Here is a 57671-nt window from a genome sequence, read left to right on the forward strand (position 1 = left end):
CGGCAGGTCGGCCGACCAGGCCGGCGGCATCGGTGGCGGCACCGGCAGGCCGCCTTCGCCGACTTCGGCGCTGCCGCCGTTGTCATCGGCATAGTCGGCGGCCTCATCGGCAAGCTCGCACTTCACGCTGGCCCGGGCCACCGCGCCGAGGAAGGGACGATCGAGGTCGAACGAGGCGCCGCCGGCTTCGCGCCAGCTGCCCAGCACCGTGTCGAAATTGCCGACCAGCGCCAGCGACAGCGTCATCAGCTGCGCCACCGGCCAGTCGAGCAGGGCCAGCAGCTTGCGGGCGCCCAGGCGCGTCTCGCCGGGCAGTTCGCTTGCTGCTTCGCCCTGCGCCGCCAGCACCGCGAACCGGTACAGCAACGCACCGACCGGACCGAGCACGAGGAACCAGAACAGCACGCCGAACCAGCGCTGCTGGGCATTGCGGAACACCGCCTCGATCAGCGAGGGCCCGTCGAGCGTTGCCGGCATCTCGCCTTCGGGCCACAGGCGCGCGGCCGCCGCGCGACGCGACGTCGGATCGCCCGCCGCGGCGATCGCCTCGACATCGAGGTCCAGGTCGCGCGGACCCCAGGCGTAGAACAGGACGGCGATCGCGAAGGCCAGGCCGGCCAGGCCCCACAACGGCTCGAGCAATGCCAACTGGAACAGGCTGACCGCAAGCAGCGGCGGCACCAGCGCGATCACGATGCCCCAGCGTCCGCGCCAGAAGTCGTTCGACGACAGGCGTGCATCGAGCCAGCGCAGCCAGTTGCGATACCAGCTGTAGTCACGCACCGACGCCGCCAGCGACTGCGCCAGATGGCCCAGCACCAGTGCGACGACAACGGCGATCAGGGTTGCGGACATTGCGCAGGCTCTCCGGACATCGTGTCGATCGTGTCGACCGGGTCGATTCTAGGATCATCCGCCGATCGATGTCATGGACGTGCGTCGGTCACCGCGACAGTGTCACACGGAGTGCGGCGGGTTCTCAGGTGCCGGGCTGCCTTCGCCGGCCTGCAGCCACTGTTCGATCAGCCATCGCGAGATCGAGATGCCGGGCGACAGCACGGCGCCTTCGCCGTCGTCGCGGGCACCGCCCCATTCACCACGGGCGCGCGCCGCGAGCACTTCCTCGCGGGTGAACCAGCGTGCTTCCTCGAGCTCGTCGCCGACCTGCGGCTCGTCGCCCTCGGCATCGGCGCTGAAGCCGAGCATCAGTGCGCCCGGGAACGGCCACGGCTGCGAGGCCAGGTAGCGGCAACGACGCACGCGCACGCCGGTCTCCTCCAGCACTTCGCGCGCCACCGTCTGCTCGAGTGATTCGCCCGGCTCGACGAAGCCGGCGATCACCGAATAGCGTCGCGCCTGCCACGTCTTCTGGCGCCCGAGCAGCAAACGCGCGCCATCACTGACCGCCACGATCACGGCCGGGTCGGTGCGCGGGTAATGTTCGGCGCCGCACTGCGTGCAGCGTCCCTGCCAGCCGGCACGCGACAACGCGACTTCGCCACCGCAGACGCCGCAATGGCGATGACGGCTGCGCCAGTGCTGCAGCGCGCGCGCCTGGGCGAACACGCTCGCCTCGAATCCCGGCCACAGCGCCGCGGCGCTGCGCAGGTCGACCCGGCGCGGCGCCACGAAGGCGGTCAGTGCGCCTTCGAGTGCGAACCAGGCTCCGCCCTGGGCGTCGAGGCCAAGGAAGACCGCGGCACCGATGCCGCCAGGGCCTTCGCTGATCTGTTCGCCGTGTGGTGCCAGCAGGTTGCCGTCGTCATCGGCATAGGCATCGCCGCGCTCGTCGAGCAGCACGACACGCGCCTGCGGCCACAACCGGTTCAGTGCATCGGGTGCATCGCGCAGGCGGTCGGCGCGATCGAGCGCGGCGAGGCAGGCAGAATCGTTGCCCGCCTCGACGAAGGCGAAGGGTGCCGGTTCGATACTCACACCGCGAACGAGGAACCGCAGCCGCACGTGGTCTTTGCGTTCGGATTGCGGATCACGAACTGCGCGCCATGCAGGCTTTCGGTGTAGTCGACCTGCGCGCCCATCAGGTACTGCAGGCTCAGCGGGTCGACCAGGAGGGTGACGCCGTCGGTGTGCACGGCCAGGTCGTCCTCGCCCTGCTGGTCGTCGAACTCGAAACCGTACTGGAACCCGGAACAGCCGCCGCCCTGGATGTAGACGCGCAGCTTGAGGGCAGCGTTGCCCTCTTCGGCGATCAGTTCGCGGACCTTGCTGGCAGCCGCGGAAGTGAACTGCAACGGGCGATCGAGCGACTGGTAATCCGGCGTCGCGAGCGTGGGGATGAGCGTTTCCATCCGATCAGGATGGGGGGCGCGGCGGCGGCGTTCAAGCCTTGCGGCCTGTTGGCTCCCTCCCCTGCCCTCAGGGAGGGGCCGGGGACGGGCGAAGGAGCAGCTCCCTCACTCCTCCGCGGTCGCCGGCGCGACGTCGCGGATCGCATCCGCCCACGTGAACGACTGCTCGATCGCCGCGCCCGCCTTGGGCACCAGACGCACGCTCACCCGCACCGGGGTGAAATCGGCCGGCAGGAACACGTCGCCTTCGACCTGCTGGAAGTACTTGAACGAGTACGGCACGCCGGTCGCACCCGGCTGCTGGCGCAGCTCGCCCCAGGCCAGCTTCTGCAGCTTGCCGGCGCGGGTGCCCTCGATGGTGATGCTCAGCTCGCCGGTGCTGACGGCGCCGCGGTTGAGGTTCTGGGTCAGGGTGGTGGTGAAGTGCCAGGCGGTGTCGTTCTGCGGCTGCAGCCGCAGCGCGTGCACAGCCAGGCCACGGCGCTGCGCGGTGCTGCCCACCAGGCGCTCGTAGAAGGCGACATCGGCGCGCAGCGCAGCGACTTCCTCGTCGCGCTCGGCCAGCGTGCTCTGCAGGTCGCGGTTGGCCTCGCGGCTGATCTGGTCGGAGCGGGTCAGGGTCGACACGCGCTGCTGCAGCTGGTCGATCTGCGTCTGCTGCCCGCGCGTGGTGCGCTGGCTCTCATCGAGCAGGGCCTGCGGGTCACCCGGGACCGGCGCGAGCACACGCCACAGTCCCCAGGCGCCAAAGCCCAGTGCCAGCACCAGCAACAGGCCGGCGATGGTCACCCAGCGCGTCTGCACCTGCATGACCGGCCACGCCGGTGCCGCCGCCGCTGCGGCAGGCCCGGACTCGCCGGATGGCCCGGGTTCTGCGGGCGTCGAGGGTACTTCGGGAACCTCAGGATCGGGTTGGGTCATGCCGGTCGCCACTGGATGTTCCGGCGACCAGCCTACCGCGCCTGACTGTGACGGTCAGCCCAAAGCGGGGTGGACGTCCAGATGGCCTTCAGCCAATGCGCGGGCCTCGTCATGGGCTTCGGCGTGGATCAGGCGGCCAGTGAGCACCGAACCGGCCAGCATCTCGACCACCTGGTAGTGGACGTTGCCCTGGACCCGGGCCTTGGCCGCCAGTTCGACCCGCTCGCTGGCGTAGACATCGCCGCTGAGCTGGCCGTTGATCACCACCACCGGTGCGCGCACCTCGCCTTCGATGCTGCCCTGCTCGGCCAGCGTCAGCGTTGCCTTCTGCCCGTCCTGCGCGATCACCTTGCCGATGATCCGGCCTTCGACATAGAGCCCGCCGCTGAACAGCAGGTCGCCGCGGATCACCACTTGCGGCCCGATCAGGGTGTCGACCTGGCCATCGTGTGCGCCCGTCTTGTTCTTGAACATCAGTCAGTGTTTCCGGTTGTTGGCCTGCACTAGCAGGCCGTAGTTGCTGCGTATGGATGCCTGGTAGGGTGACTCAGAGGCTGGCGATGGTGCCGCCGTGGCTCCAGCCCACGCTCTGTTCGATGGCGACGTCGCCGTTCTGCAGCGACACGCGTACCCGCTGCGGGGTGAATCCCGCCGGCAGCATGACGCTGCCGCCGAGCTGCTGGAAGTAGCGGAACGAATAGTCCTGCGCCGGCCAGCCGTTGCGCTGGTGCAGCTCGTCCCATCCGATCGATGCGAGCTTGCCGTCGCGCACGCCTTCGACGTTGAAGCGCAGCTTGCCGCGGCTGATCGCGCCCTTGTTGAGGTTCTGCGTCAGCACGATCTGGTAGCGCCAGGTGCCGCCGGTCTCCGGCGAGAATTGCGCCGAGTGCACGCTGAGCCCCTTGGCCTGGCCGGTGGCCCCGACCAGCCGCTCGTAGAAGGCGATGTTGGAACGCAGGTCGGAGATTTCCTCCTCGCGCTCGGCCAGCTCGTTCTGGACCTGCTTGTTGGCGACGCGGCTGATCTGGTCCGAACGCGACAGGGTGGCTTCGCGCTGCTCCAGCGCTTCGGCCTTTCCGCGCCAGTGGTCGAGCTGCGAGCGGGTGGCATCGAGCTGCGCGGTCAGCTCCGGCAGCCGCGGTGCGGCGCGTCGTTCGGCACCGATCCAGGCAACCGTCAGCGAGGCGACCCAGGCGAGGGCCAACACGGTGACGATCAGCCCACGCCGGTCTGGGCGCTGCTGGACGATGGTGAAACGCGGCGGTGGCGCCTTGCGTGGCGGTTTGTTCATCAGCATGCGTGCCGATGGCCTGCGCCACCGGATCCCCTGCCCCTATACTCGGACCACAGTCTAGCGAGGTAAAAGCCGTGACGGATGCGCACCTGTTCGCAATTGGTGTAGTCCTGGCCTGGCTCGCCGGCATCCGGGTCTACCTGACCGTGTTCGGGGTCGGCCTGGCCGGCTTCTTCGGCTGGCTCGACCTGCCCCAGGCGCTGGAAGTGACCGCCTCGCCCTGGGTGCTGGGGGTATCGGGCGTCCTGGCGGCGGCGGAATTCTTCGCCGACAAGATCCCCGGCGTCGATTCGGGCTGGGACCTGCTGCATACGCTATTGCGTGTTCCCGCTGGCGCGTTCCTCGCCGCGGCGACGCTGTCGCCCGACGGCCAGCTCGGTGGCGGCGCACTGGCAGCCGGCGCCGGCATCGCGTTGACCAGTCACGTGCTCAAGGCCGGATCGCGAGCGCTGCTGAACACTTCGCCGGAACCTGTCAGCAACTGGACCGCCTCGATCACCGAGGACCTGGCCACCATCGGCGGACTTGCGCTGGTGTTCGCCCATCCGTGGATCGCCCTGACGCTGGTGGTGCTGATCAGCGTGGTACTGGCGCTGCTGCTGTGGTGGGTGTGGCGGACGCTGTTCCGCCGCGCGCCACGGCCAGGCGCCGTGTAGCCCGGGCAAGCGAAGCGCACCCGGGGTTGGCGCGCATGACCCCGGGTGCGCTTCGCTTACCCGGGCTACCTGGAACGGAAAACGCCGCCGGTTTGGCCGGCGGCGTCTTTGAGGTCGTGCCGCCGGGATGCGCCCGGCTACTCCTCGATCTTGGTCAGCAGGTAGTTCTGCTCGCCGAGGCGTTCGATCAGCGACAGCTGCGTCTCGATCCAGTCGACGTGCTCTTCCTCGGAATCGAGGATGTCGGCGAACAGCTTGCGGCTGACATAGTCGCCCACCGTCTCGCAGTACTTGATGGCCTCGCGCAGCATCGGCAGCGCTTCAAGCTCGAGGGCCAGGTCGCACGACAGCACTTCGCGCGGGTTCTCACCGATGCGCAGCTTGCCCAGCGCCTGGAAGTTCGGCAGGCCATCGAGGAAGAGGATGCGCTCGGACAGCTTGTCCGCGTGCTTCATCTCGTCGATCGACTCGTGGTACTCGTGGTCGGCGAGTTCCTTCAGGCCCCAGTTCTTCAGCATCTTGGCGTGCAGGAAGTACTGGTTGATCGCGGTCAGCTCGTTGTAGAGCGCCTTGTTGAGGTATTCGATGACCTTGGCGTCGCCCTTCATGGCCCGGCTCCTTGTGCGTGCAATGGGCGGACTCTACCCCGTTCACGAATCGCGTGACGGAACGCGAATCGAGTGCAATCGCGAGCAGGAATCAGTGTCGATTGGGGGCGGGCACGGGCCCGCGGCACGGCCGGGTCAGGCGGCCTGCTGCATTACCGCGAACGGCAGCTCACGGACCGAACGGGCGGCATCGAGCATCGATGCGGCCATGTCCAGGCAGCTGCCGCAGTTGGCGCCGGCGCCGGTGCGCATGGTCAGTTCGGTCACGCTGCTGCAGCCCGCGTCGGCGGCCTGGCGGATGTCGTGATCGGTAACCCCATTGCAGATGCAGACGTACACGGCGGGCTGGACTTGGCTGACAGCCGGATCGGCTGCGGGGTCCATTCCGCCATGGATGAGAATGATTGTCAATAAATACGGGCAGTGATTTTCATTAACGCGTCCCCTGCCCGGGTTCAGCCCCGCCGGGACCCCTCCAGCGCGCCCTCTGGCGGTTGCGGGCCTGGGTGCGGGGGTCGTGGCAATGGAACTCCGGGCCCGGCGCGGGCACTGCCTGGGGGCCGGCGACCTGGCGGGCGGCCGGGGCCAGGTGGTTGAGCGCACGGGCGTAGACCCCGCGCTTGAACATCACCACGTGCTCGACCGGGTACCAGAAGTCGACCCAGCGCCAGTTGTCGAATTCGGGCTTGTCGGTCAGGTCCAGGCGCAGGTCCGACTCCTGGCCGGTCAGGCGCAGCAGGAACCAGACCTGCTTCTGGCCGATGCAGACCAGGCGGTCGTGGCGTCGGATCGCCCGCTGCGGCAGCCGGTAGCGCAGCCAGCCGGGGGTCGCGCCCAGGACCTCGACGTGCTCCGGGAGCAGGCCGGTTTCCTCGCGCAACTCGCGATACATGGCCTCCAGGGGCGTCTCGTCGCTGTTCATCCCGCCCTGCGGGAACTGCCAGCCGTCGCGATGCACTCGTCGCGCCCAGAACAGGCGTCCGTCGGGGTGCATCAGTACAATGCCGACGTTGGGTCGGTAGCCGTCCGGATCGATCACGATGCGGACTCCTGAATTCACTGTGTCCGACTCTGCCATGCCGTACGCCGGGACGACAAGCTCTGCAAAGCAGGCGACGCCAGGACGGTCCGTCAAAAGACGATTGACGAGGACCCCCTCGGCATGAATAATTCGCGGTTCACCGCGTGGCTATGTAGCTCAGCCGGTTAGAGCACAGCACTCATAATGCTGGGGTCGGTGGTTCGAGTCCACCCATAGCCACCATTCGGTATCGCAGAAAACCCCGCCTCGCGCGGGGTTTTTTGTTTTCGCGCCCTGCGATCAGCGTGCCAGGCCGCCCGGCCCGGCCTGCGACGACCCGCCCTGGCGCAACCGATAGACGACATACGACAGCGCCACCGCCGCCGTCAGGCTCGCCGGCACCAGCAGCGCGGCATAACCGATGCTGCGGAACACCAGTGCGCCGGCGATTCCTCCGCAAAGGAACCCGGAGATGACGAGCACGCACAGGCGGAGCCTGCGCGCATCGACCGCCAGGCCGCGCAGCACATGCCCGAGGGAGATGCCCAGGTCGGTGAACATCCCGGAAACATGCGTCGTGCGCACGACCGAGCCGCTGTAGGTACTGACCAGCGCATTCTGCAGGCCGCAGGCGGTTGCCGCGGCATACATCCCGAACGCACTGCGATGTCCGAGCAGATGCACTGCGGCGAACAGCAGGCACGACTCGATCAGGAGCGCGACGCCATACCGTCGTCCGAGCTTCAGTGCGCTGTCCTGCACGATGAACCCGCTCAGGGCGCAGCCCAGCACGAACGCCAGGATCATGACGCCGAAGTGGATCGCGCCATGCCCGTCACCATCGGCAACCGCGGCACCGAGCAGGGACGTGGTGCCGGTCAGGTGCGTGATCGCCTGGTGCTCGAAGCCGAGCAGGCCGACGACGTTGATGATTCCGGCGATGAACGACAGCACCCACGCACCTGTCCACACCCACCCGGGAAGCCTGGTGATCACGATTGATTTTGCCCCTGTGCGTTGATTGCTGCGTTGATGGCACTCAACCCGAACCGGCCTGCTGGATCACATCTGCAACGCAAGTATGAATGGCCTGGCGCACTTGCCGCGGCGCTGTTTTGCCACAGCCATTGCCGCGCAATGCCATCACAGCCTTTTCACGCATCGCGGGCAGAAATGTACCAGCAATGAATCATCCGGCCTGAGTGAACTCGCAAGGAAGTTCAGCGCCGACGCGGGCGGATTGCCCGCCGAGTGACCTGCGCTGCTGCGCGCGCCGTTGGTGCGCGGCGTGGGCGGACAGCAGCTGTGCGCACACCAAAGGACGATGGAATGACCGCCCCACGACACCACATCCGCCCCGCGATTTCAGGCGTTGCGCTCGCGGCGATGACAGCATTGCTGCTTTCCGCATGCAGCAAGAGCGACCAGGCGACATCTCCCGAAGCAGCTGCTCCGGCATCGACGAGCGCGCAGGCACCCGCCGCCGGCCAGGCCGGCGCGCTGACTGCGGCCGAGGCGCGTGAAATCGCCCGCGATGCCTACGTTTACGGTGTTCCGCTGGTCGACCAGTACAAGACGATGCACGCGTACTCGATCGACAAGGGAGGCCAGCAGTACCAGGGCCCATTCAACACCGTCCTCAACATGGCGCGCGTGTTCACGCCCGCAGACACCGCCTTCGTCACGCCCAACTCCGACACGCCCTACACCTTCGCAGCGCTCGACCTTCGCGCCGAGCCTGCGGTTATCACCGTGCCGAAGATGGAGACGGGCCGCTACTTCGTCTTCCAGTTGATGGACCTGTACACCTTCAACTTCGATTACATCGGCAGCCGCACCACCGGCAACGACGGCGGCAGTTTCCTCATCGCCGGACCGAAGTGGCAGGGCGCGCCCCCCAAGGGCATCACCAAGGTGATCCGCTCCGAGACTGATCTGGTCACCGTGGTCGGCCGTACGCAGATGTTCAATCCCGCCGACCTGGCGAACGTCAAGAAGATCCAGGCCGGCTACAAGGTGCAGCCGTTGTCGGCGTTCCTCGGCACCCCCGCACCGCCGGCAGCGCCAGCGGTCGAGTGGCCCAATCCCATTGCGCCAGGAAAGGACACCGAGTCGCCGGAGTTCTTCAATCAGCTCGCATTCCTGCTGCAGTTCGCGCAGCCGCCCAACCCTAGCGAGACCGCGCTGATGCAGCGCTTCGCCCGCCTTGGCATCGAACCGGGCAAGCCCTTCGACCCGGGCATGCTGTCGCCGGAACTGCAGGCGGCCGTGAAGCAGGGCGTGGCCGATGGCCAGAAGCAGATCGACGACAGGCGCGCCTCGCTCGGCGGCAAGACCGACATGCTGTTCGGCACCCGCGAGTTCCTGAAGAACGACTACGTCGCGCGCGCCACCGGCACTCAGGTCGGCATCGGCGCCAATTCGCGCGAGGAGGCGATGTATCCGATCCTCGACAAGGACGCCGACGGCCAGCCGCTTGATGGCAGCAAGGGCAAGTACACACTGCGCTTCGCGCCGGGGCAGCTGCCGCCGGTCAACGCGTTCTGGTCGGTCACCATGTACGACCTGCCGCAGCAGTTGCTGGTGAAGAACCCGATCGACCGCTACCTCATCAATTCGCCGATGCTGTCGGGAATGAAGAAGGACAGCGATGGCGGGCTGACGATCCATGTCCAGTCGCAGTCCCCCGGCAAGGACAAGGAAGCCAACTGGCTGCCCGCGCCGAACGGACCGTTCGTGATGTTCATGCGCTACTACTGGCCGAAGCAGGCGCTGCTCGATGACCAGTGGAAGACGCCTGCCGTGACGAAGGCCCCGTGACCACACCGGTGCCTGCGCGCCCCGCTGCGCAGGCACGCACTGACGGCGGCCCGTGACCGCCCCATTCGAGGAGAACGACATGCGTCACACCGCGTTGATCACAGGTCTGTGCCTGGCGCTCGCCGCGCCGATGGCCATGGCCGCGCCGCCCAAGGCCGCCAAGGCGCCGACAGCGGCAGCGGCGCCCGCGCCTGCTCCGGACGTGGAGCCCGAAGCCGTGGCTGCACTGGAAGCCATGGGCAAGTACCTGCGCTCGCTCAAGGACTTCACCGTCCACGCCGACACCACTCTCGACATCGTGGTGGAAGACGGGCAGAAGCTGCAGTTCGCCGGCGATCTCGATTACAAGGTACGCGCGCCTGACAAGCTCCAGCTTGACCTGCGCAGCGACCGCAAGGAGCGCCAGCTGTTCTACGACGGCAAGTCGCTGACCGTCTACGGGCCGAAGGCGAAGTACTACGCCACCGTCGATGCACCGCCGACCATCCGCGAGATGCTGGGCGCCGTCGAGCAGAAGTACGGCATCGAGATACCGCTGGCGGACCTGTTCCTGTGGGGCACCGACCAGGCACCGACGTCGGCACTGAAGTCGGCGACGCGGGTCGGCCCGGCGCGCATCGGCGGAACCATCACCTCGCAGTACGCGTTCCGCCAGGAAGGCGTCGACTGGCAGGTCTGGATCGAAGCCGGTCCCAAGCCGTTGCCGCGTCGCCTGGTCATCACCACCACCGACGATCCGGCGCAGCCGCAGTACGCCAGCACGCTGACCTGGAACACCGCTGCCGGTCTCAAGGACAGCGCCTTCACGTTCGCACCGCCCAAGGATTCGCACCGCATCGAGATGGTCGAGGTGGACGTGGTCGCCGTCGAGGAGAAGTCGCCATGAGCATTCGTCACAACGTCACCGCGCTCGGCCTGGGCCTTGGCTTGTTGGCCGGGACCACCGCACTGATGGCAGTCAGCTTCGACGCTGACGCCCGTGGCGGCGCACGTACCAGCGTCAACCACGCGTCAGGCGCACGAGCCGGCGGCGGCGGCGGCCACCACGCGGGCAACGTGAATCGCGGCGGCAACGCGAACGTCAACCGCAACGCCAATGCCAACGTCAACCGCAATACCAACGTCAACCGCAACACCAATGTCAACCGCAATACCAACATCCACAACGACGTCAACATCGATGTCGACAACGGCTGGAACGGCGGCTGGGACGATCACCCCGTCGCCACTGCCGCGGCCGTCACCGGTGCGGTTGCGCTTACCGCCGCAGCGGTGGGATCGATCGTCAACACGGTGCCGCCCAGCTGCGTGACTTCGGTGATCAATGGCGTGGCCTACCAGCAGTGCGGAAGCACCTGGTACCAGCCGCAGTACGCGGGCACCAGCGTGCAGTACGTCGTCGTCAATCCGCCCGGCTGAGCCGGGCGGTTGCCCACTGCACCACGCCCGCCTTCGCCAGCTCCACCACGAACCGTCCACGTTTCCCTGCACCGAGGTAAGTCATGCGCATCAATCCCATCGTTCCGGTCCTGAGCCTGGTCATCGCCGCGCTCGTCGGGACAGCCATCCTGGGCGTACCGCAGGTGGTCGCGCAGGGTGCACCGGCAGCAGGGACGTCGGCAGTCACCATCGATGCGCGTCCGTTCCCGCGTGACTTCACCGTGCAGGGCACCAGCTTCAGCGTGCACCAGCCGCAGTACGACAGCTGGGAGGGCAACCAGCTCAAGGGCCGCTTCGTGATGGCGGTGAAGTCGGGTGTCCACACCGGCAAGGACGGCAAGTCGGAGGCGTCGTTCGACTACGGTGTCGTGCAGTTCCAGGCGCGCACCGAGATCGACAAGGAAGCGCGTGCGGTGGTGCTGACCGACCTGCAGTTGCCGTCGGCCAGCTTCCCCACCGCGACCGCGAAGCAGGCCCAGTACCTGGAGCTGGCGCGCCAGCAGCTGAAGACCAAATCGACCCTGACCGTGTCGCTCGACATGCTCGAGTCGGCCCTGGCCATTGCCAAGGTCGACGCCAGGTTGCCGCCATCGCTGCCGGTGAAGAACGATCCGCCCGACATCATCTTCAGCACCACGCCAGCGGTGCTGCTGCTCGTCGATGGCGAACCGGCGCTCAAGCCCAGCGGCGTGTCGGGCGTGCAGCGGGTGATCAACACCCGCTCGCTGCTGCTGCAGCAGGGCGGCAAGTACTACACCAACGTCGCCGGGCACTGGTCGACGGCGCCCGCGCTGGCCGGGCCATGGACGGCGACGGCCAATGTCGACGCCGCGCTGACCCAGGCGATGGCCAAGGCCGGCAAGGATGTCGACACGTTCGACAATCCGCCCGACGCGCTCAAGCAGGACTTCGCCTCCGGCAGGGCGCCCGGCATCTACGTGCGCACGCACCCGTCGGAGCTGATTTCGGTGCAGGGCGACCCGCAGTTCGTCGCCATCCCGGGGACGAAGCTGAGCTACGTCGACAATACCGGCGCCGACGTGCTGCTCGACGGCTCTGCCGACAATGCCTGGTACGTGCTGGTGTCGGGCCGCTGGTTCACCGCCGCCACCGCCAAGGGTCCGTGGCGCCATGTGCCGCCGTCGAGCCTGCCGGCCGAGTTCGCGAAGATTCCGCCGGACAGCCCGAAGAGCGGCGTGCTGGCCTCGATCCCGAACACGCCAGAATCGCGCGAGGCACTCATCGCCAACGACATCCCGCAGAACGCGACGGTCAAGCGCAACGAAGCCAAGCTCAACGTGCAGTACGACGGCGCGCCGCAGTTCGTCTCCATCGGCGGCACCACGCTGCAGTACGCGCACAACACCGCCGTGCCGGTGATCAAGGTCGCGGCCAACAGTTTCTACGCGGTCGACAAGGGCATCTGGTTCAGCGCCAGCGCGGCGACCGGGCCGTGGGCCGTAGCGACCAGCGTGCCGCCCGAGATCTACTCGATCCCGACCAGTTCGCCGCTTCACTACGTCACCTACGTGCGCGTGTATGGCAGCAGCGATGACGAAGTCTATGTCGGTTACACGCCTGGCTATTACGGCACGGTGGTGACCGACAACGTGGTCGTCTACGGCACCGGCTACGCCTGCGATCCATGGGTCGGCGCGTACTGGTACGGCTGCCCGGCGACCTACGGCATGGGCGTGTACTTCGGCTGGAACGCCTGGGTCGGCTGGACGTTCGGCTACGGCTGGGGCTGGTACGGCGGCTGGTACGGGCCCTACAGCCCGTGGTGGGGTCCGTGGTATGGCCCGGGATACGGCTGGGGCTACTGGGGCGGTGGCGCGGCCGCATGGAATGTCTACGGCCACTGGGGCAACGCCGCCGTTCGCGGCACCGCCGCCGCATGGGCTGATCCGTGGACCGGCAATGTCGGCCGCGGTGGACGCGGTGGTTACTACAACGAAGCCACCGGCGGCCGCGGCGTCGGCCGTGCCGGCGTCAACACCAACATCTACACCGGCACCACCACCGCCGGTGCGCAGGGCATCCGCTACAACCCGCAAACCGGTCGCGTCGTCGCCGGCGGCGGTGCGGTCGCGGTCAATCCGTACACCGGCCAGGCGGCCGCAGGCGGCAGCCGCACCACCGTCAACACCAACACCGGACGGGTCACGCAGAGCGCCGGTGGCGCGGTTGCCGGGCCCAACGGCGCGGCAGGTGTCGGTGGATTCGACAGCCAGGGCAATCGTGTCGATGCCAAGGGCGTCGGCGGCTTCCACTACAACGCCGACACCGGCTCGCTCAGTCATGGCGGCGTGGTCAACGTCAACGACAACGTCTACGCCGGCAAGGACGGAAACGTCTACAAGCACGACGAGAACGGCTGGAGCCAGGTCACGCGCCCGGACGCATCGAAGAACCTGAGCGGCCAGACGCGCGACCTCGACGGCGAACGCATGGCGCGCGATCGCGGCAACGAGCGCATTACCGGCGGCAGCTACGGCGGACGCCCGTCGAACATGGGTTCCGGTGGCAACTACAACCGTCCCGCGGGCGGCTACAACCGCCCGGCCGGTGGCTATAACCGGCCCGCCGGTGGCTACAACCGCCCGGTTGGCGGCTTCAGGCCGAGCATGGGCGGCGGCCGCGGAGGCGGCGGTTTCCGGCGGCGCTGATACGAGAACGGCCGGGGGGCCTGAATGAACAACACCATCCGTGGTTCCATCGTCGCAGCGGCCATCAGTGCCGCTGCCATCCTCACGCCGGCGCACGCCACTGAAGGCGCGGTCGGACGTCCCATCACCGGCCTGCAGGCGGCGTCCTATTCGGGACTGATTCCGCCGACGCCGGGCTGGAACATGCAAATCGCCTACATCCACTACTCCGGCGACATCGGCGGTGGACGCGAGATTCCGATCGGCGGCGTCACCTCGGTCGGGCTGGAAGGCACGTTCGACATGATGTCCATCACCGGCGTGTACATCTGGGACACCGGTGAAGGCCACTGGAACTTCGCCTCGATGGCGACGATCCCCTTCATCGACGTGGGCGCCGACGCCAATGTCCGCCTCGGTCCGATCAGCGGCACTCGCGACGACAACGCCAGCGGTCTGTTCGATGCGTTCTTCGCGCCGGTGATCGCCAGCTACCACATCGACCCGCTGCGCCACGTGTCGCTGTCGCTGTACATCTACGCACCGACCGGCGAGTACGAGACCGGACGCCTGGCCAATCCCAGCCTCAACAACTGGACCTTCTCGCCGACCGTCGGTTACACCCAGCTGTTCCAGAAGGGCACGCTGGAGTGGAGCACCACGACCGCGGTCGACATCTACACCGAGAACGAGGCCACCGACTACCAGAACGGCGCGGTGTTCCGCGTCGACTCGCTGCTGGTCAAGCGCTTCGGCAACGGCTGGGGCATCGGCGGCGTCGGCGGCTGGATCGAACAGATCGAAGACGACGACAGTGCGCTCGCCGACCGCCTGGACGGCTTCAAGGGCCGTTCGCTCGCACTGGGGCCAATCGCCACCTACGCCAAGAAGTGGGACGGCGGCCAGGTCGAATTCTCCGCGCGCTGGCTCAAGGAGTTCGACGTCGAGAACCGCCTCGAAGGCGATCCATTCATGGTCTCGGCCAGCATTTCGTTCTGAGCGGGCAGCCCGCAATGCGCTTTCACACCACGTCAGCCATGCTGCTGCTTGCCTCGCTCGCATCGGCGGCGCAAGCCCAGGACGCGCCGGCAACACCGGACAAGCCCGCGCACGAGCCGGTCAAGACGCTGCTCAAGGACCCGCACGACGGCGACTTCGACATGTCGCGCTGGCTGCTCGAGCACAAGGGCTTCCTGCCGGTGCCGATCATCATCACCGACCCCGCCCTGGGCACCGGCGGCGGCGTCGCCCTGACTTTCTTCCACCGGCCTGAGGGCGCGGCGACCACGCGCACCAGTGCCGACGGTCGCAAGACGATGGTGCCGCCGAACATCTATGGCTTCGGCGGCGTGCGCACGTCCAATGGCAGCAAGGCCTACGGCGGCGGCGCGATCCTGCATTTCAAGGACGACCAGTGGCGCTACCGCGGCGGTGTCGCCAAGACCGACATCAACCTCGATTTCTACACGCCGGGGCGGTTCCTGGCGCCGCAGAAGATCGGCTACAACATGGACGGCGTGATGTCGCTGCAGCAGGTGTTCAGGCGCGTGGGCGAGCAGGACCTGTTCGTCGGACTGGCCTGGATCTACATGGACCTGGACATCGGCTTCGACATCGATACCGACCGCAACCAGTTCACGCCGAAGGAGCTGAGCGAGCGCAGCTCGGGCCTGGGCCTGTCGCTGGAGTTCGATGACCGCGACAACTCGTTCACGCCCAACAGCGGCTGGCTGGGGATGATCGAGGGCAACTTCTACGACGACCTGATCGGCAGCGACAACGATTTCCAGAGCTACCGCGGCCACGCCTTCGGTTACCTGCCCTTCGGTAAGCTGTCGTCGGCGGACGAGCGCTTCGTTCTCGGTGGCCGTATCGATGCGCGCTGGGCCAATGGCGATGTGCCGTTCTACCGGCTGCCCTACATCGACCTGCGCGGCATCGGCTCGGCACGCTACCAGGACACCCGCGCGGCCACGCTGGAAACGGAACTGCGCTGGAACGTGACGCCGCGCTGGGCGCTGATCGGATTCGTCGGCGGCGGTCGCACCTGGGGCCGCCACAACAGCTTCGGCGACGGCCAGACCCAGGTCGCCAAGGGCACCGGCGTGCGCTACCTGCTCGCCCGGCAGCTCGGCCTGTACACCGGCATCGACTATGCCTGGGGCCCGGAGGACGAGACGTTCTACGTGCAGGTCGGCAGCGCCTGGCGCTGATCATCTCGTCCCAGCGCATTCCTCACGTCGCATTAGCGCCGCGTCGGTATCGTCGAAGCGAACCCAGCCGACACGGAGCAGGCAATGGCCGGACACCAGGACCGGAAGGATCCGCCCATTCATCGCTCGCGCAAATCCGACACCGTCAAACCCGATGACAAGGGCGCCGGCGAGCGGATGCGACGCAAGCGCCACGAGAGCGACAACCTGGACGAGGCGCTGCAGGAAACCTTTCCGGCCAGCGATCCGGTGTCGCCGTTCGTACCGGCCAGACCGAGGGACTGAATGCCGATGACCGGTGCGTTCGGTCGCGAGGCAGACCATCGCGGTCCGGTGGTGGACCTGGTGCTCATGCGCAAGCGCGGCATCCACGAAAAGGCGACCCGGCAGTGGGCCGCGCAGCGTCTGGCCGGTGTGCTCGGCGTGGACTACGGCGGCGAGTACTCAGAACTTACTTCCGACGGACCGCCTTACTTTGTTCCCGACCGTACCTTGCTGGCAGGGGAAGCAGCGCGCTTCGGCATCCACGGTCCTGACGACCTGTTCGGTGGCGTGGTGCCGTTCCCGTTCGTGGCGACAAAGTCGATCACGCACCCGTCGCCTGACGATGCGCGCGACCTTCCGCAGGGGTGGTCGCACGCATTGGGTGCGGCGCTGGCGCCGTTCGTGCTGCCGGGGCTGACCGTGTTCAACCTCGACGATGCACGACGCGCAGGACGCTCGCTGCTGGCCGCAGGTTCCGCGATCCGGACCAAGCCGGGCCAGGGCATCGGCGGCTCAGGCCAGCGCGTGGTCGCCACCCATGATGAACTCGACGCGGCGCTCGATGCACTCGATGACGATGCCATCCGCGAGGCCGGCCTCGTGCTCGAACTCAACCTGGCCACGGCCGTCACCTACAGCGTCGGCGTGTTGACGGTCGGTGGAATCGGCCTGGCCTATGTTGGCACGCAGCGGACCACGCGCAACCATGCCGGGCACGAGGTCTACGGCGGATCGACCTTGCGCTGCATGCGCGGCGGTCTCGAAGACCTGCTGCAGGCCACCGCCGACGAAGCCGGACGCCGCGCCGTCGCCGCCACGATCGGCTATGACCGCGAGGTCGGGCGCGCCTTTGCCCAGTTCTTCGCCTCCCGCCGCAACTACGACATCGTCATCGGCGAGGACAACGAAGGCACGGTGCGCTGCGGCGTGCTCGAACAATCGTGGCGCATCGGCGGCGCCTCGCCGGCGGAAGTACTGGCCCTGCAGGCGATGAGTGTCGATCCAGCGCTGGAGCGGATCTGCGTGTCATCGTGCGAGGTCTACGACCTGATCGATGTCCCGACCGGCGCCGGGATCTCCTTCCGCGGCGAGGACCCGGTGGTCGGAGCGATCACCAAGTACGGCATCGTCGAGGCCGACGATGCGCGGGCATGCGCCGCCACCGGCGGCAGCACGGTGCAAGGCAGCGAGCGTCATGGACATCCGGCTTGAGACCGTGGAGCTCGACGTCGAGGACGAGCGCATCTGCGGCACCGTCCTCTCTCCGGCCGCGCGCCTTCCCGGTGTGCTGTTCGTACACGGCTGGGGCGGCAGCCAGGAGCACGACCTGGTGCGCGCGCGCGAGGCCGCCGGCATCGGTTGCGTCTGCCTGACCTTCGACCTGCGCGGGCACGAGCGCACCGCGCGCCATTGGGAAAACGTGAACCGTCCGCAGAACCTGGCCGACCTGATCGCCGCCTACGACTGGCTGGTGCGGCGACCCAACGTCGATCCGACAGCGGTCGCGGTGGTGGGCATCAGCTACGGCGGCTACCTGGCCGCGCTGCTGACGGCGTTGCGCCCGGTGCACTGGCTGGCGCTGCGCTCGCCCGCGCTCTACAAGGACGAAGGCTGGGACCTGCCCAAGCTGCGCCTGCACGTCGACACCGACCTGCGTGCGTACCGGCGCAGCACGCTGCGCTGGGACCAGAACCGTGCCCTTCGCGCCTGCGCCGACTATCGCGGCCACGCGCTGCTGGTCGCCGCCGAACACGACGAGATCGTCCCCGAGGCGGTGATCGACAACTACGCCGAGGCCTTCCGCCACGCCCGCTCGCTGACCCGGCGCACGGTCGACGGCGCCGACCACGCCTTCACCGAGAAGCCCGCTCAGAAGGCCTATACCGCGATCCTGATCAAGTGGCTGAGCGAGATGATCATGGGCGCACGCGAGGAAGCCGCCGGGCTGCGCATGCGCGAGCGTGGCAAGCCCGAGCCTTCGCGCAACTGAGCGTCAGCCGCGCGGACCACACATGACAAAGCCCCTCTCCCGCGCAGCGCGGGAGAGGGGCTGCGTTGCGGTGGCCGCCTTACTTCCTGGCAACCGTCAACGCGGAGGCATCGACGCTCTTGACGCCCTTGATCTTCCTGGCGACGGCGACAGCCTTGTCGGCGCTCGCCTTGCTGTCGACGGTACCGGCGAGCTTGACCGTGCCATTGACGGTCTCGACGTCGATCGTCGTGCCCGGCACGTCGGCCGTGGCCATCAGGTCGGTCTTGACCTTGGTGGTGATCCAGGTATCGCTTGCAGGCTGCGACGAATCGCCTTCTTCGGCTTCCATGGCCTGGGCCTTGTCCTGCGCCAGCACCTGCATCGGCATGGCCACCGCGATCAACAGCGATGCGCCCGCGATCGTTGACAGTTTCGCCTTCATCCTCATGCATTCCTCCCGTTTCGATGTGGGGCCAGTGTGCGTAGACCGGCATGTACCGTTGCGTGAAGACATCGATAGCCGCGTGTTGACGCTGGGCTGGGGTTCATCGATGCGATTCCCGCGTGTACAGCCATGCATGCGACACCGCGTTGCACCAGCGGCGCTGCCGGCGTGACCAATGCCATGGTCACGGCCACCGGTTGCGGGCCAAGATGGCGGCGGCCCCAGCGAGTCTGACCACGATGACCTTGACCCGGATTTCCCTTGCCGCGTTGCTGTACTCCACCGCGCTGTCCGCAGCGGCCGCCGACGCCTGCCTTGCGCAGGCGGTGTCCCCGCTCGACGCCGGCGCGTTGAAGGGACAGATCGTCGTGTCCACGCTTGCGCCCGACGGAGCCCGCGACACGCGCGTGCTGGCGCCGCCTTCGGCAACGCCCTTGAAGGGCGACGAAGGTTTCCGCATCGCCAGCGTGACCAAGACCTATGTCGCCGCCACCGCGTTGCGCCTGCACGAAGCCGGCAAGCTCGACCTGCAATCGACGATCGACCAGTACCTGCCGGCGCAATGGATCGACCTGCTCAAGCGCGACGGTTATAGCCCCGGTGAGATGACCGTGCGCCAGCTGCTCAGCCATACCTCGGGCCTGGCCGACCACGCGCAGGCGCCGCAGTTCATCGCGGCGATCAAGGCCAACCCGGCGACGCAATGGACGCCGGCGGAGGACGTCGCGCACCTGGTCGAATGGACGCAGCCGGTCGGCAAGCCCGGCGAGAAGTACTCGTACTCCGACACCGGCTACATCCTGCTCGGCGCGATCATCGAGCGCGTCAGCGGCCAGCCGCTGCCAAAGGCGGTGCGCACGCAGCTCGCGCTGAGCGCCCGCGGCCTGCCCGACACCTGGTGGGAGCGCGCGGAACCGGCCCGCGGACGCACCCGCGCGCACCAGTTCTTCGAGGGCGACGACACCTACGACTGGGACCCGTCGATGGACCTGTTCGGCGGCGGCGGCATCGTCGCCACGCCCGCCGACATGGCGACCTTCTTCGACGCCCTGCTGGCCGGACGGGTCTTCAGGAACGGCGCCACGCTGGCGCTGATGCAGTCCCCGGTCGGCCTGCCCGCCGACAGCCCGTACCGCCTGGGCCTGCTCACCTACTCGTTCGACGGCGTCGCCGCGACCGGGCATTCCGGCTTCTGGGGGACGCTGGTGGTGCGCGAACCGGTCTCGGGCCGGACCATCGCCGGCGCTGTCACGCGCCGCGAGGAGTTCGACCAGCTCAAGGCGCTGGTCGGCCGCTACGTGGGCGCCGCCAATGCCGCCGCCCGTGCCGGCGGCAAGGGCGAATGCGGGCCGCCGCTACGCCCGGAGTAAACTGGCGGCATGAAGATCTTCAAGGCATTCACCCTGGAGGCAGCGCACCGCCTGCCGAACGTGCCCCCTGGGCACAAGTGCGAGCGCCTGCACGGGCACAGTTTCCGCATCGAGATCCATGTCGAGGGCGAGATCGACCCGCACGCCGGCTGGGTCATGGACTTCGGCGACCTCAAGGCCGCCTTCCAGCCGCTCTACGACCGCCTCGACCACCACTACCTCAACGACATCGAGGGCCTCGACAACCCGACCAGTGAACGCCTGGCCGTGTGGATCTGGGACAACCTCAAGCCGGCACTGCCTCTGCTGTCGGAAGTGGTGGTGCACGAGACCTGCACCTCCGGCTGCCATTACCGCGGCAGCTGATCGCTACTTCACCGTCGGCCGCAGCAGTGAGCCGAAGGTCAGGTACCACGAGCTCTCGCCATCGTCGTTGCCGCCGTAGGCCAGGAACATCGGCCCCAGCGGCGTGCTGAAACCGATGAAGAGACTGCCGGCGAGGATCAGGTCGTCGGCATCCACCTGCTCCTTGCTGAACCATGCGTTGCCTGTTTCCAGGCTGGCGCCGACGTACATCGGCAACGAGAACAGGCGGCTGGTATTGCCGGTTCGCCGATAGAGCACCGCGCGCGCCAGCGCGGTCTGGTTGCCGAACAGCGCGCGCTCGTCGAAGCCGGACAGGTTGAGGAATCCGCCGAGGAAGCCCTGGGTCTGGAAGAAGTTGTCGTCTTCCAGCGCGCTGCTCAGGCGTGCGCCGAGCAGCAGGTGGTAGCGGCCCCAGGCGCGCGCCCAGTCGGCGGTGAAGCGGGCGACGTTGCCTTCGACATCGGCGCCCATCACGTCGTAGTAGGTTTCCAGGTCGGCGCTGACGCGAATGCCCCGGGTCGGGAAATTGATGCTGTCCAGGGTGTCCCAGGTGGCGTTGTAGTCGATGCCGGCGTAGCCCTCCTTGCCGCCGCTGAAATCGTTGGGATTGCCGATCAGCAGGTCGGCGCGGTCGCGGCCGCGCAGCACCTGGGCGGAGATCCGCCATTCCGGTTCCGGCGAATAGCCGGCTTCCAGCGCGACTTCGCGGCGGTTGATGCGGAATTCCGCCAGCTGGTTGCCGTTGGCCCACAGCGGCAACGATTCGTTGCGCAGCTCCAGCGACGGCTTCAGGTAGAACTCGCCGGTTTCGCCGAAAGGCTGGTAGAACTCCGACAACAGGCCGGTGATGCGCCCCAGCCGCGCCACGTTGCGCCACTCGGCACCGAGGCTGTTGATGTTGTTGAACGTCAGTTCGGCCGAGACCATGTAGCTGTTGCGACCGTTGAAGTTGTCGTCGAGCTGGAAGCCGAGCTTGCCGAAGGCGCTCCACGGTTTGTCGACCGGGATGATCTCCAGGCCCACTTCGCCGTTGCGCTCGGCCAGGCGGTAGTCGATCTGCTGGAAGCGGCCGTCGCCGTAGGCGGTGCCGATGTCCTTCTCGACCTCGTCGACATCGAAGGGCTTGTCGATGTTCTCCGCCACTGCGCGTTCCACCTGGCGGTTGGCCGAGGGCGACCTGCCCTTGATGACGTCGAGGAACTGGACCAGCGCCGGATCGAAGTCGCGTCGCTGCTGGCGCGCGCGGTACGCGGTGTAGGAGGCCTCGTCGACGGACATCGTTCGCAGCTGCGGCAGCATGGCCTCGGCCGCGCGCTCACCGATCGCGATCGCTTCGGCGCCGCGGTTGAACTCCGAAGCGGTGATGTCGCCCAGCTCCGGGCGGATCAGCACGTCCTGGTCGCTCAGCGTGGCCAGCTGCGCACGCACTTTTTCGGCCATCAGCGCGCTGATCATCTGGTCCATGATCGCCAGCGGGTTGGTCAGCGTCTCCTCGGTGTGCAGCGGCGAGCCGACGTCGACCACGATCAGGCGCTGCGCGCCCATCTGCCGGACGACGTCGACCGGCACGTTGTCGGCCATGCCGCCGTCGACCAGCAGGCGGTTGTCGATGCGCACCGGCGCGAACGCGCCCGGCACCGACATGCTCGAGCGGATCGCCAGCGCCAGGTCGCCGTCCTCGAACACGACCTTGTCGCCGGTGATGATGTCGGCGGCGACGGCGCGGAACGGCACCGGCAACTGGTCGAAGTCCTTCACGTCCCACGTCGACAGCGTCAGCCGGCGCAACAGCAGCAGCAGCTTCTGCCCCTGCACGATGCCGACCGGCAGCACCACGCGGCCGTCGGCGTAACCGATCTCCAGGTCGAGCAGGTAGCGGAAGTCGGCATCCTTGCGCCGCATCGGCTGGCCCGCCCGCGGCGGGTCGTCGACGAACATGTCGCCCCAGTCGATGGTCTCGATCAGCGTTTCCATTTCGGCCGGGGTGTAGCCGGTCGCGTACAGGCCACCCACAATCGAACCCATGCTGGTGCCGGCGACCCGGCACACCGGGATGCGTTCGCGCTCGAGCACCTTCAGCACGCCGACATGGGCCGAGCCGCGGGCGCCGCCGCCGCCCAGCACCAGGCCCACGCAGGGGGGTTGCGCGGGCTGCTGGGCCAGGGCCGAAGCGACCGGAAGCAGGGTCAGCAGGGCCGCGAGGACCAAGGCGCCCAGACGGCCGGGGCCGTGCCGGGAGGCGGAATTCAGGAGGCGGGAGCAGGCGGGCACGAGGTCTCGCATCATCTTCTGGTCATCCTGGAAGGCCATCATCCCTGCTGCGGCGCATTCAGACCGTGACACGGGGCCCCGGGCGATCGCGTGACGCCAATTGTGCCAGCCGGGTCTGCCGGTCAGCGGCGTCCCGACCCTTTCCTGAACCCGCCCACCCGGTCATGTTGCACTGCAACACAGAACGGGTTATGCTGCACCGCACAATCCGAACTCCCTCCCCGGATTGATCCACCTATCGGAGTCAACCATGTACCAGCCGTTCAACGAGCAATTTGCCGCCGCGACGCGCCAGTTCGCGGAGACCGCCGCGCAGGTGAACCGTCTCGCGCTCGCCAATGCCGAGGCCGTGTTCGGCCTGCAGCTTGCCGCGATCGAAGACCGCGTCAACGCCACGTTCGCTTTCCTCGGCGAAGCCGCCGAAGTGCGTGACTTCGAAGCCGCCAAGTCGCTGCTGCCCAAGGGCGTGCAGGTGGCCCGCGAGAACCTCGAGCGCAGCGTCAGCACCGGCCAGGAAGTTTTCGGCCGCACGCTCAAGACCCACGGCGCGATCACCGAGCTGGCCAAGGCGCAGTTCGAGACCTCGGCCAAGGAAGTGCAGACGAGCGTCGACAACACCATCAAGGCCGCCAACAAGGCTGCCAAGTAAGTCCCGCTACACGAAACAGCTACCTCTCTCCAGGTTACTGATTTCCTTTATCTCTCCCCGCCAACCCCTCCCGGCGGTGGTTTGCAGACCCGGCAGCGAAAGCTGTCGGGTTTTCTTTTGTGCGCGCCATGACGCGGACGAACGGCTGGCCGACTGCGCGTCGCATCCGCGTTGCCTTCTGATGGAGCCCGACCCATGCGGTCGGTGCATTCAGCAACCGCAGTGCGCTGGGTTACGCGCACTGCCAGTGTCCAAGGCCAGGGAGCGGCACCATGCCCGACGTCTCCGACCATCTCAAAGCGGGATTCCACGGGCTGTCGCTCGACGAAGCCCTGCAGTTGCCCACCTCCGCCCTGCTGGGCGTCAGCGACGCGGCGGCGCTCGCGCTCAAGCGTATCGGCGTGCAGACGCTGTTCGACCTGGGTGCGTCGTGGCTGTTCGCCAACGCCAGCACGGCCATGGCGATTGCCACGGCCGAGCCCGGAACGTCCGAAGCGCACCTGCTGGAGCCACCGGCGCCGGAGGATCCGCAGGATCCTGGGCTGCGCCCGCTGCAGTCGCTGCGCGGAATTTCCGATGAGGATGCGGCGCAGATCACCCAGGCCCTTGCCGTCGAAACGATCCGCGAGTTCGCGCTGTGGCCGCCGCGCCTGGTCGCACACGGACTGATGAGCCAGGCCAGCGGTGCCGGCGTCGACGGCGAGGATGTCCATGCCGAGGCGCTGCGTCCGCGCCTGGGCGAATACCCGACCGAGCGCGTGTACTACGACTCGCTGGTGATGCTGGGCATGGCCGCCGGTTCCGACCAGCAACCACTGACGGGCACCATTTCGCTGCAGCCGGTCGTCGATGACCCGGCCGGCTTCGGCCAACCGGCCGTGGGCGCGCTGGTGACGCTGTCGCAGTCCTGGTATGCCAAGGGCATCACCCTGGGCCACATGCTGCATTCACTCGCCCTCGCACCGGGCGAAGCAACCCGCATCGCGGTGATCGACTGGTCGCGACGCACGCGTGCCAGCGTATCGGAGAGCATCGAGGAAGCCGAGGCACTCGACAGCGCCAGCGAGCACTCGCGCGCGATCAGCGAGGTCCAGAACGCGGTCGCCAACGAGATGCAGTCCGGCGGCTCGATGAGTTCGGGTTGGGCCAAGTCGACCAGCAAGGGCAAGTCGGGCGGCTTCAGCATTGGCGGCGGCGTCGCCGGCGCCGTCAGCGGCGTGACCGGCGCACTGGGCTTCGGTGGCGGCAGCGCCAGTTCGTCGCAGTCGTCGGAAACCAACAGCGAGGCCAGCAGCAGTTCGTGGTCGATCGGCAACCGCTCGGTCATGGCCGAGATGTCGCAGCGCGTGAACGACCGCACCGAGCAGCACTCCACCTCGGTGCGCAACCGTCGTGCCTCGGCCGTGCGCGAGGTGTCGCAATCGGAGCACGAGGAAGTCAGCACGCGCGTGGTCGCCAACTACAACCACATGCACGCACTGACGATCCAGTACTACGAGGTCGTCCAGGTCTACCGCGTGCTGGTGCAGGTGCATTCGGTGCAGCGGGTGCTGTTCCTGCCGTTCCAGCTGCTGGACTTCAGCACCGACAGCGCCGCCGACGTGGTCGCGCGCTTCCGCGGGCAGTTGCTCGGTGCCGCGCTGAGCGAGCGCGTGGTATCGCTGCTGCTCGATGACCGCGGTGCGGTCGAGATCCGTTCGGCCATCCGCGTGCAGTTGCCGCCGATCTTCAGCGATGTCGTGCTGGCCGGCGGCGGAGCCGCCACCACGCTGATGGCGCGCTCGGTCGCGGGCAGCGAGAGCACGCCTCCCGCCCCGCCGCCGACACCGCCGACCACGCCACCGACGACGACCGGCGGCGGCGTGCTGACCGCGCCGGGGCCGGCCACCGCGCTGGTACGTCGCATCACCAGTCCCGGTCCCGTGCTCGATACCGTCGCCGGCGACGTGGAGCTGGTGGCGGTTTCCTTCGATGGCGTCCGCGTCGACCGCGTGCGCCTGGACCAGGCCGGCGTGCCTGCCGATGCCACCACCTTCGCCGTACCCAACACCACCTTCCAGGTCGACTTTCCCGGCGGCCTGCCGCTGCGCAACGTCACCGCCATCCACATCAGCAAGATCGACGCCGAGGCCGACGCCGGGACCATGACGCTGCACTACCGCACCGCCACCCAGCAGCTGGCGTTGCCGGTGCCGCTGGACCTGCCGGCGGGCACGGCGATGCAGAAAGTCGCCTTCCTCGCCGCCGACCCGGCCAATCGCAAGAATGAACTGATGGCGCACCTGCAGGCCAACCGCTCCTACTACACGCAGGCGGTGCTGGCGAACATCGACACCGCGACGCTGGTGATGCTGTTGTCGCGCTTCACCTGGAAGGGCAAGCCGCTGGTCGACCAGGTCGAGCCGAAACCGCTGGCGATGACCGGCAACTACCTGGTGCTGCGCGCGCCGGTGGAGGACAACGAAGCCTCCGGCATTGACGACACCACCTGGGGCGCGCTGCTCAGCGACCGCTCGCTGACGCTGGCGCAACGCGACGACCGCCTGGTGCCGATCCCGACCGGCGGCGTGTTCGCCGAAGCCGTGCTGGGACGCTCGAACTCGGCCGAGAAGCTCGACATCACGCGCTTCTGGAACTGGCAGGACTCGCCAATTCCGCTGCAACCTACGGAAATCGCCCCGATCAACACCGGCAGCCGTGGCAGCACTGAAGACCTGCGGCCGGGCCAGCTCGGCGCGCCGGTGCTCAATGTCCTCAATCCCACCTCGCTGCCCGACCCTGCCGGCCTGGGCGCGGCCATGACCGCGCTGGCCAACGGCAGCATGTTCCGCGACATGAGCGGACTGGCCGGCACGCAGGCGCTGGCCCAGGCCGCGTCGTCGGGCACGCTGGATGCCGCAACCGAAGCCGGCCGGATCGCAAGCACCAACCTCAAGACGGTCACCGACCAGGCTGTGGCCATGGGCCAGGCGGCAGCAGACATGTGGAAGACGGCACAGGCCAACAAGCCCGGTGGTGGCGGTGGTGGCGGTGGCGGCGGCGCGACCGGTTCGAGCGTTTCCGCCGATGGCGCACGCATCAACCATGGCCGCGACATGGACCAGCGCGGCGTTCCCGGCGCTGCCGGCACCGCATCAGGCGGTGCAACCGGCGGCGCATCCGGCGGTGGCTTCAAGGTCACGGAACAGCAAAGCGAGTTCCAGGCAGCCGGCGGCGGCGGCACCAGCGGCTCGGGCTTTGTCGCGCCGATCTCGCGGGAGTTGGCATTCGCCGACACCGCGGCCACCGGCGTATCGCCGAGCCTGCTTGCGGGAACCACGCAGGCCCTGAACTCCGCATCCACCACCGCCCTGGCATCCATGGGCTCGATCGGCCTTCCGCTGGTGGCGGCCAAGATGCTCGAGCTGTTGCTGCTCAAGGTGTTCAAGGACGACGTCAATGCATCGGGCATGTCGTTGCAGGGTGTCACCCTGCATCCGATGCGGGAGCACAAGCATGGTGGCGCGTTCAGCGGCCTCTTCATGGCCTGGACCAACAGCGCAACCGACGTCTACGTTGATGTGGACACCTACATTGCGCTGGTGAACCTGGCGCACAGCAACGGCAGGACGCCTGCCGATGCCGAACTGCTGACGCGCGGCCTGATGGTCGCCGTGCTGCGCCATGAGGCGATCCACGTCGCCCAGTTCAAGCAGTCCGGCCGCCCACAGGACTTCAAGGCGATGCTCGACTTCGAGCGCGCAGCGTACGGATGCACGCCACCTCCGGCGCCCCACCCCAACAACAGCCGAGGCTGGCTGGCCGACACCACCGCCGCAGGGGCCAGGCACTTCTACGTCAACGTGATGAAGATGACCGACGCCGACGCCACCATCGTGATCACGAAGCTGAAGACCTCGTTCGACCAGACCTGCGCTTCGCTCGACATCATCAGCGGCGAGACGGACCCCAGTCCGACCGCGCTCAGCTTCAAGATCAAGGTGGGGATGATCGACAAGGAACTGCTGCCTGAAAGCCTGGACCTCAATTCGCCGAAGCCCTACACCATCAACGAGCTCTATAAAGACAAGTAGGGCCGTGGGACGACAGCAACGTCCATGGATTCCCGCCTTCGCGGGAATGACGAGTCGAGGGCAACGTCCATGGATTCCCGCCTTCGCGGGAATTACGGGCGGTTGATGACCCCTCTCCCGTTTACGGGAGAGGGGTTGGGGTGAGCGCCACCGAAGACCTGGCAATGAATTGCCGAAGCGTCGTCCGCCGGGTCGGGGATTGCGCAGCAGTGGGCCATGGATGGCCCACGCCCCGCCTTCGGACAGGATGTCCGACGAAGGGGCGGAGCAATCCCCGGCCCGGCGGACGACGCCACTCCGCAGACTGGGCGACCACAGCGTGCGCCGCAGGGGAACGACACTGGGGCTCAAGCTGAAGACGCCAAAAACAAACAGCCCGCCAATTGGCGGGCTGTTTTCATTCGCAGTGCGTGCAGCGATCAGGTCGCCGGTCGCGTCAGCGGCTCTTCTTCGTCGTCGTGGACCAGCACCGGCTTCTCGTCGAGCTTGTCGCCCAGCACACGGCGCACCGCCACGTAGAACACCGGGATCAGCAGCAGACCCAGGAACGTAGCGAAGATCATGCCGCCGATCACACCCGTGCCGATCGCATGGCGCGAGTTGGCGCCCGCGCCGCTGGAGATGGCCAGCGGGAACACGCCCATGATGAAAGCGAACGACGTCATCAGGATCGGACGGAAGCGCAGGTGCGCCGCCTCGATCGTCGCCTCGCGCAGCGTCTTGCCATGCTGGCGCTGCTCGATCGCGAACTCGACGATCAGGATCGCGTTCTTCGCCGCCAGGCCAATCACCGTGATCAGGCCGATCTTGAAGTAGATGTCGTTGGGCAGGCCACGCATCAGCGAGAACAGCACCGCGCCCAGCGCACCCAGCGGCACCACCAGCAACACCGCCACCGGCACCGACCAGCTCTCGTACAACGCCGCCAGACACAGGAACACCACCAGGATCGACAACGCCAGCAGCGCAGGCGCCTGGTTGCCCGAGAGGATTTCCTGGTAAGACTGGCCCGTCCAGTCATAACCGAAACCTTCCGGCAGGTCCTCCTCGACGATCTTCTGCATCTCGTTCATCGCCTCGCCCGAGCTGTGGCCCGGCGCCTGCGAACCGACGATCTCCACTGCCGAGTAACCGTTGTAACGGGTCAGCGACGGCGATGCGGTGATCCAGTGGCTCTTGACCACGTTCGACAACGGAATCATCGCGCCGTTGGGATCGGTGTCGTCGGCATCGCCATTGGGGCTGGGCGTGTAGAAGTTCGCCAGCGAACCCGGGCCGGTGCGGTACGGCGCATCGGCCTGCATGGTCACGCGCTTGACGCGGCCGGAGTCGACGAAGTCGTTGACGTACACCGGCGCCAGCATCAGCTGGATCGAGTTGTAGATGTCCGACACCGACAGGCCCATCGACTGCGCCTGCACGCGATCGACGTCGAGCTTGAGCTGCGGCGCCTCCTCGAGCTGGTTCGGGCGCACCGCGGTCAGCGCCGGGTTCTGGTTGGCCTTGCCCAGCAGCGTGTTGCGCGCCTCTGCCAGCGCGTCACGGCCCTTGCCCGCACGGTCCTGCAGGTACATGTCGAAACCGCCGAACTGGCCCAGGCCGCTGACCGTGGGCAGGTTGATCACGAAGATCTGCGCATCGCGGATGCCATACAGCGCCATGTTGGCGTTCTGGATGAACTCGCTGGCGGTGACCTTGCGATCCTCCCACGGCTTGAGGCGGATGAAGGCGATGCCGACGTTCTCGCCCTGGCCGACGAAGCTGAAGCCGGAAACCTGGAAGATACCGTCGAAGCCGTCCTGCTTCTGCATGGTCTCGCGGACCTGGTCGAGCACGGCGTTGGTGCGCGTGATCGAAGCGCCCGGAGGCAGGCCGATCAGGGCGATCGCATAGCCCTGGTCTTCCTCGGGCAGGAAGCTGCCCGGCATGCGCGTGAACAGGAATCCGCACAGCACCACCAGCAGGCCGAACACCATCATCCAGCGCGGCGTGTGCTTGATCGCGCCGCCGATGTGGCCGATGTAGGTGCTGCTGACCTTGTCGTACAACTTGTTGAAGTTGCGGAAGACGAAGTTGTCGCGGTGGTGGTCGGCGGTCGGCTTGAGCAGCGTCGCGCACAGCGCCGGAGTGAAGCCCAGTGCCAGGAACGCCGAGAAGAACATCGCCATCGCAATGGTGATGGCGAACTGCTTGTAGATCTCGCCGGCCGAGCCGCCCTGGAACGCCGACGGGATGAACACCGCCGCCAGCACCACGGTGATCGCCACGACCGCGCCGCTGATCTGGCTCATCGACTTGCGCGTGGCCGCCTTCGGCGACAGGCCTTCCTCGGTCATGATGCGTTCGACGTTCTCGATCACCACGATCGCGTCGTCGACCACGATGCCGATCGCCAGCACCATGCCGAACAGGCTGAGCTGGTTGATCGTGAAGCCGATGAAGTACATGCCCAGGAACGTGCCGAGCAGCGCGATCGGGATGACCAGGGTCGGGATGAGCGTCGCGCGCAGGTTCTGCAGGAAGATCAGCATCACCAGGAAGACGAGCACGATCGCTTCGAACAGGGTCTTGATCACTTCCTTGATCGAGACCGAGACGAAGGTCGAGCTGTCATACGGCGAGAACCAGTTCACGCCCGGCGGGAAGGTGCTCTGCAGCTCTTCCATGCGCTTGTACACGGCCTCGGCCACGCCCAGCGCGTTGGCGCCCGGCGCCAGCTGGATGGCGAATCCGGCGGCCGGCTTGCCGTCCCAGCGGCTGTCGAAGCCGTAGGAGGTCGCGCCCAGGCCAATGCGTGCCACGTCCCTCAGGCGCACGCTGGTGCCGTCGGTGTTGGTGCGCAGGATGATGTTGCCGAACTGCTCGGGCGTGCTGAAGCGGCCTTCGGCCGACACCGTCGCGGTGAACGCCTGCCCGGCCGGTGCCGGGTCGGCGCCGATCTTGCCGGCGGCGAACTGCACGTTCTGGCCGCGCACGGCGGTCAGCACCTGCGTCGCCGACAGGCCGAAGCCGCGCAGCTTGTCCGGGTTCAGCCAGATGTTCATGGCGTATTCGCTGCCGAACAGCTGGGTGCTGCCGACGCCCGGCACGCGCGCGATCTGGTCAAGCACGCGCGAACCGATGATGTCGCTGAGGCTGTCGCGATCGAAGCGTTCGCTGTCGGCGCGCAGTGCGACCACCATCAGGAAGCCGGCGTTGGCCTTGGCCACCACCACACCCTGCTGGGTCACTTCGGTCGGCAGTCGCGGCGTGGCCAGGGCGACCTTGTTCTGCACCTGCACCTGGGCGATGTCCGGGTCGGTGCCCGGCGCGAACGTCAGGGTGATGTTGGAACCGCCGCTCGAACTCGACGACGAGTTGAAGTAGACGAGGTTGTCGATGCCGGTCAGCTGCTGCTCGATCACCTGCGTGACCGCGCCTTCAGCCGTTTCCGCGCTCGCGCCCGGATACGACGCCGACACGGTGACCTGCGGCGGGGCGATGCTCGGATACGACTCGACGCCGAGGTTGAAGATCGCCAGCACGCCGCACAGCGATATCAGGATCGCGATGACCCAGGCGAAAACCGGGTGGTTGATGAAGAATCTGGACATGGCAGGGGATCAGTCCTTGTTTGCCTGCGCCTCGGCGGCAGGCTTGGCGGCAGGCTTGGCGTCCTGGGCAGGCTTGCCGTCAGCGGCGACCGGCGCGGCCTTCGCCGGCTGGCCCGGCGTTGCGCGCTGGATGCCCGAGACGATGACCTGGTCGCCAGCGGCCAGGCCGTTGCTCACGACCCAGCTGTCGCCCTGCAGGCGATCGGTGGTGACGTCCTTGCGCGCGACCTTGCCGTCGCTGCCGACCACCAGCACGTACGCGCTCTTGGCATCGCGCAGCAGGCCGACCTGCGGCACGAGGTAGGCGTTGGCCTGCTCGCCAAGCGTCGCCTTCAGCGTCACGTAGGTGCCGGGCAGCAGGTTCTTGTCCGGGTTGGGGATGCGCGCGCGCATCGCGATTGCGCCGGTGGCCGGATCGACCACGTCGCCGGAGAAGTCCATCGTGCCGGTGCGCTGGTACGTGCTGCCGTCGGGCAGGATCACCTCGACCTGGCCCTCGCCGGTGCCGGCGCCGGTGCGGGCGCGGCGGATCTGCTCGAGTTCGGTGACGCTGACCGAGAAGTTCACGTACAGCGGATCGATCTGGTCGACGGTGGTCAGCAGCGTCGCCGTGTCCTGGCCGACCAGCGCGCCCTCGGTGACCTGCTGCTTGCCGGCGCGACCGCTGATCGGTGCGCGCACGGTGGCGTAGCCCAGGTTGATGCGGGCGTCGGCGAGCGCTGCCTGCGCCTGCTTCACCGCCGCGGCGGAGCTGCGCTCGGCGGCCAGGGCGTTGTCGAGATCGGACTGCGAAACGAACTTCTGCGGTGCCAGGCGGCGGGCGCGATCGGCGGCGGCCTTGGCGTTGGCGTAGCTCGCCTCCGCTGCCGCGAGCGCGGCCTGCGACTGGCCCGTCGATGCCTGCAGCTGGTCAGGATCGATCTGGAACAGCACCTGCCCCGCCTTCACGTCGGTGCCTTCTGCGTACAGGCGCTGCTTGAGCACGCCCGGCACGCGGGCACGCACGTCGGCGCTGCGGAACGCGGCCAGGCGGCCGACGAGGTCCTTCTGCAGCGGCACGTTGCCGGGCTGCAGCTTGACGACGCCAACTTCCGGAGGAGGCATGCCGCCCCCCTGTGCCTGATCCTTGCCGCCACAGGCGGTGAGTGCGAGGGCCAACGCGGCGGCCATTGCCACCGAGCGCGGGTTCTTGACCATGGGGGAGGACTCCGGTTCCGTCATGTACGAGCGATGATGCTCAGATTGGTTTAATTCCTATACCGCCCAGTCTAGCATTCTGAGTTTTCCGCCCACCCCCCAGAAGTCACGCGAAGGGTGATCAGGCCGGATCAGGCACAAGAAGACGCAGTGCCGGCCGCTTCAAGCGCCGGTTCAAACACTGGTTCAAGCGCCGGCCGGCGCCAGCAGGTGTGCGAGCGCGGACGGATCGGGCCGGTCGCGGAACGGCAAGCGTCCCCAGCACGGTATCGGCAAGCGATGCCGTAGCAGTGTGAAGTTGTCGTCGGCGCGCGCCATGTGCGGATCGATGTCGTTGCCGATCCAGCCGACCAGATTCAGTCCATCCGAAGCGATCGCGCGCGCGGTCAGTCGCGCATGGTTGATGCAGCCCAGGCGCAGGCCGACCACCATCACCACCGGCAAATCCAGCGCGCGCACCAGGTCGGCCTGGTCGAGATCGGCCGACAGCGGCGCGGCCCAGCCACCCACGCCTTCCACCACCACGGCATCGGCCATCGCCGACAGCCGCGCGTGCGCCTCCAGGATCGGCTGCAGCCGCACCGTCACGCCGGCATCGGCAGCGGCAAGCTCCGGCGCCAGCGGTTGCAGCAGCGCATAGGGATTGACGTCGTCATAGGCCGGGCGCGGCTCGCTGGCCGCCTGCAGCAGCAGCGCGTCTTCGTTGCGCAGACCGTCGGCGGTGACCTCGCAGCCGCTGGCGAGCGGCTTCATCCCGACCGCCCGCAGGCCGCGCGCGCGCAGCGCGTGCAGCAGGGTCGCACTCGCCAGGGATTTGCCGATGCCGGTGTCAGTGCCGGTGACGAACCATCCGCGGCCATCGGGCCTGTTCATCGCCGGCCCCCGGGCCGCACGCTGGTAGACTGCGGGAAAGAGGCATTTATGTTCACCAGCGAAAGTCTAAGCGGGCCCAAGCCCGAACAGTACGCACAGTTGCTCGAGCAGGCGCGGGCGCTGGTGCATGGCGAACGCGACCGCGTGGCCAATGCCGCCAACCTGTCGGCCCTGGTCTACCACTCGCTGCCGGGCCTGAACTGGGTCGGCTTCTATCTGTTCGATGGCACCGAACTGGTGGTCGGCCCGTTCCAGGGCCTGCCCGCCTGCATCCGGATTCCCCTCGACAAGGGCGTCTGCGGGGCCGCCGCGACCACCCGCCAGACCCAGCGGATCGCCGACGTCCACGCCTTCCCTGGCCACATTGCGTGCGATTCTGCGTCTAACTCCGAACTGGTCGTGCCACTTGTGGGGGGGGATGGCCAGCTGATCGGCGTGTTCGATCTGGACAGCCCGCACTTCGACCGCTTCGATGCCGACGACCAGCGCGGCCTGGAAGCGATTGCCCAGGCCTTCGTGGAGTCGCTGGCATGAATATCGGTAAGAGCGGGGAAAAAGGCGCAGACAAGCTGCGCAACATCGGTCCCAAGTCGGCGGCCTGGTTGCGCCAGGTAGGGCTGCGCTCGCGCGAGGACCTGGCCGCGGTCGGCACGGTCGAGGCGTTCATGCGGGTCAAGCGCGCCGGCTTCAAGCCGACGCTGAACCTGCTGTACGCCATCGAAGGCGCGCTGCAGGACTGCCATTGGCAGGAGATTCCCGACGAACGCCGCGGCGAACTGATCGCTGCGACCGAAGCGGCGATCGCCCTGCTGCCGCCGCCGCGCTACCGCCCGCCCGCGGGCCCGGTGACGACGACGCAGATCGCCGAAGAGCCGACGATGGCCATGCCGTCGCTGCTGGACGAGCCGGCGGAGCGGGACTGAGGTTTTGCCACCCGGGTAAGGGCAAGGGCCGCAACCGGGGACGCGTCCGGCTTTCCCGGGTGCGCTTCGCTTACCCGGGCTACGCCCCTGGATCCTGCCTTCGCGGGGATGACGACCTCATCTCCGTCATCCCGGCGAATGCCGGGATCCATTCACCGTCCGCAGACCGGGCAATCAATTGCCGAAGCGTCGTCCGGCGGGTCGGGGATTGCGCAGCAGTGGGCCATGGATGGCCCACGCCCCGCCTTCGGACAGGATGTCCGACGAAGGGGCGGAGCAATCCCCGGCCCGCCGGACGGCGCCGCCCCGAAGACGAAAGCCTCAGCCGGGAACGAAACGCCACACGTTTGCGACGTCGGCGCGATGGTTATTTGGGCAGCACCAGCCTTATCGCGTAGACTGCGCCCCGCTTCGAGGTGACCCGGCGGCGTCCTGCCGGCGGGTTGAAACGGGAAGCCGGTGACATCCCCGCAGGGACCATTCCGGCACTGCCCCCGCAACGGTAAGCGAGTACAAGCGCTGCAACCGCCACTGTGCATGACACGGGAAGGCGCGGCGCCGGAGAGCACAGCCCTCCACTCGCGAGTCCGGAGACCGGCCTGGAAGCAGGGACACGCGCCCGTACAGAACTGTACGGCGCCGGCCCACCCCTGGTTGCGATGCGGAGGGCATCGCGGCGGCGACGTTGGCGCCGTGCGCCCACACCGCAGCCCCGTGCACTCTCCTCGCGACATTCCCAGTTGCCCGTCACGGCACGAGCCGTGCGTTGGAGAACCCTCGATGCAATTGCGTAACCCGATGTCGATGGCAGTGCACCTCGCCGTCGCGTGCCTGCTCGCCGCACCCGTCCTCGCCCAAGCACAGGACACCGCGGCCGCCACCGACCTCGACCAGGTCATCGTCACCGCCAACCGCACCGCGATCAGCGTCAACGACGCACTGGCACCGGTCGAAGTCATCGACGCCGAACAGATCCGCCTCAGCCAGGCACGCTCCCTGCCCGACCTGCTGCGCGGCCGCGCCGGCATCTCGATGTCCAACCAGGGCGGCAGCGGCAAGCTCACCACGCTGTTCCTGCGCGGCGCCGAATCCGACCACGTACTGGTGCTCGTCGACGGCATCCGCGTCGGCTCGGCCACCTCCGGCCTGACCGCCTTCCAGGACCTCCCGATCGAAATGATCGACCGCGTCGAGATCGTCCGCGGCCCGCGTTCGAGCCTGTACGGCGCCGACGCCATCGGCGGCGTGATCCAGGTATTCACCCGCCGCGACAAGCAGGGCTTCGCGCCGCGGGTCCGGTTCGACGGCGGCAGCAACGACACCCTCGGCTACGGCGTCGGCTTCGGCGGCGGCACCGACCGCGGCTGGTTCGGTGCCGACTACCAGCACACCCGCACCAGTGGCATCAACGCCTGCAACGGCTTCTTCGACCCGGCCACCTTCGACGGCGCAGGCTGCTTCATCGCCCTGGACTCGCAGCCCGACCGCGACGGCTACGAGAAGGATGCCCTGTCGCTGCGCGGCGGCATCCACCTGGGCGAGCAGTGGACCCTGGAAGGCCACGCCCTGCGCAACGAAGGCGACAACGAGTTCGACGGCGACTTCACCGACCGTGCCGAAACCGTCCAGCAGGTCATCGGCGGCAAGCTGCGCTGGCATCCGTCCGACCGCGTCGACGTCCACCTGACCGCCGGCCGCAACGTCGACTCGTCCGACAACTTCCTCGGCGATACCTACCTCGACTTCTTCAGCACCAACCGCGACAGCGCCACGCTGCAGGGCGACTTCGGCATCGCCCCCAACCAGCTGGTCAGCGTCGGCCTGGACTGGCTCAACGACAGCGTCGAAGGCACCACGCAGTACGACGAGGACAAGCGCGACAACAAGGCCGCGTTCGTGCAGTACCAGGGCAAGTTCGGCGCGCAGTCGCTCGAGGCCAGCGTGCGCCGCGACGACAACGAGCAGTTCGGCGGCCACACCACCGGTGGCGCGGCCTGGGGCCTGGTGTTCGCCGACAACTGGCGCGTCACCGCCGGCTACGGCAGCGCGTTCAAGGCGCCGACGTTCAACGAGCTGTACTACCCGTTCTTCGGCAACGCCAACCTGCGTCCGGAAGACTCCGAGACCTGGGAACTGGGCCTGGCCTACCTGGGTGACGGCTTCAACGTGCACCTCGACACCTTCAGCACCGACGTCGACGACCTGATCGCGTTCGATTCGGCGATCAACCTGCCCAACAACGTCGAGAAGGCGCGCATGCAGGGTGCCGAGCTGTCGGCCGATGCCACCATCGCCGACTGGACCATCAACGGTGCGATCAGCTACCTGGACACCGAGAACCGCCGTGGCTTCTACGAGGGCAACGACCTGGCCCGTCGTGCGAAGAACAGCGCACGCCTCGACGTGGACCGTGCCTTCGGTGCGTTCCGCATCGGCGTGACCGCGGTCGGTGAAGGTTCGCGTTACGACGACGTCGCCAACACCCGCCGCCTCGGTGGCTACGGCACGCTCGACCTGCGCGCCGAGTACGCCCTCACCCGCGACCTGACCGTGCAGGCGCGCGTGGCGAACGTGTTTGACCGCGACTACGAGACCGCGGCGTTCTACAACCAGCCCGGTCGCGAGTGGTTCCTGACACTGCGCTATGCGCCGGTGAACTGAGTCGCTGCACCCGTGCGATCGAAGGGCCCGGCATGCCGGGCCCTTTCTTTTCGTAGCCCGGGCAAGCGCAGCGCACCCGGGTTTGCGCGCGTCGATCCCGGGTCCGCTTCCAATCAGTGCTTCTTCGGCATCGATTCGCGCGCCTTCTCGGCACGTGCCGCGCCGATCGCGGTCTCGACCTGCTTGACCTCTTCCGGCGGCGGCAGCACCGCTGGGATACCCAGTGACTGCAGCCACAGCTCCCGGCTCCAGCCCTTGGTGTGGTAGAGGTGATGGTCCTCGTCCTTCTCGACTGCCTCGTACGCCTGCTTGAGCACGCGCGCCAGGTCGCCGGTGGTGTGATCGGCAATCTGCCCGATCAGCTCCCAGTTGTGATGGTCTTTTGTTTCGGCCAGTACGACGCACTCGGTCGCCACCAGTTCGGCGGCCGTGGGGTCGCCGCTCTCGCGCGCCATGGTCATGGCCGCGACCAGGGATTTGCCGATGTGTCCCACGACTTCGCGGCCGGGTGACCGGGTGTCGGGATCGAGCCCCAATTGTTCGAACACGGCCAGCAGGACCTTGCGATGCGTTCTCGTCTCTTCCAGGTACTCCTGCCACTCCTCCCGCAAGTCCTCGTTGACGGCGCAGCCGATGGCGGCTTCGTAGATCTTGATGCCGCCCAGTTCGGTCTCCAGTGCCTGGTACAGCAGTTCATTGACCTGGTCCTGTTCGATCGTTGCTTTCCTGGCCATTGCCGGGACTCCGGTTGCGGGTTTGAAGAGATCCACCTGTAGTCGCCCTGGTGTTAACCGCAGGTGGAAATTTCGCTCGGTGGTGCATTGACACCACCGGCGGCGCGGGCAAATCTTGGCGGGGGCGCACCGGGGCGAGTCGAATGAATCCATCCGTAGCAGATCTGCTGGGCCAGTACGATCCGACGTTGCCGCTGGCGGAGGCATCGACGATTCCCGCCTCCTGGTACGTCGACGAGCGCATCAGCGAGCGCGAGAAGCGCACGACGTTTTCGCGCTCCTGGCAGATGGCCGGGCGCCTGGACCAGCTGCGCGAACCCGGGCAGTACGTCACCTGCGAGATCGCCGGCGAACCCATCCTGGTCGTGCGCGGCAGCGACGGCGAGTTGCGCGGCTTCTTCAACGTCTGCCGCCACCATGCCGCGGCGGTGATGACCGAGGCGTCAGGCTGTGCGCAGAACCTGCGCTGCCCTTACCACGGCTGGACCTACACGCTGGAGGGCGCACTCAAGGGCACGCCTAGCTTCAACAGCGAATGCCACTTCGACCGTTCGCAGCACGGGCTGGCGCCGGTGGCCACCGCGGTCTGGGAGAACTGGGTGTTCGTGCGCCTGGACGCGCAGGGGCCGAGCCTGGAGGAATTCCTCGGCGTCGACCTGATCGAGCAGATCCGCCCGCTGCAGCTGTCGAAGCTGCACTTCTTCGAACGCCGCCATTACCTGTTCGACTGCAACTGGAAGGTGTTCGTCGACAACTACCTCGACGGCGGTTACCACGTCCCGCACCTGCACAAGGGCCTGGACAGCGTCCTCGACTACAAGAACTACACCATCGAGAACGGCGGCCGCTTCTGCCTGCAGTCGAGCCCGCTGACCACGGCCAAGGCGCAGGAAGACTACGCCGCGGTGCGCAAGGGCGACCGCGCGCTCTACTACTGGATGCACCCGAACCTGATGATCAACTGGTACGAGGGCATGATGGACACCAACCTCGTGCTGCCGCTGGGCGTCAACCAGACCGAGGTGATCTTCGATTTCTGGTTCGACGATGTCTCGGAGGCCGCATATGCACGCAACCGCGCCAGCGTCGATGTCGGCCAGCAGATCCAGGACGAGGACATGGCGATCTGCAAGTCGGTGCAGCGCGGCTTGCATTCGCGCGCCTATTCGACCGGGCGCCTGTCGGTGCGGCGCGAGGCCGGTGAGCATCTGTTCCACCGCTTGCTGCACCAGGACCTGAGCGCAGCCGTCTGACCACCCGTCGCCCGGGTAAGCGAAGCGCACCCGGGATGCGCATCACCGGGCTACGCTCCCTCGCGCACCCGCACCAGTTGCACCCGTCGCAACCAAGACGCCGCAGTGCCCAGCCACAGCAGGATCATCGAGATCACGGTCTTCTGCCGAAGGCCCTCTGGCATGCCGTGCCAGTACGCGTAGATCCACAGCGCGATGAAAGTGGCCACCGCCCAGGGCAACGCCCATGCCACGTGCACGCGCCAGATCTCGTCGTAGTGGAAGCGCCAGGACTGCACCATCATCGCCAGCGTCACGCTCAGGAAGGTGGTCAGCGCGGCGAGCCGATGCAGCTGGTTTTCCTGGTCGTGGTCGAGCAGCGGAAGATCGGTCTCGGAGATCGCGGTCAGCGCCAGCGCGATTCCGGCAAGGGCCAGCAGGAACGCCGGCACGGCACTGCGCGCCTGCGGCTGCAGCACCCGGTACAGCCCGGCACCGAGCAGCATCAGCGCCATGCTGAGCGCGTAGTAGGCCATCCGCAGCCAGCCGCCATACGGACCCTTGAGGTAGGCGCTCAGCGGATCCTGGCGCCAGTCCAGGTCGGTGCGCAGCCACTGCAGCACGATGCAGGTCGACAGGAATGCGATCACGGCCATCAGGCAGATCAACCCGGACCGCTGCCGCACGACACCATCGAGGAAGCCGCCCTGCTTCCTTCGGACTGCGGTATCGACGGGGCCCGTCGCCTTCATGACTGTGCCAACGAGGCGGCCGCGAATTCGCGGCCACCTCCGACTCTACGCCACCGGCTTGGCCTTCAACACTGCCTGCGCCGCATTGCGTCCGGGCGCGCCGCTGATGCCGCCGCCGCCATGACTGCCGCTGCCGCACAGGTAGAGGCCGTCGACCGGCGTGGCGTGGTTCGACCAGCCCGGCAGCGGGCGCATGAAGAACATCTGGTCGAGGATCAGCTGGCCGTGGTTGATGTCGCCTTCGGTCAGGCCGTACTCGCGCTCCAGGTCGACCGGCGTCAGCGTGCGCACTTCATGCACGGACGCCTCGAGCGCCGGGAACTGCTCGGCAAGGCTGGCGATCACCGTGCGTTCAATCGTCGCCCTGGCATCGTCCCAGTCCATGCCACGCAGCTTGTACGGCGCCGACTGGACATGGACGGAGACGACATTACCGGCGGTGGTGACTTCCAGGTAGGGCTGCGCGGAAAGCTCGCCGTACTTGGCCGCGTCGTACGCGCGTTCCAGGTACTTCAGGGTCGGTGCGAACGCCAGGGTCCCGGCCGGCAGGCCATGGTTGCCATTGGTCAGCAGGTGCACCTTGGCGACGGCGCCGCGCATCTTGATCGACTGCACCTGCCAGACGAAGTCCGGCGGCAGTTCGGCCGCGCCAACCAGGCCCAGCAGCGTGCGGCGCGGGTCGGCGCCCGACAGCACCGTGGTCGCGGCGATTTCCTCGCCGTTCGCCAGGCGCACGCCGGACACGCGCAGCGAATCGACCAGGATGCGTTCAACGCCAGCACCGGTGCGCACCTCGCCACCTGCAGCCTTCAGCGCGGCCACCAGCGCCCCGGCGACCTTGCCATTGCCACCGACCACCGCGCGCTGTGCGAGGCCACCGCGGTTGAGCCAGTTGTGCATCAGTGTGTAGCCGGTGCCGGCCGACATCGAACCAAGCGTGTGGCCATGGATGCCGACGGCGGCGATCGCGGCCTTCAGCTGCTCCGACTCGAACCACTCCTCGGTGAACTCCAGCGTCGACATCGACATCGCCCGGATCACCCGGAACATGTCGCGACCGCCCAGTCGGCGCAGCGTCCAGGCCAGCTTGGCCAGCGGCCAGCCCTCGGCCAGGCCGACATGCGGCAGGCGCGGCATCGGCGTGCAGTAGGCGGCGTCGAGGAAGGCGGCGGCGCGATCCATGAAGGCCACGAACTCCGGCCAGCGCGCGGCGTCGGCGGCGGAGAACTGGCGGATCGATTCGAGCGTCGCGGCATCGCCCGGCATGGTCGACAGGTGCAGGCGCTTTCCGTCCGGCTGCAGCGACACGTACGGGGTCGCGGCCTCGTAGGCCAGGCCGTGCCGGGCCAGGCCGAGGTCGCTGACGATGTCGGGGCGCAGTTGGGCGCCGGCATGCAGCGGGTCGAACGTGCTGCCGCCGAAGGCATCTGCGGCCAGCTGCCCGCCGGCGCTGTCGCGCTGCTCGAGCACCAGCACCTTCTTCCCGGCCCTGGCCAGGTAGGTCGCCGCGACCAGGCCGTTGTGGCCGGCGCCGACGATGAGGATGTCGTATCGCGTGTTCGTCATGGTTGCTTCTGCTGGTTCTGGATCGTCATCCCGGCGAAAGCCGGGATCCATTTTGACGTTGATGCTCGCGGAAGCCGCGAGATCAAGATGGGTCCCGGCTTTCGCCGGGACGACGGGTCGTGGCGGACGGCCATCACTTCCAGTCCTTCAATACTTCCTGCGCGGCCATCTTGCCGGCCGCGCCCATCACGCCACCGCCCGGATGCGCACCGGAGGCGCCGAAGTAGTAGCCCGGCAGCGGCGTGCGGAAATCCGCCCACTGCGGCGCCGGTCGCAGGAAGAACAGCTGGTGCAGCAGCAGTTCGCCGTGGAAGATGTTGCCGCCGGTGATGCCGGCGATCTGCTCGATATCCTTGGGCGTGATCACCTGCTTGCCGACGATCTTGCTGCGGATGTCCGGGGCGTAGCGCTCGAGGGTGGAGATCACGGTCTCGCCGAAGGCATCGCGCTTGGCATCGTCCCAGCCGCCCTCGATGTCGTACGGCGCGTACTGCACGAAGCACGACGCCACGTGATGGCCCGGCGGGGCCATGTCGCGGTCGATCATCGACGGGAAGATCATGTCGATGTAGGGCTGCTTGGCGAACTGGCCGTACTTGGCTTCGTCGTAGGCGCGCTCGATGTACTCCATGCTCGGGCTGATCGAGACCGCGCCGCGGTGCAACGGACCTTCGCCCGGCAGGCAGGTGAAATCCGGCAAGCCGCTGAAGGCGATGTTGACCTTGCCCGATGAGCCGCGCACGCGGAAGTTCCTGATCTGCTGCACGAATTCGTCTGGAAGGTGCTTGCCCTCGACGAACTGCAGGAAGCTGCGCTTCGGGTCAGCTGCGGAGATCACCACCTTGGCGCGCAGCTCGTCACCGTTGGCGAGCGCGACACCGGAGGCGCGGCCGCCGCGCACGACCACCTGCTCGACCGCGGCATTGGTGCGGATCTCCACGCCCAGCGCGCGCGCCGAACTGGCGATCGCCTGGGTGACGCCGCCATTGCCGTTCTTGCAGAAGCCCCAGGCGCGGAAGGCGCCGTCGATCTCGCCCATGTAGTGATGCAGCAGCACGTAGGCGGTGCCCGGCGAATGCGGGCCGAGGAAGGTGCCGATGATGCCGCTGGCCGACTTGGTGCCCTTGAGCGGGTCGAACTCGAACCAGTCGTTGAGCAGGTCGGCCGCCGACTGCGTCAGCAGCTTGGCGATCTGGTAGAGCTCCTTCTCCGACAGGCTCTTGCCGTACTGGCCGAGCTTGAGCAGGCCCTTGAGGTCGCGCAGGCTCAGCGACGACGGATCCGGCGGCACCAGGCCGATGATCGGCTTGATCGCCTTGGCCGCGCGCGCCATCACCCGGCCGTATTCGTCGGAGGCTTCCGCGTCGCGTGGCGAATGGCGGTAGAGCTCCTGGCGCGTGAGGTCGTGGTCGTCCCACGCGGCCAGGTAGTCACCGTTGTCCATCGGCGTGACCGTGCTCGGCAGCGGCAGGATCTTCAGGCCGTGCTTTGGCAGTTCGAGGTCGCGGATGATCTCCGGCCGCAGCAGGCTGACCACGTAGGAGAACTGGCTGAAACGGTAGCCGGGGAACGGTTCGGCGGTCACCGCGGCGCCACCGACGACCTCGCGGCGTTCGAGAACGGCCACCTTCTTGCCCGCGCGCGCCAGGTAGGCGGCGGCGATCAGGCCGTTGTGGCCGGCGCCGATGACGATGGCGTCGTACTGGTTGGTCATCACTTCTTCTTCCACTCCGGCTCGTAGAACGGCAGCTTCACCACCTTGCCCGGCGCCTGCAGGCGCTTGTGCTCGACGGTGACTTCCATCGTCAGCGCGGTGCCCGGTTCGTAGTACGGACGTTGCAGGTGCACCAGCGCGATGTACTTCTTCAGCACCGGCGACCAGGTGCTGGTCGAGGCGTAACCCACCTGCTTTCCGTCCTGCATCATCGGCAGGCTGTCGCGCACGGCCATGGCGGGAATCTGCGGCGGCAGGCCGACGCGCGCGAACAATGGCTCCATCTTTTCCCAGTCGACCTCGAAGCCGACCAGCTTCCACGCCGAGCCCTCGCGCTTCTCGCGCTCCAGCGCACGGCGGCCGACGAAGTAGCCGGGCTTGTCGAGCTGCACGGCCCAGTCCAGGCCCATCTCCAGCGGCGTCGACTTCTGCCCTTCGATCCAGGCGTGGTTGGCGGCGGTGTAGTCGACGTCGATCATGAACAAGCCGGCCTCGACGCGGGCCATGTCCATTGCCAGGATCCCGCACGGGACGATGCCGTAGTCGCCACCGGCTTCCATCAGCGCATCCCAGACGTGCAGCGCGTCGGCCTTGTCGATCCAGATCTCGTAACCCAGGTCGCCGGTGTAACCGGTGCGCGAGATGGTCACCGGCTTGCCGGCCAGCGTGTTCGCCATCACCTTGAAGTACTTGAGCTTGTCGAGCGTCCTGGCGCAGCAGCGGTTGAGCACCGCGCGCGATTTCGGGCCCTGCAGGCTCAGTGCGGCGACCTGCTCGGTGACCTCGGTGATCGTCACGTCCATGCCGACGGCGTTCATCGACAGCCAGCGCAGTGACGGTTCGGCCGAGGTCAGCCGGAAGGTGTCATCGGCAAGGCGCGAGATCGTGCCGTCGTCGAGCAGCTTGCCTTCTTCGTCGCACCAGCCGGTGTAGCCGACCTGGCCGACTGCCATCTTCTGCACGTCGCGCGGCGTCAGCTTGTGCAGCAGGCGGGCGGCATCGGGGCCGGTGATGATGTATTTCATCAGCGGCGAGACGTCGATCGCGGCGACGCCGTCGCGGATCGCCCAGTACTCGCGGTCCAGGTTCAGGTCGTAGGAGCCGGCCACGATGTGCCCGGCCCAGCGCCGCCAGTTCTGCGGCAGGCACAGGCGCGAGGTGCGCTCGTGGAAAGGCGTGCGTTTGAGTTCCAGCATGGGATTCCTGCGTGCGTGCTTGCGTGCTGCGGGGTCGATCGGATTGCGGTGGACTGGCTCAGGGCTTCGCGGCGGGTGGGAGCAGTGGGCTGGCGCCGCCATTGCGCAAGCGCAGGACGGCGTAGACCGGCAACCCTGCAGCCGCCAGTACGATAGCCCAGCCGAACGGCTCGCTGCCAAGGCCGATGAAGGCAAAAGTCGCATACGCCAGGCCCGGGATCGCCACCACCAGCATGTCGCTGTTGGCCGGGCGCTGGCCGCGGCGCCACAGCACCAGCAGGGCGAGTGCACAGCACAGGTACAGCGGCAGGTTGGCGGCGGTCACGACGGTGGTGATGAAGGTAAAGCCCTGCACCAGCGATTTGCTGTAGTTCATCAGGATCATCGCGCTGGCGAGCAGGCCGGTCGCGACCAGCGCCAGCGCCGGAGCGCCGAAGCGATTGCTGCGCGAGAACGACGCCGGCAGGCCGCCGTTGCAGGCGATGGTGCGGGTCAGTTCGCCGACCAGGAGCACCCAGCCGTTCAATGCACCCAGGCCGCTGATGACCACGAACAGCGACAACGCGCGGCCGTAGCCGCCACCGATCAGGCGATCGAGCAGATCGGAGAACGGCGCCTTCGATTGCGCCAGTTCGGCCGCCGGGATCAGCAACAGCGGCACGGACGAGACAACCAGGTAGATCACGGCCGTGATCATCGTGCCGACCATGGTCGCGCGCGGAATGGTCCAGCCCGGGTCGCGCACGCGGTCGGCCGGCACCGCCGCAGATTCGAAACCGAGCATCGCGAACAGGGCGATAGTGGAAGCCGCCATCAGCGGCGCCAGGCTGACCGCCTGCGTCGGCAGGTTTTCGGTGTAGCTGGAGGGGTGGGTCAGCAGCAACCAGATGCCGAGTCCGGCCACCGTCAGCATCGGCAGCAGCTTCAGCACGGTCGTCACGATCTGCACGCGCCCGCCGGCGCGCACGCCCAGCAGGTTGACCAGCACGAACATCCACAGCAACGTCACCGCCTGCAGCGAGGCGGGCACTTCGCGCAATGCCGGGAACAGCGTGTCGAGATAACCGACCACGCCGATGGCGATCGCCGCATTGGTGATCCAGGTCGCGATCCAGTACGACCACATCGCCACGAACGCAGGGATCTCGCCGAGCGTGGCGCGGATGTAACCGTAGGGGCCGTCGGCCGAGGGCATGTCGCGCGCGAGCCGGGCGAACACACGTGCCATCGCCAGGCAGCCGACCACGGTGATGACCCAGCCAAGCATCGCGCTGTAGCCATACGGCGCCAGCGACGCCGGCAACAGGAAGATGCCGATGCCAATCGTGTTGCCCACCACCAGTGCGGTACACATCCAGAACCCGAGCTTGCGTTCGGGGGCCGTGCCGGAGAGTTGCGTCGTGCCAGCCTGGGTGCCGCGCGGATCCTGCATGCCTTCCTACCCCTGTTCAGTGTTCAGTTGCTGGTGCGTCGAGCGACATCGCCATCATGTACTCAACGCGCGGGTTTGTTGCAGCTGTCATCCGGTGCCGCGCAGACCAGCCTGCCCCGTGCCATCACGGCCTCGACCCGGCGCAGGACCTCGATGTCGGCCAGCGGGTCACCGGCGACCGCGACCAGGTCGGCCGACTTGCCGGCGGCGACCGATCCGAACTGCGCATCGCGCCCCAGTGACTTCGCCGCGCTGATCGTGGCCGAGCCGATCGCCTGCATCGGCGTTTGCCCGTTGCGCACCATGTAGGCGAACTGGCGCGCGTTCTGGCCGTGCGGGTAGACGCCGCTGTCGGTGCCGAAGCCGATGCGCACGCCGGCCTTGACCGCCTTGGCGAATCCGTCGCGCTGGGTCTGGGTGGTCTCGGTGTTCTTGCGCAGGATTTCTTCCGGCCAGCCGTCGCGGCGGCCGATCTCCTCGATGTAGTCGCCGTTGTAGACATCGGCGACCAGCCAGGTGCCGTGCTTCTTCATCAGCGCGATGCCCTCGTCGTCGAGGTAGGAGCCGTGTTCGATCGAGCGCACGCCGGCGCGGACTGCGCGCTTGATGCCCTCGGCGCCGTGGGCGTGGGCGACGACGAAGGTGCCGTGCAGCGCCGCCTCCTCGACCGCGGCACGGATCTCGGCCTCGCTGTATTCCGGGGCGCCGGGCTCGGTACCGCTGGCCAGGACCGCACCGGTGGCGATCAGCTTGATGAAATCGGCGCCGCCGGCGATCAGCTCGCGCACGCGCTGGCGGATCTCCGCTTCGGAGTTGGCGACGCCGCGGCGCATGTCGGCCGGAACCTGCACGTCCGGCGCCAGGCCGGTGACTTCGCCGCCGCCCTGGCTGACGGTGACGTAGGTGCCCGCCACGAACATGCGCGGCCCCTCGACGATGCCCTCATTGATGGCATTGCGCAGGGCGACGTCGGTGAAGGCGCGGTAAGTGCCGACATCACGCACGGTGGTGAAGCCGGCGCGCAGGGTATCGCGGGCGTTGCGAACGCCGACCAGGGCATCGCGCGCGGAGGTGCTCATCAGCGGCGCGGCAACGTTGTCGGACTGGATGTCGCCGACCAGGTGCGTGTGCAGGTCGACCAGGCCCGGCAACACGGTGTAACCCGACCAGTCGATGACGCGGGCATCGCCTGTGGTCGCGGTCGAGTACGGCTCGACGCGGGTGATGCGTTCGCCTTCGATGCGGATGGCCTGGTCGTTGAGGACGCGCCCGGCATCGACATCGACCAGGTGACCGGCGCGGATCACCACGGCCTGGCCAGGAGCTGCGGTAGCGCTGGCCATGGCCAGTGCGAGCGCGAGTAGCCCGGGTAAGCGCAGCGCACCCGGGGCCCTGGGCGCCCGAAAGTCCGGGGTTGCCCGGGCTGCGTGATTGATCGGGTTGGTCATCGTTTCGGGCCTTCGGATCTGGAGGGGGTCTGGTAGCGGCCGTAGCGCTTGAGCAGTTTCAGCAGCGGGCCGTGCGGGATGGCGTTGGCATAGCGCCCGCCTTCGCCGCGCATGTCGCGTGCGGCGACCATGGCGTTGACGATGGCCTCCTCGGTCGCCTGCACGGTCGCTTCGAACAGACCATCGACGTTGTCGTTGCCGAGAAACTCCGCCCGGTGCAGCGCGCCAGGGCCGGAGGCGGGCGCGTTGGCCGTGGAGAAGGCGAGGAACAGATCGCCCGAGCCGTTGCCGGCGTAGCTGCCCATGCGCGCCAGGCCCATGCCGGCACGCTTGGCGATGCGCTTGAGCTGATGCGGAAGCAGCGGCGCATCGGTGGCGACGACTATCACGATCGAACCGGTGTCGCCGGTAATGGCCGCATCGGTGTAGACGCGGTCATCGCGCAGGAACTGGCCAACCGGCACGCCGGCGATGCGCAGCGGATCGCGCACGCCGTAGTTGGCCTGCACCAGAACTCCGACGGTGTAGTCGTGGCCGTCGCTGTCGACTCGGCGCGATGCCGTGCCGATGCCGCACTTGAACTCGTGGCAGATCATGCCGGTGCCGCCACCGACGTTGCCCTCGGCGACCGGGCCACCCTGGGCATCGCGCAGCGCCTGCGCGACGTGTTCGGGCTTCACGTGGAAACCGTTGATGTCGTTGAGGTGGCCGTCCCAGGTCTCGGCCACGATCGGCAGCGACCACCAGTAGCCGCTGGCGTCGGCGCCACCGGCCTTGACCCGTTCGGCGATCACCGCATCGCGGACGACGCCGACGCTGTGGGTGTTGGTCAGCATCACCGGGCCTTCGACCTGACCGGACTCGTCGATCCAGGCCGTGCCGGTCATCTCGCCGTTGCCGTTGAGCGCGAACCAGCCGCCAAACACCGGCGTGTCGAGACTGGCCTTGCCGCGCGGCAGGATCGCGGTGACGCCGGTGCGCACCTTGTGGCCGTCGGCAAGGTCCTCGATCAGGGTGACCTGGCCGACGGTGACGCCGGCGACATCGGTGATCGCGTTGAGCGTGCCGGGGGTGCCTTCGAACGGGATGCCCAGGTCGCGGGCGCGCGGTTCGGCGGCGGTCGCGGCAGCGCAGGCGGCCGCCAGCGTGATCGATGCAAGCAGGCGGCGCATCACGGTGCTTCCTTCAGGTAGCGGTCGTACCAGGCCAGGTTTCGCGCCAGGCGATCGCTGAGATAGCTCGGCACGGTCAACTGGTGGTTCTGCCCGGGGTAGACGACCAGTTGCGTCGGCACGTTGCGTGCGCGCAACGCCTGGTACATCTGCTCGGCACCCAGGCAAGGCACGTTGAAGTCGTCTTCGCCGCACTGGAACATCGTCGGCGTGGTGATGCGGTCTGCGTGCAGGAACGGGTAGCTGGCGCGGTCGTACAGCTCGCGGTCCTGCCATGGCGTGCCCAGTTCGAGCGTGTACTCGCGCACGTACTGGTCGTGGCCGTACATCGCGTACATGTTGGAAGCGCCGGCGCCGCTGATGGCGGCCTTGAAGCGCATATCGCGGGCGATCACGGCATTGGTGAGGATGCCGCCGTAGCTCCAGCCGCCCAGGCCGAGGCGCTCGGGATCGGCGATGCCCATGCCGACCACGTGCTCGACGCCGGCGACCACGTCCTTGACGTCGACATTGCCCCAGTCGGCGTAGATCGCACGGGCGAAATCGAAACCGCGACCGGAACTGCCGCGCGGATTGACCGCGACCACCGCATAGCCCTGTGCGGCATACACCTGCCAGTCGGCCATGAACTCGTGGCTGAACTGATAGACCGGGCCGCCATGCACCCGCAGGATCGTCGGGTAACGTTGGCCTGGCTGGTAACCCACCGGCTTCACCAGCAGGCCTTCGATCTGGAGGCCATCGACTTTGAACGCGATGGGTTCAGCGCTGGCCAGCGTGCGCTCGCGCAGGAAGGCGTTGTGGTCGCTCAGCGCGCGCAGGCCCTGCGGCTCGACCGCCGAGAGCTCGTAGGGATGGGTGTCGTCGCCGCCGAGCACCACCACGCGGTCGTTGTCCGACACCGCCAGGTCGTAGTCGAAGCGATTGCCGTGGGTCAGTTCGGTCATCTCGCCGCTGTCGGCGTCGATCTTCTCCACGCGTGTCACGCGGCTGCGCTCGACCAGCGCATAGAGGTGCCGGCCATCGGGCGACCAGCGCGGCTTGGTCACGCAGCGGTCGATCTCTGCGGCGATGCGCGACTTGCCGGTAGCGACGTCGACCACCGCCAGCTGCCACGGCGCGTAGTAGATCCATTTGTCCTCGCCGCTCTGCAGGTAGGCGATGCGGCGGCTGTCCGGGCTCCACGCCGGGCGCGTTTCCCAGTAAGGGTCGAGGTCGGCGCCGCTGAAGGTGGTGAGCTGGCGCTCCTTCGCTCCGGCGCGCGGCTCGACGACGTAGATGTCGTAGTTGAGGTGACGGTCCGGGTCGACGCCGCGCTTGGTCACGTAGGCGATCAGCTTGCCGTCCGGCGACCATGCCGGCAGCAGTTCGTCGTGGGCGCCGGAGGTGATCTGTTCGGCGCGGCCCGTGGCGATGTCGACCACGTACAGATGGGTGCGGCGCCCGTCGAGGTAGCCGGTGCCGTCTTCCTTGAACTGGTAGCGGGTGGTGACGATGGGCGGCGGGTTCTTCGGCTCCGGCGCGCCGGCCGCACGCTCCGGATCGCGCACGATGACTGCCAGGCGTTTGCCGTCGGGCGACCAGACGTAGTCGTCAACACCGCTGGCGAACGAGGTCACGCGCCGCGCTGCGCCACCGGCCGCGGGCATCAGCCAGACCTGGCTGATCTCCTCCTCGTCCTCTTCGTCGTCCGCGCCCTCGCCTTCCTTGCCCGCCTCGGGTTTGCGCGGTGCCGGCGCGTCCGACAGGAAGGCGAGCGACTTGCCATCGGGCGACCACAGCGGACGCGACTCGCTGTTCTTCGGCGTGCTGGTCAGCTGCTTGCGACCGCTGCCGTCGTAGCCCACGCGCCAGAGGTCGCTCTGCGTGAGGTCCTCGGTGACGTTGGCTGTGGACACGCTGTAGGCCAGCGCAGTGCCGTCGGCAGTCAGGTCGGGCTCGGCGACATCGGCCAGGCGGTCGAGGTCGGCGATGCCGAAGCGACCGGGCTGCGCCGGCGGCGCGGCCTGCGCAGCCAGCGTGGTCGCGGCCAGGCAAAGCACCGTCCAGCAAGGCACGGTCCAGCATCGTCGCATCAGCATCGGATCACTTCCCCCCGGCCTTGCCCAAATAGATGGCGTGATAGATGGCCTGCGCAGCGTGCAGGTAGTCGAGCGTCGCACGTTTTTCTGCGGCGTCGTTGTAGTCGTCGCGGGCACCGGCGGCTTCGATCACCCGGCCGAGCCAGGCGGCGAAGTAGGCGGCGTCCTCGCGTGCCGGCGGCGCCCCGCCGGGAACGTCGAGCCATACCGGATTGGTGGTCGCGTACGGGTACAGGTCCAGCACCTGCGGATCGGCGCCGTCGTTCCAGGCGCGCAGCAGCAGCCAGCCGCCCTGTGCCAGCTCGACGTCACCCTCTGCATCGAAGCTGCGGCGGTCGCCGTAAAGTTCGAACTGCTTCACGACGCGACCGTTCTGGACCAGCTCCAGGTGTTCGATCGCGACCGGCGAACGCAACGCGACCCGGTAGTTCGCCCGACCCGGCGCCGACAACGCAAGCGTGTCGCCGGGCTTGCGTCCGGCAACGAGCAGCCCCAGCAGCGGGCCGTTGCTGACGAAGCTGTGCCCCTGCTTCAGCGACGCCAGCAGGTCGTCGCCGCCGCGCTGCTCGAGGAACACGCGGTTCATCCCCACCGGGCCGCGCAACGAAGCGTAGTTCGCCATCGCATCGGTGCCGGCGCCGGCCGGCAACCGGTAGCCGAGGTTCAGCAACCGGTACCAGACCGCGGCGGTGGCCTTGTGATCGCTGAAGCCGACCACTTCCAGATAGTCGACCTTGCCGTTGGCGACATCCGCAGGCAGCTGGTGGCTCAGTACCGCGTCCTTCACCGGATCGGGCACGGTGTCGAACGGGTGCACGTAGCCGACCACGCCCTGCTGCGCGTGCGCCAGGTCGGCGATCACGCCGTTGTGCGGGTACGGGCTGGCCATGGCGGTGTGGCGATAGGCGCTGAAGTCCGGCGTGAGGTAGTGGTCGCGCAGGTTGAGCAGGCCCAGGTGGCCCCAGAAGCTGGTGTGGAATTCCTGGGCGTTGGCGATGCGCACCGGACCCGTCGCCACCGACTCACCGAAGTGGTCGATGTCGGGGATGCGCTGCTCCTTGTTGACGATCAGGTTCTCGACCACGTCGAGGTCCTCCGCACGCGCCTGCATGGCCAGGTGCGCGGGCGAGTTGAAGTAGTGCCCGCCGTAGTTCATGTGCACGTGCAGGTCGGCGCTGAGCCACTTGCCGAAAGCGGACGGCAGCGCCTGGGCCTGCAGGTCCGCACGCAGCGCCGTCGTGCTGCCCGCGGCCAGGTCGATGGTGCGCGTCCACGGCAGGTGGGCGAAGCCGTGCTGCACGGACACCGCGGTGGCACCCGCGGGAACATCCAGCGTGCAGGGCGAAGCGCAGTGGAAGTAGTGGCTCTCGGTGGCCTGCAGCGCGCGGTCGAAGCCGTCGTCGGCGTGCATCCAGGCATCGGCCGGCCCCTGTGCGCGGGCGTCGCTGCCCTGCACGCTCACGCGCGCCGGCACGTCACGGCCGCGACCGTCGCGGACCTGGATCTGCAGGCGCGCGGTGGGTGCCAGCGTGCGTCGCTGTTTCGCCACCACGGGCTGCGTCGCGCCGCCGATCACGTCCATCACCGACAAGGCGGTATTGCCGTTCGCATCCTGGCCGATGAAGGCGATGCGGCGACCATCGGGCGACCAGCGCGCGTTGCGGCGATCGCCTTCGCCGAAGGTCAGCGGCAACGGCGGCGCACCATCCAGCGTGCTCAGCCACAGCTGGTGGGTCTGGCGACCGTGGTAGCCGGCGTACAGCAGGCGCCTGCCGTCGGGCGCCAGTTCCGGACGCGCGCTCCAGCTGGTTTCCTCGCGCAGGATGCGCACCGGGACGCGCGTGTTGAGGCTGACCGACCACAGGTCGCCGCTGCCCCAGGCAATCTCGGCGTTGCCGACGAAGACGATGCGCTTGCCATCGGGCGACCACGACGGATTGATCGCGTGGTCGACCGGCGAGTAGTAGTAGCGGTCCAGTGTGCTGCGGCGCTCGCCCAGCAACGGCCTGGCGTTGTGCAGGCCGCTGCCGTCGATGTCGGCGATGAACAGGTTGAAATGGCCGGTGCCCTGGGTCGACACCCAGGCGATGTGCTTCCCATCCGGTGACAAACGCGGCTCGACGTTGACCGCGCCGCCGCTGGTCAGCGCCTGCGAACGTCCGCTCGCCAGGTCGAGCCGCCACAGCTCCATCCCGGCGCCGTCGTAACGGGTGAACACGACGCTGCGTCCGTCGCGGGCGACATCGGGCTGGTAGTCGTACGCCCCACGCGCGTGGGTGAGCTCGACCGCTTCGTCGTCGCCGATGCGCTGGCGCCAGAGCGAGCCGGCCATGCTGTAGACCAGCGACTGGCCGTCGGCGATGAAGCTTGCCGACGACGGGCCGGTGGTGAGCTGTGGCAGATAGAGCTCGCGCCAGTAGTAGCTGTGCGGCAGGTCGACCTGCTTGAGCACGGGCTCGCGACCGGCCGCGGAGGCAGCGCCGACCACCGCCAGCAGCAATGCGGCGGCGACGACCGTACGGCGTGCGCGCATCCGGCTCAGACCCGCGTCTCTGCCAGCGCCTCGTCGAGGCTGATCCGCAGCAGCGCGATCGCCTCGTCGATTTCGGCGCGGTCCACGTTCAACGGCGGCATGAAGCGCACCGTGCTGGTGCCGCACGACAGCAGCAGCAGGCCGTTGTGGAAGGCGCGGGTGATGACGGCGTCGCACAGCGCGCGCGCCGGCGTGCGGGCGGGATCGGACTCGACCAGTTCCATGCCGATCATGAGCCCCCTGCCGCGGACCTCGCCGATGCAGGCGTAGTCACGCATCAGCTCGCGAAGCCTGGACGTGAAGTAGCCACCGGCCTGCCCGGCGTTGTCGGCATACCCGCCGGCGACCAGGTCGATGGTGGCGTTGGCCGCCGCGCAGGCCAGCGGGTTGCCACCGTAGGTATTGCCGTGCGCGCCGCGCTTCCACTGCGACATCAGGCTCGCCGAGGCGACCATCGCGCCGATCGGCAGCCCCGAGCCCAGGCCCTTGGCCAGGGTCATGATGTCTGGCTTCACGCCCCAGTGCTGGCTGGCGAACAGGCGGCCGCTGCGGCCGATGCCCGATTGCACCTCGTCGAAGATCAGCAGGATGCCGTGCTCGTCGCACAGCTCGCGCAGGCCGGCCAGAAAGCTGTCTGGCGGGACGACGTAGCCGCCCTCGCCCTGGATCGGTTCGACCAGGATGCCGGCGACTTCGGCTGCCGGCACGCTGCGTTCGAACAACATGCGGATGTAGTCCAGCACCGCCACGCCCTGGTCGCTGCCGGCGAACAGCGGCCGGTACGGGTTCGGGTACGGCACGTGGGTGACGCCCGGCATCGTGGCGAAGAAGCCCTTCTGCTGGGTGTACTTGCTGGAGGTGAAAGCCAGCGAGCCCATCGAGCGGCCGTGGAAGCCGCCGAGGAAGCCGATGAAACGCGGTCGGCCGGTGACGTAGCGCGCCAGCTTGATCGCCGCTTCCACCGACTCGGTGCCGGACTGGCACAGGAAGCTCATCGCCTCCCCGCCTTTCATCGGTGCGATGTTTGCCAGGCGCTCACCCAGCGCGGTCATCTGCTCGTGCCAGTAATCGCTGGAGATGTGCAGGAACTGGTCGGCCGCGTCCTTCACCGCCTGCACCACCTGCGGATGGGCGTGGCCGGTGCTGCATACCGCGATGCCTGCGGCGAAGTCGAGGAAGCGGTTGCCGTCGACGTCCCAGACCTGCGTGCCGCGCCCGTGCGACATGACGAACGGGTAGTCGCGCGGGTACGACGGTGAAATCACCCGCGCATCGCGCTCGATCATCGCGCGCGCCTTCGGGCCGGGCAGTTCGGTACGGATGTGGTCGTTGCGCATGGCGGGCTCTCGAAGGGGGGTCGGGTGGGTCATGCCGTCACCTGCGGCAGCACGACCGGTCGCGCATGTGCCTCGCGGGTGCGCGCCTGCAGCGCGCGCAGGATCGCCAGTTCGGATTCGCTCGGTGCGGCGATGGTCTCCACCGTCTCGGCCAGCAGCAGCGGCCAGGCCACCGCTGTGCGCGCCTCTTCGACCGTGGCGCCGGCATAGAGCGCGCTCAACCGCAGCTCGTCACTGCGCGGGTGCGGGGTGAGGATGCCGAAATCGGTGATCACCGCGCGCGGACCGTCGCCGGTCGCGCCGCTGCGTGCGCGCGCGCCGTGGCCATCGAGGTAGCCGGCCGAGGTGCGGAAATCCAGCTGCTCGACCAGGCTGCGCGGCGACGCCTTGAGCATGACGAAGGTCTGGCGCGCGTGCGCCGCGATCTCCGGCGCGCCGCCGGCGCCCGGCAGGCGCGTGGTCGGTGAATCGTAGGGACCGATCACGGTGCTGTTGAGGTTGCCATAGCGGTCCACCTGCGCCGCGCCGAGGAAGCCGACATCGACGCGTCCGGCCTGCAGGTAGTGGCTGAACACTTCCGGCAACGGCACCACGAACGATGCCGTCTCGGCCAGCTCGCCGTCGCCGATCGACAGTGGCAGCACATCCGGCCGGGTGCCGATCGTGCCCGATTCGTAGATCAGCACGATGTCGGGCGCATGGGTGAACCGCGCCAGGTTGCAGGCCGCGCTCGGCAGGCCGATGCCGACGAAGCAGACGCAGCGGTTCCACAGCATGCGTGCCGCCGCCACGGTCATCCATTCATCGCGGGTGGCCGTGCTCATGCCGCCTCCGCCCGCAGGCTGGCGAGGAAGCCGGCGTGGTCGTTGGTTTCCAGCACGTGTTCGCGCATCCAGTCCTTGAAGCCGTCGCGGTCGCGCGAGATCGCATCCCAGCGCTGGTAGAAGGTGTTGTCGCGCGAGTAGTGCCCGTGCGCGTAGGACGGATACGCGCCGCCCGGGCAATGCACTACCGCATCCACGGTCCAGTGCGGCAGGACGATGCCGTTCATCGCCGGCTCCAGGCGCTCGACGATCTGCTCGACCGTGACCACCAGCGCCCCCGCCGCCAGTGCCGCCTCGCGTTGCGCGCCGATGATGCCGCGGATGGCGACGTTGCCTTCGCGGTCGGCGCACTGGGCATGCAGGATGGTCACGTCCGGGTTGATTGCCGGCACCGCCGCGAGGCGCTCGCCGGTGAACGGGCATTCGATGCGGCCGATGCGCGGGTTGGCCTTGTCGAGATCGTTGTCGAGATAGCCGCGCAGCACGCCGAAGGGCAACCTCGACGCGCCGGCGCAGTAGGCCGCGGCCATGCCGGCGTGGCTGTGTTCGTCGAGCTCCAGCGGTTGCGGCCAGCCATGCTCGACTGCGTCGCGCAGGCGGTGCAGGGATCCGATCCCGGGATTGCCGCCCCAGGAGAACGTCAGTCGCCGCGCGCAGCCCATGCCGATCAGCTGGTCGTAGATCAGGTCCGGTGTCATCCGCACCAGGTGCAGGTTGCGCCGCCCCTGGCGAATGAGTTCATGGCCGGCGGCAAACGGAATCAGGTGGGTGAATCCTTCCAGTGCCACGCAGTCGCCGTCGGCGACGTGGGCGGCGAGTGCTTCGCGCAACGACATCAGGCGCATCCGCGGCTTACTCCACGACCGTGCGCGACTGTTCGCGCAGGTACTGCTGCAGGTAATAGAACGACGCGATCGCCTTGCCGGTCGAGCCCGATCCCTTCCAGCCGCCGAAAGGCTGGTAGCCCGGCCAGGCGCCCGTGGTGGCACCCTGCGGACGGTTGGCGTAGGTGACGCCGGCCTCGATCCGGTCCTGGAACCACGGCACTTCGTCGCTGCCGCCGTAGAAGCCGGCGGTGAGTCCCATGTCGGTGTCGTTGGCCAGGCGCATCGCGTGTTCGCGGTCGCGATAGCGGTGCAGCATCACGATCGGCAGGAACATCTCCTGCTTCCACAGCGGATGCGCCAGGTCGGCTTCGGCCAGCACCGGCTCGACGTAGTAGCCACGCGCCAGCTCGCCGTCGCGCAGCTGGCGGCCGCCGGCAACCACGGTCGCACCGTCGGCCTGCAGCTGCTGCATGTAGCCGGCGTAGTTGCCGTAGGCGCTTGCGTTGATGACCGGTCCCAGCCAGTTCTCGCGGCTGCGCGCATCCCCTATCCGGATCGCCTCGATCTTGCCGCGCAGCAACCCGATCAGTTCGTCGGCGACGCTGTCGTGCACGTACAGCCGCGACAGCGCCGAGCACTTCTGTCCGCCCATGCCGAACCCCGAGCGGACGATGCCGGTGGCGGCGCGCTCCAGGTCGGCATTGGCCGTGACGATGCACGGGTTCTTGCCACCCATCTCGGCAATGCACGGCCGCGGGTAGGCGCCGCCGGCCATCTGCCGCAGCAGTTGCATGCCGACGCCGACCGAACCGGTGAAGGTGATGCCGGCGGTCAGCGGATGATGCGCCAGCGCCTCGCCGACATCGCGGCCCGATCCGGACACGTAATTGAAGACGCCCGGCGGCAGGCCGGCATCGCGGATGCAGTCCGCCAGCAGGCGGCCGGACCACGGCGTGTCGCTGGCGGCCTTGACCACCACTGTGTTGCCGGTCACCAGCGCCGCCGCGACCGGCCCACCGGCCAGCGCGAACGGGAAGTTGAACGGCGCGATCACCACCCACACGCCGTGCGGCCGCATCACGCTGCGGTTGCGCGAGACCACGCCGTCGAGCGGGTCGTTCGGCAGCGGCCGGTCGAAACCGGCGTTCTGTTCGTAGTCGTCGGCGTAGTAATGGAAGAAGTCGACCGTCTCCTGCGCCTCGCCGAGCGCTTCCATGCGGTTCTTGCCCACTTCCAGGGTCAGCGCCGCGGCGATGTCGTAGACGCGCTCTTCCATCAGGTCGCCGACCTTGCGCATCAGGCGGGCGCGCTCGGCCACCGGCAGCGCACGCCAGGCCGGGAACGCCGCGTGCGCGGCGCGCATCGCGGTGTCAACGTCACCGGCGTTGGCCAGGGCGAACTCGCCCAGCGACAGGTGGCTGTCGATGGGGCTGTGGCGTGTCGCGTAGTCCGCCGCGGCACGGTCCTGGCCGTCGATGAAGAGCTCGTGGCGCCGCCCCAGGTCCGCGCTCACCCGGGCCATCGCGGCCTCGAAGCGCTCATGCATCGCCTCGGGCGGGTTGAACATCGTGGCGTAGGTCAGGCGGAAGCTCATTGCGGCCTCGCTGCGATCAGGACGATCGCGCTGTGGATGTCATGGAAGATCGCGGGATGGACGAGAGTGGATTCAAGCTCATTGCGAGAAGAAACGCGTCAGCAGGCGATCGAGCAGCGACAGCGCATCGCCAAGCTCGTCCTCGCCGATCACCAGCGGCGGCGCCAGCACGATGAGGTTGCCGCGCATCGCGAACGACACGCCTTCGGCCATCGCCGCTTCGACCAGCGCCTTCAGTGCCGGCGGCGTCTGCGGCCATGGCGCCAGCGGCGCGCGGCTGTCGCGGTCGGCGACCAGTTCGATCACTGCGAACAGGCCGTGACCGCCGCGGACGTCGCCGATGACGCGGTGGCGCGACTTCAGCAGTTCAAGCTCCGTCAGCAGTTGCACGCCGAGCGTGCGCGAACGCTCGATCAGGCCCTCGTGTTGGTACGCCTGCAGCGCCGCAACACCGGCGGCGCAGGCCAGCGGATGGCCGCAATAGGTCAGGCCGGAGTGCAGCATCTCGTGCTCGAGCCTGGCGGCGACCTCGCGGCTGAGCACCACCGCGCCCAACGGCAGGGCGGCACCGGTGAGGCCCTTGGCCAGCGTCATCAGGTCGGGACGACCGGCCTCGCCATGGCGCTGCCAGGCGAACCATTC

At 67.9% G+C, this 57671-nt stretch carries 46 protein-coding genes, 1 tRNA gene, 2 pseudogenes and 1 riboswitch (2 of these 50 running past the window's edge); of the genes and pseudogenes, 19 read left to right on the forward strand and 30 right to left on the reverse strand.

Going from position 1 to position 57671, the window contains the following annotated elements; all coding sequences use genetic code 11:
• The 6 genes and pseudogenes from MNR01_RS08530 to MNR01_RS08555 all read right to left on the reverse strand — a co-directional run.
• On the reverse strand, positions 1 to 855 hold the 5' portion of the coding sequence (locus MNR01_RS08530) for a cobalamin biosynthesis protein (RefSeq protein ID WP_241920469.1). 93 nt of this gene lie to the left of the window's left edge; 855 of the gene's 948 nt are visible here — the first part of the coding sequence; the start codon lies at positions 853 to 855; its stop codon lies beyond the left edge, outside the window.
• 102 nt (positions 856 to 957) lie between these two features.
• Positions 958 to 1929, reverse strand: a complete 972-nt coding sequence (gene nudC / locus MNR01_RS08535) for an NAD(+) diphosphatase (RefSeq protein WP_241920571.1) — start codon at positions 1927 to 1929, stop codon at positions 958 to 960.
• Between the two features lie 2 nt (positions 1930 to 1931).
• Positions 1932 to 2309, reverse strand: coding sequence for an iron-sulfur cluster insertion protein ErpA (erpA, locus tag MNR01_RS08540; protein WP_241920470.1), 378 nt, complete (start codon positions 2307 to 2309; stop codon positions 1932 to 1934).
• Positions 2310 to 2414: 105 nt separating this feature from the next.
• Positions 2415 to 3230 carry a DUF6776 family protein gene (locus MNR01_RS08545; RefSeq protein ID WP_241920471.1) on the reverse strand — a complete coding sequence of 272 codons (816 nt, stop codon included), beginning with the start codon at positions 3228 to 3230 and terminating at the stop codon, positions 2415 to 2417.
• A gap of 120 nt (positions 3231 to 3350) precedes the next feature.
• Positions 3351 to 3704, reverse strand: a pseudogene (locus MNR01_RS08550) (polymer-forming cytoskeletal protein); the annotation flags it as partial.
• 73 nt (positions 3705 to 3777) lie between these two features.
• Entirely contained in the window at positions 3778 to 4521 is a 744-nt protein-coding gene (locus tag MNR01_RS08555) for a DUF6776 family protein (protein WP_241920472.1), read from the reverse strand.
• 77 nt (positions 4522 to 4598) lie between these two features.
• Between MNR01_RS08555 and MNR01_RS08560 the strand changes: the two genes are divergently transcribed.
• Positions 4599 to 5180: a DUF4126 domain-containing protein gene (locus MNR01_RS08560; RefSeq protein WP_241920473.1), complete on the forward strand. Its 582-nt coding sequence runs from the start codon at positions 4599 to 4601 to the stop codon at positions 5178 to 5180.
• Between the two features lie 137 nt (positions 5181 to 5317).
• Here MNR01_RS08560 and bfr read toward each other — a convergent pair whose 3' ends face one another.
• The 3 genes and pseudogenes from bfr to MNR01_RS08575 form a co-directional block, all read right to left on the reverse strand.
• Complete coding sequence (gene bfr / locus MNR01_RS08565) at positions 5318 to 5788, reverse strand: bacterioferritin (RefSeq protein WP_241920474.1); 471 nt, start codon at positions 5786 to 5788, stop codon at positions 5318 to 5320.
• Between the two features lie 135 nt (positions 5789 to 5923).
• A complete protein-coding gene (locus tag MNR01_RS08570) occupies positions 5924 to 6127 on the reverse strand; it encodes a (2Fe-2S)-binding protein (RefSeq protein WP_241920572.1) in 204 nt (67 codons plus the stop codon).
• 220 nt (positions 6128 to 6347) lie between these two features.
• Positions 6348 to 6827 (reverse strand): annotated as a pseudogene (locus MNR01_RS08575) (RNA pyrophosphohydrolase); the annotation flags it as partial.
• Between the two features lie 148 nt (positions 6828 to 6975).
• On the opposite strand from MNR01_RS08575, the gene MNR01_RS08580 reads away from it, so the two are divergent.
• Positions 6976 to 7052, forward strand: a tRNA-Met gene (locus MNR01_RS08580).
• Between the two features lie 57 nt (positions 7053 to 7109).
• Here MNR01_RS08580 and MNR01_RS08585 read toward each other — a convergent pair.
• Entirely contained in the window at positions 7110 to 7805 is a 696-nt protein-coding gene (locus tag MNR01_RS08585) for a YoaK family protein (RefSeq protein ID WP_241920476.1), read from the reverse strand.
• 333 nt (positions 7806 to 8138) lie between these two features.
• Here MNR01_RS08585 and MNR01_RS08590 point away from each other — a divergent pair, with 333 nt between their 5' ends.
• From MNR01_RS08590 to MNR01_RS08630, 9 genes are all read left to right on the forward strand, one after another.
• The gene (locus tag MNR01_RS08590) at positions 8139 to 9629 is read left to right on the forward strand and encodes a DUF1254 domain-containing protein (RefSeq protein ID WP_241920477.1); all 1491 of its coding nucleotides are present in this window, start codon (positions 8139 to 8141) and stop codon (positions 9627 to 9629) included.
• Between the two features lie 79 nt (positions 9630 to 9708).
• Complete coding sequence (locus tag MNR01_RS08595; protein ID WP_241920478.1) at positions 9709 to 10515, forward strand: DUF2092 domain-containing protein; 807 nt, start codon at positions 9709 to 9711, stop codon at positions 10513 to 10515.
• Positions 10512 to 11048, forward strand: a complete 537-nt coding sequence (locus MNR01_RS08600) for a hypothetical protein (protein WP_241920479.1) — start codon at positions 10512 to 10514, stop codon at positions 11046 to 11048. The genes MNR01_RS08595 and MNR01_RS08600 overlap by 4 nt, the downstream gene beginning before the upstream one ends.
• A gap of 83 nt (positions 11049 to 11131) precedes the next feature.
• Positions 11132 to 13738 (forward strand): hypothetical protein, encoded by a 2607-nt coding sequence (locus MNR01_RS08605; protein WP_241920480.1) that lies wholly within the window; start codon positions 11132 to 11134, stop codon positions 13736 to 13738.
• Positions 13739 to 13762: 24 nt separating this feature from the next.
• Positions 13763 to 14716 (forward strand): transporter, encoded by a 954-nt coding sequence (locus MNR01_RS08610; protein WP_241920481.1) that lies wholly within the window; start codon positions 13763 to 13765, stop codon positions 14714 to 14716.
• A gap of 14 nt (positions 14717 to 14730) precedes the next feature.
• Positions 14731 to 15930: a BamA/TamA family outer membrane protein gene (locus MNR01_RS08615; RefSeq protein WP_241920482.1), complete on the forward strand. Its 1200-nt coding sequence runs from the start codon at positions 14731 to 14733 to the stop codon at positions 15928 to 15930.
• A gap of 84 nt (positions 15931 to 16014) precedes the next feature.
• Positions 16015 to 16215, forward strand: a complete 201-nt coding sequence (locus MNR01_RS08620; protein WP_241920483.1) for a hypothetical protein — start codon at positions 16015 to 16017, stop codon at positions 16213 to 16215.
• The gene (locus MNR01_RS08625) at positions 16216 to 17406 is read left to right on the forward strand and encodes a DUF3182 family protein (RefSeq protein ID WP_241920484.1); all 1191 of its coding nucleotides are present in this window, start codon (positions 16216 to 16218) and stop codon (positions 17404 to 17406) included.
• The gene (locus MNR01_RS08630) at positions 17390 to 18184 is read left to right on the forward strand and encodes an alpha/beta fold hydrolase (protein WP_241920485.1); all 795 of its coding nucleotides are present in this window, start codon (positions 17390 to 17392) and stop codon (positions 18182 to 18184) included. The genes MNR01_RS08625 and MNR01_RS08630 overlap by 17 nt, the downstream gene beginning before the upstream one ends.
• Positions 18185 to 18263: 79 nt before the next feature.
• Here MNR01_RS08630 and MNR01_RS08635 read toward each other — a convergent pair whose 3' ends face one another.
• On the reverse strand, positions 18264 to 18554 hold the full coding sequence (locus tag MNR01_RS08635) for a BON domain-containing protein (protein ID WP_241920573.1): 291 nt from the start codon (positions 18552 to 18554) through the stop codon (positions 18264 to 18266).
• 302 nt (positions 18555 to 18856) lie between these two features.
• On the opposite strand from MNR01_RS08635, the gene MNR01_RS08640 reads away from it, so the two are divergent.
• Together MNR01_RS08640 and queD are read left to right on the forward strand one after the other, a co-directional pair.
• Positions 18857 to 19981 (forward strand): serine hydrolase domain-containing protein, encoded by a 1125-nt coding sequence (locus MNR01_RS08640; RefSeq protein ID WP_241920486.1) that lies wholly within the window; start codon positions 18857 to 18859, stop codon positions 19979 to 19981.
• A gap of 9 nt (positions 19982 to 19990) precedes the next feature.
• Complete coding sequence (queD, locus tag MNR01_RS08645; RefSeq protein WP_241920487.1) at positions 19991 to 20347, forward strand: 6-carboxytetrahydropterin synthase QueD; 357 nt, start codon at positions 19991 to 19993, stop codon at positions 20345 to 20347.
• 3 nt (positions 20348 to 20350) lie between these two features.
• Here the strand turns inward: queD and MNR01_RS08650 are convergent, their stop codons facing one another.
• Entirely contained in the window at positions 20351 to 22555 is a 2205-nt protein-coding gene (locus MNR01_RS08650; RefSeq protein WP_241920488.1) for a patatin-like phospholipase family protein, read from the reverse strand.
• Positions 22556 to 22868: 313 nt separating this feature from the next.
• Here MNR01_RS08650 and MNR01_RS08655 point away from each other — a divergent pair, with 313 nt between their 5' ends.
• Entirely contained in the window at positions 22869 to 23267 is a 399-nt protein-coding gene (locus tag MNR01_RS08655; protein ID WP_158732293.1) for a phasin family protein, read from the forward strand.
• 272 nt (positions 23268 to 23539) lie between these two features.
• Positions 23540 to 27340 (forward strand): hypothetical protein, encoded by a 3801-nt coding sequence (locus MNR01_RS08660; RefSeq protein ID WP_241920489.1) that lies wholly within the window; start codon positions 23540 to 23542, stop codon positions 27338 to 27340.
• A 419-nt stretch (positions 27341 to 27759) separates the two neighbouring features.
• On the opposite strand, the gene MNR01_RS08665 is transcribed toward MNR01_RS08660, so the two are convergent.
• The 3 genes from MNR01_RS08665 to bioD form a co-directional block, all read right to left on the reverse strand.
• Entirely contained in the window at positions 27760 to 30933 is a 3174-nt protein-coding gene (locus MNR01_RS08665; RefSeq protein WP_241920490.1) for an efflux RND transporter permease subunit, read from the reverse strand.
• A gap of 9 nt (positions 30934 to 30942) precedes the next feature.
• The gene (locus tag MNR01_RS08670; protein ID WP_241920491.1) at positions 30943 to 32130 is read right to left on the reverse strand and encodes an efflux RND transporter periplasmic adaptor subunit; all 1188 of its coding nucleotides are present in this window, start codon (positions 32128 to 32130) and stop codon (positions 30943 to 30945) included.
• Positions 32131 to 32316: 186 nt separating this feature from the next.
• A complete protein-coding gene (gene bioD / locus MNR01_RS08675) occupies positions 32317 to 33003 on the reverse strand; it encodes a dethiobiotin synthase (protein WP_241920492.1) in 687 nt (228 codons plus the stop codon).
• A 48-nt stretch (positions 33004 to 33051) separates the two neighbouring features.
• Between bioD and MNR01_RS08680 the strand changes: the two genes are divergently transcribed.
• The 3 genes from MNR01_RS08680 (at position 33052) to btuB (ending at position 36587) form a co-directional block, all read left to right on the forward strand.
• Positions 33052 to 33537, forward strand: coding sequence for a GAF domain-containing protein (locus MNR01_RS08680; RefSeq protein WP_200608788.1), 486 nt, complete (start codon positions 33052 to 33054; stop codon positions 33535 to 33537).
• The gene (locus MNR01_RS08685) at positions 33534 to 33926 is read left to right on the forward strand and encodes a TfoX/Sxy family protein (RefSeq protein WP_241920493.1); all 393 of its coding nucleotides are present in this window, start codon (positions 33534 to 33536) and stop codon (positions 33924 to 33926) included. The genes MNR01_RS08680 and MNR01_RS08685 overlap by 4 nt, the downstream gene beginning before the upstream one ends.
• 397 nt (positions 33927 to 34323) lie before the next feature.
• Positions 34324 to 34544: riboswitch (cobalamin riboswitch) on the forward strand.
• 162 nt (positions 34545 to 34706) lie between these two features.
• Positions 34707 to 36587: a TonB-dependent vitamin B12 receptor gene (btuB, locus tag MNR01_RS08690; protein ID WP_241920494.1), complete on the forward strand. Its 1881-nt coding sequence runs from the start codon at positions 34707 to 34709 to the stop codon at positions 36585 to 36587.
• Between the two features lie 113 nt (positions 36588 to 36700).
• Here btuB and MNR01_RS08695 read toward each other — a convergent pair whose 3' ends face one another.
• Positions 36701 to 37321: a ferritin-like domain-containing protein gene (locus MNR01_RS08695; RefSeq protein ID WP_241920495.1), complete on the reverse strand. Its 621-nt coding sequence runs from the start codon at positions 37319 to 37321 to the stop codon at positions 36701 to 36703.
• A 143-nt stretch (positions 37322 to 37464) separates the two neighbouring features.
• On the opposite strand from MNR01_RS08695, the gene MNR01_RS08700 reads away from it, so the two are divergent.
• Positions 37465 to 38574: an aromatic ring-hydroxylating dioxygenase subunit alpha gene (locus tag MNR01_RS08700; RefSeq protein WP_241920496.1), complete on the forward strand. Its 1110-nt coding sequence runs from the start codon at positions 37465 to 37467 to the stop codon at positions 38572 to 38574.
• A 50-nt stretch (positions 38575 to 38624) separates the two neighbouring features.
• Here the strand turns inward: MNR01_RS08700 and MNR01_RS08705 are convergent, their stop codons facing one another.
• The 14 genes from MNR01_RS08705 to MNR01_RS08770 form a co-directional block, all read right to left on the reverse strand.
• The gene (locus MNR01_RS08705; protein WP_241920497.1) at positions 38625 to 39305 is read right to left on the reverse strand and encodes a DUF998 domain-containing protein; all 681 of its coding nucleotides are present in this window, start codon (positions 39303 to 39305) and stop codon (positions 38625 to 38627) included.
• Positions 39306 to 39350: 45 nt separating this feature from the next.
• Complete coding sequence (locus tag MNR01_RS08710; protein ID WP_241920498.1) at positions 39351 to 40871, reverse strand: NAD(P)/FAD-dependent oxidoreductase; 1521 nt, start codon at positions 40869 to 40871, stop codon at positions 39351 to 39353.
• Positions 40872 to 41004: 133 nt separating this feature from the next.
• Positions 41005 to 42585 (reverse strand): NAD(P)/FAD-dependent oxidoreductase, encoded by a 1581-nt coding sequence (locus MNR01_RS08715; protein WP_241920499.1) that lies wholly within the window; start codon positions 42583 to 42585, stop codon positions 41005 to 41007.
• Entirely contained in the window at positions 42585 to 43781 is a 1197-nt protein-coding gene (locus tag MNR01_RS08720) for an aminomethyltransferase family protein (protein WP_241920500.1), read from the reverse strand. Before MNR01_RS08720 ends, MNR01_RS08715 begins: the two co-directional genes overlap by 1 nt.
• A gap of 58 nt (positions 43782 to 43839) precedes the next feature.
• Positions 43840 to 45213 carry an amino acid permease gene (locus MNR01_RS08725; RefSeq protein WP_241920501.1) on the reverse strand — a complete coding sequence of 458 codons (1374 nt, stop codon included), beginning with the start codon at positions 45211 to 45213 and terminating at the stop codon, positions 43840 to 43842.
• Positions 45214 to 45275: 62 nt separating this feature from the next.
• Positions 45276 to 46556 carry an amidohydrolase family protein gene (locus MNR01_RS08730; protein ID WP_241920502.1) on the reverse strand — a complete coding sequence of 427 codons (1281 nt, stop codon included), beginning with the start codon at positions 46554 to 46556 and terminating at the stop codon, positions 45276 to 45278.
• A 101-nt stretch (positions 46557 to 46657) separates the two neighbouring features.
• Complete coding sequence (locus tag MNR01_RS08735) at positions 46658 to 47833, reverse strand: P1 family peptidase (RefSeq protein WP_241920503.1); 1176 nt, start codon at positions 47831 to 47833, stop codon at positions 46658 to 46660.
• Positions 47833 to 49914 carry a S9 family peptidase gene (locus MNR01_RS08740; RefSeq protein ID WP_241920504.1) on the reverse strand — a complete coding sequence of 694 codons (2082 nt, stop codon included), beginning with the start codon at positions 49912 to 49914 and terminating at the stop codon, positions 47833 to 47835. The genes MNR01_RS08735 and MNR01_RS08740 overlap by 1 nt, the downstream gene beginning before the upstream one ends.
• Before the next feature lie 4 nt (positions 49915 to 49918).
• Positions 49919 to 52447, reverse strand: a complete 2529-nt coding sequence (locus tag MNR01_RS08745) for a CehA/McbA family metallohydrolase (protein WP_241920505.1) — start codon at positions 52445 to 52447, stop codon at positions 49919 to 49921.
• A gap of 5 nt (positions 52448 to 52452) precedes the next feature.
• Positions 52453 to 53784 carry an acetyl ornithine aminotransferase family protein gene (locus tag MNR01_RS08750; protein WP_241920506.1) on the reverse strand — a complete coding sequence of 444 codons (1332 nt, stop codon included), beginning with the start codon at positions 53782 to 53784 and terminating at the stop codon, positions 52453 to 52455.
• A gap of 29 nt (positions 53785 to 53813) precedes the next feature.
• Positions 53814 to 54608: a CoA-transferase gene (locus MNR01_RS08755; RefSeq protein ID WP_241920507.1), complete on the reverse strand. Its 795-nt coding sequence runs from the start codon at positions 54606 to 54608 to the stop codon at positions 53814 to 53816.
• Positions 54605 to 55453 (reverse strand): CoA-transferase, encoded by an 849-nt coding sequence (locus MNR01_RS08760; RefSeq protein ID WP_241920508.1) that lies wholly within the window; start codon positions 55451 to 55453, stop codon positions 54605 to 54607. The genes MNR01_RS08755 and MNR01_RS08760 overlap by 4 nt, the downstream gene beginning before the upstream one ends.
• A 7-nt stretch (positions 55454 to 55460) precedes the next feature.
• Complete coding sequence (locus tag MNR01_RS08765; protein ID WP_241920509.1) at positions 55461 to 57029, reverse strand: aldehyde dehydrogenase family protein; 1569 nt, start codon at positions 57027 to 57029, stop codon at positions 55461 to 55463.
• 78 nt (positions 57030 to 57107) lie between these two features.
• Positions 57108 to 57671, reverse strand: partial view of an aminotransferase class III-fold pyridoxal phosphate-dependent enzyme gene (locus MNR01_RS08770; RefSeq protein WP_241920510.1) — the 3' portion only. 756 nt of this gene lie beyond the right edge of the window; only the last 564 of its 1320 coding nucleotides appear in the window; its start codon lies off the right edge, out of view; the stop codon is at positions 57108 to 57110.

The sequence above is a fragment of the Lysobacter sp. S4-A87 genome, from assembly GCF_022637455.1.
Classification (GTDB): domain Bacteria; phylum Pseudomonadota; class Gammaproteobacteria; order Xanthomonadales; family Xanthomonadaceae; genus Lysobacter_J.

Coding starts and splice junctions, on each gene's coding strand:
- MNR01_RS08615 (WP_241920482.1), top strand. CDS start 14,731: ATGCGCTTTCACACCACGTCAGCCATGCTGCTGCTTGCCTCGCTCGCA.
- MNR01_RS08730 (WP_241920502.1), bottom strand. CDS start 46,556: ATGGCCAGCGCTACCGCAGCTCCTGGCCAGGCCGTGGTGATCCGCGCC.
- MNR01_RS08695 (WP_241920495.1), bottom strand. CDS start 37,321: ATGGCCAGGAAAGCAACGATCGAACAGGACCAGGTCAATGAACTGCTG.
- bioD (WP_241920492.1), bottom strand. CDS start 33,003: ATGAACAGGCCCGATGGCCGCGGATGGTTCGTCACCGGCACTGACACC.
- MNR01_RS08665 (WP_241920490.1), bottom strand. CDS start 30,933: ATGTCCAGATTCTTCATCAACCACCCGGTTTTCGCCTGGGTCATCGCG.
- MNR01_RS08720 (WP_241920500.1), bottom strand. CDS start 43,781: ATGCTGGAACTCAAACGCACGCCTTTCCACGAGCGCACCTCGCGCCTG.
- MNR01_RS08745 (WP_241920505.1), bottom strand. CDS start 52,447: ATGCGCGCACGCCGTACGGTCGTCGCCGCCGCATTGCTGCTGGCGGTG.
- MNR01_RS08590 (WP_241920477.1), top strand. CDS start 8,139: ATGACCGCCCCACGACACCACATCCGCCCCGCGATTTCAGGCGTTGCG.
- erpA (WP_241920470.1), bottom strand. CDS start 2,309: ATGGAAACGCTCATCCCCACGCTCGCGACGCCGGATTACCAGTCGCTC.
- MNR01_RS08705 (WP_241920497.1), bottom strand. CDS start 39,305: ATGAAGGCGACGGGCCCCGTCGATACCGCAGTCCGAAGGAAGCAGGGC.
- MNR01_RS08750 (WP_241920506.1), bottom strand. CDS start 53,784: ATGCGCAACGACCACATCCGTACCGAACTGCCCGGCCCGAAGGCGCGC.
- MNR01_RS08755 (WP_241920507.1), bottom strand. CDS start 54,608: ATGAGCACGGCCACCCGCGATGAATGGATGACCGTGGCGGCGGCACGC.
- MNR01_RS08620 (WP_241920483.1), top strand. CDS start 16,015: ATGGCCGGACACCAGGACCGGAAGGATCCGCCCATTCATCGCTCGCGC.
- MNR01_RS08700 (WP_241920496.1), top strand. CDS start 37,465: ATGAATCCATCCGTAGCAGATCTGCTGGGCCAGTACGATCCGACGTTG.
- MNR01_RS08725 (WP_241920501.1), bottom strand. CDS start 45,213: ATGCAGGATCCGCGCGGCACCCAGGCTGGCACGACGCAACTCTCCGGC.
- MNR01_RS08545 (WP_241920471.1), bottom strand. CDS start 3,230: ATGACCCAACCCGATCCTGAGGTTCCCGAAGTACCCTCGACGCCCGCA.
- MNR01_RS08660 (WP_241920489.1), top strand. CDS start 23,540: ATGCCCGACGTCTCCGACCATCTCAAAGCGGGATTCCACGGGCTGTCG.
- MNR01_RS08670 (WP_241920491.1), bottom strand. CDS start 32,130: ATGGTCAAGAACCCGCGCTCGGTGGCAATGGCCGCCGCGTTGGCCCTC.
- MNR01_RS08555 (WP_241920472.1), bottom strand. CDS start 4,521: ATGAACAAACCGCCACGCAAGGCGCCACCGCCGCGTTTCACCATCGTC.
- MNR01_RS08715 (WP_241920499.1), bottom strand. CDS start 42,585: ATGACCAACCAGTACGACGCCATCGTCATCGGCGCCGGCCACAACGGC.
- MNR01_RS08625 (WP_241920484.1), top strand. CDS start 16,216: ATGCCGATGACCGGTGCGTTCGGTCGCGAGGCAGACCATCGCGGTCCG.
- MNR01_RS08630 (WP_241920485.1), top strand. CDS start 17,390: ATGGACATCCGGCTTGAGACCGTGGAGCTCGACGTCGAGGACGAGCGC.
- MNR01_RS08735 (WP_241920503.1), bottom strand. CDS start 47,833: ATGCGCCGCCTGCTTGCATCGATCACGCTGGCGGCCGCCTGCGCTGCC.
- btuB (WP_241920494.1), top strand. CDS start 34,707: ATGCAATTGCGTAACCCGATGTCGATGGCAGTGCACCTCGCCGTCGCG.
- MNR01_RS08680 (WP_200608788.1), top strand. CDS start 33,052: ATGTTCACCAGCGAAAGTCTAAGCGGGCCCAAGCCCGAACAGTACGCA.
- MNR01_RS08595 (WP_241920478.1), top strand. CDS start 9,709: ATGCGTCACACCGCGTTGATCACAGGTCTGTGCCTGGCGCTCGCCGCG.
- MNR01_RS08610 (WP_241920481.1), top strand. CDS start 13,763: ATGAACAACACCATCCGTGGTTCCATCGTCGCAGCGGCCATCAGTGCC.
- MNR01_RS08760 (WP_241920508.1), bottom strand. CDS start 55,453: ATGCGCCTGATGTCGTTGCGCGAAGCACTCGCCGCCCACGTCGCCGAC.
- MNR01_RS08685 (WP_241920493.1), top strand. CDS start 33,534: ATGAATATCGGTAAGAGCGGGGAAAAAGGCGCAGACAAGCTGCGCAAC.
- bfr (WP_241920474.1), bottom strand. CDS start 5,788: ATGAAGGGCGACGCCAAGGTCATCGAATACCTCAACAAGGCGCTCTAC.
- MNR01_RS08600 (WP_241920479.1), top strand. CDS start 10,512: ATGAGCATTCGTCACAACGTCACCGCGCTCGGCCTGGGCCTTGGCTTG.
- MNR01_RS08655 (WP_158732293.1), top strand. CDS start 22,869: ATGTACCAGCCGTTCAACGAGCAATTTGCCGCCGCGACGCGCCAGTTC.
- queD (WP_241920487.1), top strand. CDS start 19,991: ATGAAGATCTTCAAGGCATTCACCCTGGAGGCAGCGCACCGCCTGCCG.
- MNR01_RS08765 (WP_241920509.1), bottom strand. CDS start 57,029: ATGAGCTTCCGCCTGACCTACGCCACGATGTTCAACCCGCCCGAGGCG.
- MNR01_RS08635 (WP_241920573.1), bottom strand. CDS start 18,554: ATGCCGATGCAGGTGCTGGCGCAGGACAAGGCCCAGGCCATGGAAGCC.
- MNR01_RS08740 (WP_241920504.1), bottom strand. CDS start 49,914: ATGCTGATGCGACGATGCTGGACCGTGCCTTGCTGGACGGTGCTTTGC.
- MNR01_RS08710 (WP_241920498.1), bottom strand. CDS start 40,871: ATGACGAACACGCGATACGACATCCTCATCGTCGGCGCCGGCCACAAC.
- MNR01_RS08605 (WP_241920480.1), top strand. CDS start 11,132: ATGCGCATCAATCCCATCGTTCCGGTCCTGAGCCTGGTCATCGCCGCG.